The sequence below is a fragment of the Microtetraspora malaysiensis genome (genome assembly GCF_001528665.1).
Taxonomy (GTDB): Bacteria; Actinomycetota; Actinomycetes; order Streptosporangiales; family Streptosporangiaceae; genus Microtetraspora_A; species Microtetraspora_A malaysiensis.
Genome location: NZ_BBYJ01000018.1, coordinates 1 through 56,098 on the forward strand (window position 1 = coordinate 1; position 56,098 = coordinate 56,098).

52 protein-coding genes (1 of these 52 cut by a window edge) are annotated in these 56,098 nt (G+C 70.8%); 20 read left to right on the forward strand and 32 right to left on the reverse strand.

The features are described 5' to 3' along the window. On the forward strand, positions 1 to 320 hold a 320-nt coding region (locus AWQ71_RS23785), incomplete at its 5' end, for an HNH endonuclease signature motif containing protein (RefSeq protein WP_169806610.1). Positions 321 to 654: 334 nt separating this feature from the next. On the opposite strand, the gene AWQ71_RS41865 is transcribed toward AWQ71_RS23785, so the two are convergent. Next, a complete protein-coding gene (locus AWQ71_RS41865) occupies positions 655 to 813 on the reverse strand; it encodes a hypothetical protein (RefSeq protein WP_157570522.1) in 159 nt (52 codons plus the stop codon). Positions 814 to 931: 118 nt separating this feature from the next. After that, positions 932 to 1,876, reverse strand: coding sequence for an RNA polymerase sigma factor SigJ (gene sigJ, locus AWQ71_RS23790; RefSeq protein ID WP_067136889.1), 945 nt, complete (start codon positions 1,874 to 1,876; stop codon positions 932 to 934). A 215-nt stretch (positions 1,877 to 2,091) separates the two neighbouring features. On the opposite strand from sigJ, the gene AWQ71_RS23795 reads away from it, so the two are divergent. Continuing rightward, complete coding sequence (locus AWQ71_RS23795) at positions 2,092 to 2,451, forward strand: hypothetical protein (RefSeq protein ID WP_245658438.1); 360 nt, start codon at positions 2,092 to 2,094, stop codon at positions 2,449 to 2,451. A gap of 306 nt (positions 2,452 to 2,757) precedes the next feature. Beyond that, positions 2,758 to 3,264, forward strand: a complete 507-nt coding sequence (locus tag AWQ71_RS41870) for a carboxymuconolactone decarboxylase family protein (protein ID WP_067136893.1) — start codon at positions 2,758 to 2,760, stop codon at positions 3,262 to 3,264. A 267-nt stretch (positions 3,265 to 3,531) separates the two neighbouring features. Here the strand turns inward: AWQ71_RS41870 and AWQ71_RS23805 are convergent, their stop codons facing one another. Then, positions 3,532 to 4,689 carry an acyl-CoA dehydrogenase family protein gene (locus AWQ71_RS23805; RefSeq protein WP_218001944.1) on the reverse strand — a complete coding sequence of 386 codons (1,158 nt, stop codon included), beginning with the start codon at positions 4,687 to 4,689 and terminating at the stop codon, positions 3,532 to 3,534. A gap of 373 nt (positions 4,690 to 5,062) precedes the next feature. On the opposite strand from AWQ71_RS23805, the gene AWQ71_RS23810 reads away from it, so the two are divergent. After that, the gene (locus AWQ71_RS23810) at positions 5,063 to 6,085 is read left to right on the forward strand and encodes a MaoC family dehydratase (protein ID WP_245658439.1); all 1,023 of its coding nucleotides are present in this window, start codon (positions 5,063 to 5,065) and stop codon (positions 6,083 to 6,085) included. A gap of 246 nt (positions 6,086 to 6,331) precedes the next feature. Here AWQ71_RS23810 and AWQ71_RS41875 read toward each other — a convergent pair whose 3' ends face one another. Together AWQ71_RS41875 and AWQ71_RS23820 are read right to left on the reverse strand one after the other, a co-directional pair. Then, a complete protein-coding gene (locus AWQ71_RS41875; RefSeq protein WP_067136900.1) occupies positions 6,332 to 8,977 on the reverse strand; it encodes a hypothetical protein in 2,646 nt (881 codons plus the stop codon). Beyond that, on the reverse strand, positions 8,974 to 10,857 hold the full coding sequence (locus AWQ71_RS23820) for an HSP90 family protein (protein ID WP_067136902.1): 1,884 nt from the start codon (positions 10,855 to 10,857) through the stop codon (positions 8,974 to 8,976). The genes AWQ71_RS41875 and AWQ71_RS23820 overlap by 4 nt, the downstream gene beginning before the upstream one ends. 130 nt (positions 10,858 to 10,987) lie before the next feature. On the opposite strand from AWQ71_RS23820, the gene AWQ71_RS23825 reads away from it, so the two are divergent. Next, entirely contained in the window at positions 10,988 to 11,560 is a 573-nt protein-coding gene (locus tag AWQ71_RS23825; protein ID WP_245658440.1) for a GNAT family N-acetyltransferase, read from the forward strand. A 102-nt stretch (positions 11,561 to 11,662) separates the two neighbouring features. On the opposite strand, the gene AWQ71_RS40480 is transcribed toward AWQ71_RS23825, so the two are convergent. From AWQ71_RS40480 to AWQ71_RS23870, 10 genes are all read right to left on the reverse strand, one after another. Further along, positions 11,663 to 12,577: a YDG/SRA domain-containing protein gene (locus AWQ71_RS40480; protein WP_084259214.1), complete on the reverse strand. Its 915-nt coding sequence runs from the start codon at positions 12,575 to 12,577 to the stop codon at positions 11,663 to 11,665. Positions 12,578 to 12,680: 103 nt separating this feature from the next. Then, positions 12,681 to 13,115, reverse strand: a complete 435-nt coding sequence (locus AWQ71_RS23830; RefSeq protein WP_067136907.1) for an NUDIX hydrolase — start codon at positions 13,113 to 13,115, stop codon at positions 12,681 to 12,683. A gap of 156 nt (positions 13,116 to 13,271) precedes the next feature. Beyond that, positions 13,272 to 14,615 (reverse strand): extracellular catalytic domain type 1 short-chain-length polyhydroxyalkanoate depolymerase, encoded by a 1,344-nt coding sequence (locus tag AWQ71_RS23835; RefSeq protein WP_067136909.1) that lies wholly within the window; start codon positions 14,613 to 14,615, stop codon positions 13,272 to 13,274. Between the two features lie 267 nt (positions 14,616 to 14,882). Next, positions 14,883 to 15,728: an acyl-ACP desaturase gene (locus AWQ71_RS23840; protein WP_067136911.1), complete on the reverse strand. Its 846-nt coding sequence runs from the start codon at positions 15,726 to 15,728 to the stop codon at positions 14,883 to 14,885. Continuing rightward, entirely contained in the window at positions 15,725 to 16,510 is a 786-nt protein-coding gene (locus tag AWQ71_RS23845; RefSeq protein WP_067136913.1) for a ferritin family protein, read from the reverse strand. Before AWQ71_RS23845 ends, AWQ71_RS23840 begins: the two co-directional genes overlap by 4 nt. Next, entirely contained in the window at positions 16,507 to 16,974 is a 468-nt protein-coding gene (locus AWQ71_RS23850) for an acyl-CoA thioesterase (RefSeq protein ID WP_067136915.1), read from the reverse strand. The genes AWQ71_RS23845 and AWQ71_RS23850 overlap by 4 nt, the downstream gene beginning before the upstream one ends. Beyond that, positions 16,967 to 18,742 carry an acyl-CoA dehydrogenase family protein gene (locus AWQ71_RS23855; RefSeq protein ID WP_067136917.1) on the reverse strand — a complete coding sequence of 592 codons (1,776 nt, stop codon included), beginning with the start codon at positions 18,740 to 18,742 and terminating at the stop codon, positions 16,967 to 16,969. The genes AWQ71_RS23850 and AWQ71_RS23855 overlap by 8 nt, the downstream gene beginning before the upstream one ends. Position 18,743: 1 nt before the next feature. Continuing rightward, the gene (locus tag AWQ71_RS23860; RefSeq protein ID WP_067136919.1) at positions 18,744 to 20,402 is read right to left on the reverse strand and encodes an acyl-CoA dehydrogenase family protein; all 1,659 of its coding nucleotides are present in this window, start codon (positions 20,400 to 20,402) and stop codon (positions 18,744 to 18,746) included. Continuing rightward, positions 20,392 to 21,009, reverse strand: coding sequence for a TetR/AcrR family transcriptional regulator (locus AWQ71_RS23865; protein WP_067136921.1), 618 nt, complete (start codon positions 21,007 to 21,009; stop codon positions 20,392 to 20,394). The genes AWQ71_RS23860 and AWQ71_RS23865 overlap by 11 nt, the downstream gene beginning before the upstream one ends. A gap of 63 nt (positions 21,010 to 21,072) precedes the next feature. Further along, positions 21,073 to 21,738, reverse strand: coding sequence for a GntR family transcriptional regulator (locus AWQ71_RS23870; RefSeq protein ID WP_174550757.1), 666 nt, complete (start codon positions 21,736 to 21,738; stop codon positions 21,073 to 21,075). Between the two features lie 252 nt (positions 21,739 to 21,990). Between AWQ71_RS23870 and AWQ71_RS23875 the strand changes: the two genes are divergently transcribed. Both AWQ71_RS23875 and AWQ71_RS23880 read left to right on the forward strand, forming a co-directional pair. Then, positions 21,991 to 23,211 (forward strand): CaiB/BaiF CoA transferase family protein, encoded by a 1,221-nt coding sequence (locus AWQ71_RS23875; protein ID WP_067136923.1) that lies wholly within the window; start codon positions 21,991 to 21,993, stop codon positions 23,209 to 23,211. Further along, the gene (locus AWQ71_RS23880) at positions 23,208 to 24,380 is read left to right on the forward strand and encodes an acyl-CoA dehydrogenase family protein (RefSeq protein ID WP_067136925.1); all 1,173 of its coding nucleotides are present in this window, start codon (positions 23,208 to 23,210) and stop codon (positions 24,378 to 24,380) included. Before AWQ71_RS23875 ends, AWQ71_RS23880 begins: the two co-directional genes overlap by 4 nt. 90 nt (positions 24,381 to 24,470) lie before the next feature. On the opposite strand, the gene AWQ71_RS23885 is transcribed toward AWQ71_RS23880, so the two are convergent. Beyond that, on the reverse strand, positions 24,471 to 25,997 hold the full coding sequence (locus AWQ71_RS23885; RefSeq protein ID WP_067136928.1) for a golvesin C-terminal-like domain-containing protein: 1,527 nt from the start codon (positions 25,995 to 25,997) through the stop codon (positions 24,471 to 24,473). A gap of 208 nt (positions 25,998 to 26,205) precedes the next feature. Here AWQ71_RS23885 and AWQ71_RS23890 point away from each other — a divergent pair, with 208 nt between their 5' ends. Both AWQ71_RS23890 and AWQ71_RS23895 read left to right on the forward strand, forming a co-directional pair. Further along, on the forward strand, positions 26,206 to 28,167 hold the full coding sequence (locus AWQ71_RS23890; RefSeq protein ID WP_067136929.1) for a family 10 glycosylhydrolase: 1,962 nt from the start codon (positions 26,206 to 26,208) through the stop codon (positions 28,165 to 28,167). Between the two features lie 71 nt (positions 28,168 to 28,238). Continuing rightward, the gene (locus AWQ71_RS23895; protein ID WP_067136931.1) at positions 28,239 to 28,931 is read left to right on the forward strand and encodes a formylglycine-generating enzyme family protein; all 693 of its coding nucleotides are present in this window, start codon (positions 28,239 to 28,241) and stop codon (positions 28,929 to 28,931) included. 31 nt (positions 28,932 to 28,962) lie between these two features. Here AWQ71_RS23895 and AWQ71_RS23900 read toward each other — a convergent pair whose 3' ends face one another. Both AWQ71_RS23900 and kdpA read right to left on the reverse strand, forming a co-directional pair. Then, complete coding sequence (locus tag AWQ71_RS23900) at positions 28,963 to 29,712, reverse strand: DUF4118 domain-containing protein (protein ID WP_067136933.1); 750 nt, start codon at positions 29,710 to 29,712, stop codon at positions 28,963 to 28,965. 42 nt (positions 29,713 to 29,754) lie between these two features. Next, positions 29,755 to 31,419 carry a potassium-transporting ATPase subunit KdpA gene (gene kdpA / locus AWQ71_RS23905; RefSeq protein WP_067136938.1) on the reverse strand — a complete coding sequence of 555 codons (1,665 nt, stop codon included), beginning with the start codon at positions 31,417 to 31,419 and terminating at the stop codon, positions 29,755 to 29,757. A 471-nt stretch (positions 31,420 to 31,890) separates the two neighbouring features. Between kdpA and AWQ71_RS23910 the strand changes: the two genes are divergently transcribed. From AWQ71_RS23910 to AWQ71_RS23925, 4 genes are all read left to right on the forward strand, one after another. Beyond that, on the forward strand, positions 31,891 to 32,562 hold the full coding sequence (locus tag AWQ71_RS23910; RefSeq protein ID WP_067137185.1) for a TetR/AcrR family transcriptional regulator: 672 nt from the start codon (positions 31,891 to 31,893) through the stop codon (positions 32,560 to 32,562). 133 nt (positions 32,563 to 32,695) lie between these two features. Further along, on the forward strand, positions 32,696 to 33,913 hold the full coding sequence (locus tag AWQ71_RS23915) for a cytochrome P450 (protein ID WP_067136941.1): 1,218 nt from the start codon (positions 32,696 to 32,698) through the stop codon (positions 33,911 to 33,913). A gap of 49 nt (positions 33,914 to 33,962) precedes the next feature. Beyond that, positions 33,963 to 34,157 (forward strand): ferredoxin, encoded by a 195-nt coding sequence (locus tag AWQ71_RS23920; protein WP_067136943.1) that lies wholly within the window; start codon positions 33,963 to 33,965, stop codon positions 34,155 to 34,157. A 105-nt stretch (positions 34,158 to 34,262) separates the two neighbouring features. Further along, positions 34,263 to 34,862 (forward strand): helix-turn-helix domain-containing protein, encoded by a 600-nt coding sequence (locus AWQ71_RS23925; protein WP_067136945.1) that lies wholly within the window; start codon positions 34,263 to 34,265, stop codon positions 34,860 to 34,862. A 151-nt stretch (positions 34,863 to 35,013) separates the two neighbouring features. On the opposite strand, the gene AWQ71_RS23930 is transcribed toward AWQ71_RS23925, so the two are convergent. The 8 genes from AWQ71_RS23930 to AWQ71_RS23965 all read right to left on the reverse strand — a co-directional run bounded on the left by AWQ71_RS23930 (position 35,014) and on the right by AWQ71_RS23965 (position 42,896). Beyond that, complete coding sequence (locus tag AWQ71_RS23930; protein ID WP_245658441.1) at positions 35,014 to 36,534, reverse strand: phytoene desaturase family protein; 1,521 nt, start codon at positions 36,532 to 36,534, stop codon at positions 35,014 to 35,016. Between the two features lie 31 nt (positions 36,535 to 36,565). Further along, complete coding sequence (locus AWQ71_RS23935; RefSeq protein WP_218001929.1) at positions 36,566 to 38,428, reverse strand: ABC transporter ATP-binding protein; 1,863 nt, start codon at positions 38,426 to 38,428, stop codon at positions 36,566 to 36,568. Beyond that, positions 38,428 to 39,192, reverse strand: a complete 765-nt coding sequence (locus AWQ71_RS23940) for a class I SAM-dependent methyltransferase (RefSeq protein ID WP_067136949.1) — start codon at positions 39,190 to 39,192, stop codon at positions 38,428 to 38,430. Before AWQ71_RS23940 ends, AWQ71_RS23935 begins: the two co-directional genes overlap by 1 nt. Beyond that, positions 39,185 to 39,769 carry a hypothetical protein gene (locus AWQ71_RS23945; protein ID WP_067136950.1) on the reverse strand — a complete coding sequence of 195 codons (585 nt, stop codon included), beginning with the start codon at positions 39,767 to 39,769 and terminating at the stop codon, positions 39,185 to 39,187. The genes AWQ71_RS23940 and AWQ71_RS23945 overlap by 8 nt, the downstream gene beginning before the upstream one ends. Then, complete coding sequence (locus AWQ71_RS23950) at positions 39,769 to 41,718, reverse strand: alpha/beta fold hydrolase (protein WP_157570523.1); 1,950 nt, start codon at positions 41,716 to 41,718, stop codon at positions 39,769 to 39,771. Before AWQ71_RS23950 ends, AWQ71_RS23945 begins: the two co-directional genes overlap by 1 nt. A 129-nt stretch (positions 41,719 to 41,847) precedes the next feature. Next, a complete protein-coding gene (locus AWQ71_RS23955; RefSeq protein WP_067136954.1) occupies positions 41,848 to 42,039 on the reverse strand; it encodes a hypothetical protein in 192 nt (63 codons plus the stop codon). Positions 42,040 to 42,318: 279 nt separating this feature from the next. Further along, positions 42,319 to 42,534: a hypothetical protein gene (locus AWQ71_RS23960; RefSeq protein WP_067136956.1), complete on the reverse strand. Its 216-nt coding sequence runs from the start codon at positions 42,532 to 42,534 to the stop codon at positions 42,319 to 42,321. Between the two features lie 146 nt (positions 42,535 to 42,680). Further along, positions 42,681 to 42,896, reverse strand: coding sequence for a hypothetical protein (locus AWQ71_RS23965; RefSeq protein ID WP_067136958.1), 216 nt, complete (start codon positions 42,894 to 42,896; stop codon positions 42,681 to 42,683). 153 nt (positions 42,897 to 43,049) lie between these two features. Between AWQ71_RS23965 and AWQ71_RS23970 the strand changes: the two genes are divergently transcribed. The 5 genes from AWQ71_RS23970 to AWQ71_RS23990 all read left to right on the forward strand — a co-directional run bounded on the left by AWQ71_RS23970 (position 43,050) and on the right by AWQ71_RS23990 (position 46,476). Further along, complete coding sequence (locus AWQ71_RS23970; RefSeq protein ID WP_067136960.1) at positions 43,050 to 43,490, forward strand: helix-turn-helix domain-containing protein; 441 nt, start codon at positions 43,050 to 43,052, stop codon at positions 43,488 to 43,490. Continuing rightward, positions 43,480 to 43,983 carry a hypothetical protein gene (locus tag AWQ71_RS23975; RefSeq protein WP_174550758.1) on the forward strand — a complete coding sequence of 168 codons (504 nt, stop codon included), beginning with the start codon at positions 43,480 to 43,482 and terminating at the stop codon, positions 43,981 to 43,983. The genes AWQ71_RS23970 and AWQ71_RS23975 overlap by 11 nt, the downstream gene beginning before the upstream one ends. A 3-nt stretch (positions 43,984 to 43,986) precedes the next feature. Beyond that, the gene (locus AWQ71_RS23980) at positions 43,987 to 45,150 is read left to right on the forward strand and encodes an MAB_1171c family putative transporter (protein WP_067136962.1); all 1,164 of its coding nucleotides are present in this window, start codon (positions 43,987 to 43,989) and stop codon (positions 45,148 to 45,150) included. A gap of 127 nt (positions 45,151 to 45,277) precedes the next feature. Then, positions 45,278 to 45,883, forward strand: a complete 606-nt coding sequence (locus AWQ71_RS23985; protein WP_067136964.1) for a ClpP family protease — start codon at positions 45,278 to 45,280, stop codon at positions 45,881 to 45,883. After that, the gene (locus AWQ71_RS23990; protein ID WP_067136967.1) at positions 45,880 to 46,476 is read left to right on the forward strand and encodes a ClpP family protease; all 597 of its coding nucleotides are present in this window, start codon (positions 45,880 to 45,882) and stop codon (positions 46,474 to 46,476) included. The genes AWQ71_RS23985 and AWQ71_RS23990 overlap by 4 nt, the downstream gene beginning before the upstream one ends. A gap of 3 nt (positions 46,477 to 46,479) precedes the next feature. On the opposite strand, the gene AWQ71_RS23995 is transcribed toward AWQ71_RS23990, so the two are convergent. After that, positions 46,480 to 46,857, reverse strand: a complete 378-nt coding sequence (locus AWQ71_RS23995) for a helix-turn-helix domain-containing protein (protein WP_084259216.1) — start codon at positions 46,855 to 46,857, stop codon at positions 46,480 to 46,482. Between the two features lie 198 nt (positions 46,858 to 47,055). Then, positions 47,056 to 47,709 (reverse strand): hypothetical protein, encoded by a 654-nt coding sequence (locus AWQ71_RS24000; protein ID WP_067136969.1) that lies wholly within the window; start codon positions 47,707 to 47,709, stop codon positions 47,056 to 47,058. Between the two features lie 335 nt (positions 47,710 to 48,044). On the opposite strand from AWQ71_RS24000, the gene AWQ71_RS24005 reads away from it, so the two are divergent. After that, entirely contained in the window at positions 48,045 to 48,458 is a 414-nt protein-coding gene (locus tag AWQ71_RS24005) for an ArsR/SmtB family transcription factor (protein WP_067136971.1), read from the forward strand. Between the two features lie 3 nt (positions 48,459 to 48,461). Here AWQ71_RS24005 and AWQ71_RS24010 read toward each other — a convergent pair whose 3' ends face one another. The 3 genes from AWQ71_RS24010 to mgtA form a co-directional block, all read right to left on the reverse strand. Then, entirely contained in the window at positions 48,462 to 49,757 is a 1,296-nt protein-coding gene (locus AWQ71_RS24010; RefSeq protein ID WP_067137189.1) for an ABC transporter ATP-binding protein, read from the reverse strand. A gap of 14 nt (positions 49,758 to 49,771) precedes the next feature. Beyond that, positions 49,772 to 51,526, reverse strand: a complete 1,755-nt coding sequence (locus tag AWQ71_RS24015) for an ABC transporter permease (RefSeq protein WP_067136973.1) — start codon at positions 51,524 to 51,526, stop codon at positions 49,772 to 49,774. Positions 51,527 to 51,730: 204 nt separating this feature from the next. Continuing rightward, positions 51,731 to 54,442 (reverse strand): magnesium-translocating P-type ATPase, encoded by a 2,712-nt coding sequence (gene mgtA, locus AWQ71_RS24020; protein ID WP_218001930.1) that lies wholly within the window; start codon positions 54,440 to 54,442, stop codon positions 51,731 to 51,733. Between the two features lie 352 nt (positions 54,443 to 54,794). Here mgtA and AWQ71_RS24025 point away from each other — a divergent pair, with 352 nt between their 5' ends. Further along, entirely contained in the window at positions 54,795 to 55,556 is a 762-nt protein-coding gene (locus AWQ71_RS24025) for an MgtC/SapB family protein (protein ID WP_067136975.1), read from the forward strand. A 48-nt stretch (positions 55,557 to 55,604) separates the two neighbouring features. Here the strand turns inward: AWQ71_RS24025 and AWQ71_RS24030 are convergent, their stop codons facing one another. Further along, positions 55,605 to 56,098, reverse strand: the 3' portion of a protein-coding gene (locus AWQ71_RS24030; protein WP_067136976.1) for a LuxR C-terminal-related transcriptional regulator. It continues 151 nt past the right edge of the window; the window shows 494 of its 645 coding nt (coding positions 152-645); the start codon falls outside the window, past its right edge; its stop codon occupies positions 55,605 to 55,607.

Below are 56,098 nucleotides of genomic sequence, written 5' to 3' on the forward strand. Positions count from 1 at the left end.
GCATCATGCAGGACTTCGGGCGGGCGCGCCGGCTGGCCTCAGCCGATCAGCGGGAGGCGATCCTGGCCACGTACCGGACCTGCTGCCGCGAAGGGTGTGACGTCCCCGCCTACCTGTCCGAGATCGACCACATCGAACCCTGGTACCCGACCGGCCGCACGAACTTGGACAACCTCGCACCACTGTGCGCCGCGGACAACAAGTGGAAGTCCCGCCACCCGGATCGGGTAGAAGTGATCGACCAAGGGGACGGGACCGTGTCGATGCGGTTCCACCGGTATTCCAAGCTCCGCCCCCGACACTGGACCGACAGACAGTGACCAACAATCCCGCGAACAGCCATCCTCGACCGGCGACCGGCGACCGGCGACCGGCGACCGGCGACCGGCGACCGGCGACCGGCGAGCCGCGATTCCTGATCCATGAGCCGAGAGCCGAGAGCCGAGAGCCAGGAGTCGAGAGTCGCGATCCTCGAGCGGCGAACGGTGATCCGTCATGCACGTCGAAGCCGTCGCACGCAACTGCGGCTTCTCTCCGATGACGGCGGACTGGTGTATCCCTATGGGTCCAGCACCGGTGCGCCCTCGATTCACGTCGGTGCGGGCGCCACTATCCCCGCTGCCTGTGGTGGGGCCGGTACCTGTTCGATTCCCTCTACTGCGAGCGACTCCGGCTCTGCTGCGATGCCTCCTTCTGGACCAGGGTGCTGTGGATCGTCACCTCGTGCTGCCGGGGCTTGACGACCACCTCATGCCCGGGATCGATGATCACCGCTGGTGGCCTGGGCGCCGTGGTGTCGCGGGCGGGCGTCACCTCCGATCCCGGGGTGGTCGTCGAGGTCGTGAACGTCCATCCCGGCTCTGCGGGGGTCGCGTCTGTGACGTCCTCTCCTGTTGTCCTCGGGAACGATCTGCTTGCCCCCGGGCGCGGCCTAGTTCTGTGTCTCCGCCGTCCACGGCCAGAGCTTCTCGGGGTTGCGTACTGCCCAAATGTGCTTGATCCGGTTGCCTGGAACGTCGAACGCCGCCACCGTTACGGTGACGCCGTTGTGCTGGGCCACCAAACCGGGCTGGCCGTTGACCGTACGCTCCAGGATCGCCAGGTTGGGGGCCAGATCGGCGATCGCGATGATGTAGCGGGCGATCTTCTCGCTGCCTTCGATCGGGTGGAGCACGGCGCTGACCAGGCCGCCGCCATCGGAGACCATCGTGGCGTCGGGGTCGAGGAGGCCGACGAGGGCCTCGATGTCCTTCGCCTCCCATGCCTGCTTGAAGTCTCTGACGATGCCGGCCTGCTGGGCCGCCGGGGTCGCGGGAGGCTGCGACGCGCGGACGCGACGGCGGGCCGACGAGGCCAGCTGGCGACATGCGGCCGGGGTACGGCCGACGATCTCCGCCACTTCGGTGAAGGAATGGCAGAAGACATCGTGCAGGACGAACGCGACGCGCTCAGCCGGGGTCATCGATTCGAGCACGACGAGGAAGGCCATGCTGACCGACTCGTCGAGAGTGACCCGGTCGGCCGGATCGACCGCGCTGCCGCCCGGCCGCACGCTGATCCACTCCGTACGGTCGGGCAGCGGCTCCGGGACCCATTCGCCCACGTAGCTCTCGCGCCGGGCCCGCGCCGACCCGAGCAGGTCCAGGCAGATGCGACTGGCCACCCTGGTCAGCCAGGCGCCAGGGGATGCGATGGCCTCCTGCTGCTCCCGGGACATGGTGTACCAGCGGGCGTAGGTCTCCTGGACGACGTCCTCGGCGTCGGCCAGGGAGCCGAGGAGCCGGTACGCCAGGTTGATCAGCTGACGCCGCTCGCTCACGATCGCGCTCAGGCCCGGATCGAGTCGGTCGCGCCCTGGCTCGGATTGGGTGGTCATGATGTCGCCGACTCCCTTGGTCGCGTCTGCCCTCACCAGATCGACGAGACAGCGCAGCGAAATGTGAGGTTGGCGGGGACACCTCACATTTTCGGCGGCTGCGTCGTCGGACTACTGAGGCGCCGGGTCACCGGCCTCTAGCACTGCTGAGATTGAGAAGGGAAGACCTCCCCATGCCCTCGCACACGATGACGAAGCAAGGCAACCTCACATTCTTGCGTGTCGCGATCACCGTGCAAACCGTAGCCGTCTTCGTCCAGGCGATCACCGCGGGGCTGTTGCTGTCCTCACCCGGCGGTGGGGCACTGCACAAAGCTGGGGCATACGGGACGTTCTTCGTGGTGCTGGTGCACGTTGTCGCCGCGATCGTGGGGTGGCGGCCAGGCGGCGGCTCGCCCAGGCCCATCCTGTACGCGGTCGGCTACCTGGTGCTCGCGTCGGCGCAGGTAGCGCTGGGCATCGCGGGGGTGAAGGCCGTGCACGTCCCCTTGGGCGTCCTGATGTTCGGCGTGAGCGTCCTTCAGTTCGTCTGGATCCGGACCGGCCGCCGCGCTTATGGGGCCGCCGCGGCATGACGGCCGGCGCGCACATTCCCGGCGGTTGTGTCGCCGGACCACTGAGTCACCCACCAGCACGCGGGAACGCTGGGCGACCACGGCCGGTGCCGGGAACGTCGGGCGACCTCGGCCGGCACAGGGAAGGCCGGGCGACGCCGGCCGGTGCGGGAAGGCTCGGCATCCCCGGCCGGTATGCGGATCGCTGTCGACCATCCGCGTTGGAACGCGTGATCGTCCCCGGCCATCGGCCGCTTCGTGATGAATGACCAACCCCACCGGTACGCACGCCGAAAACACCGCTGAGATGAGAAGGGAAACCTCGCCATGTCCATGCCTACGACGACCGAGCCGGACCACCTCCAGTCGCGCCTGCCCGACCCCAGCCAGTTCTTCCCCGAGGTGGCGGCAATCGCGGGAGCCATGACCAAGGCGACCCTGAACGGTGCGATCCCGCACACCACCATCCACCTGATGCAGTTGCGCGCCGGGCAGATCGTCGGCAGCACGTACCACACCGTCCGGCAAGCCGGCCTGCTCCGCAAGGCCGGGGAGACAGAGGAGCGCATCACCGCCGTGGCGTCATGGCGGGACGCCCCTTACTTCACCGACGCCGAACGGGTCGCGCTGGAGCTCGTGGAGGCCGTTCTCACCCCGAACCCGTCCGGGGAGCGCGTTCCCGACGAGCTGTACGCCAAGGCGTCCGCCCACTACGACGACAAGGCGTTGTGGACGCTCACCATCGCGATAGGCCAGATCTGCTTCTTCATCCCCGTCGCTCTCATCGCCAAGCCGATCCCCGGTAAGGCCCCCGGGAAGAACTACAACCGGTAACGTCCGGCGGCTCAGGGTGAGGCATGGCAGCCGTGCCTCACCCGGGCGCGGCCGACTCTGTGCCGGCACGGTTCGGGGCCGGTGGTCGGCACGGTTCGGGGCGGGCGGTCTGCGCGGGAACCGTACGGCTGGCCGCGGATCGGAGGGTCATGGCGAAGGCCCGGCGGGCCGCGCCGCTTCTGAGAAGAAAGGGCGGGTTTTGAGGAAAGAGGGCGGGGTTCTGCCCACGTCGGCGGCGGTTACCGGCCGAGCCCGGCGGGCGGGGGATCAGATGTCCAGTCCGCCTCTGCTGACGAGCTGCCGCACGATGACGTCGCGCTGGATCTCGTTAGTGCCCTCGCCGACGATCATGAGCGGCGCGTCGCGGAAATAGCGCTCGACGTCGAACTCGGTGGAGTAGCCGTAGCCGCCGTGGATCCGCACCGCGCTGAGCGCGATCTCCATCGCGGTCTCGGAGGCGAAGAGCTTGGCCATCCCGGCCTCCATGTCGCAGCGCCGCCCGGTGTCGGCGCGTTCGGCCGCGTACAGCACGAGCTGGCGCGCGGCCGTGAGCTTGGTGGCCATGTCGGCGAGGTAGTTGCCCACGGCCTGGTGCTTCCAGATCGGCTTGCCGAAGCTCTCGCGTTCCTGGGCGTAGCGCAGGGCGTCGTCGAACGCGGCCCGGGCCACGCCGAGGGCGCGGGCGGCGACCTGGATGCGGCCGGTCTCCAGCCCCTTCATCATCTGCGCGAACCCGCGGCCTTCGACGCCGCCGAGCAGCGCGGAGGCGGGCGCGCGGTAGCCGTCGAAGGACAGCTCGCAGCTCTCCACGCCCTTGTAGCCGAGCTTTGGCAGGTCGCGGGAGACAGTGAGGCCGGGGCCGTGCTCGACGAGCAGGATGCTCATGCCGGTGTACGCCGGCTTCGCGGCCGGGTCGGTCTTGCAGAGCAGGGCGATGAGCTGCGAACGGCGGGAGTTGGTGATCCAGGTTTTGACGCCGTCGATGACGTAGCCGTCGTCCGCGCGGCGTGCGACCGTGGTCATCGCCTGCAGGTCGGAGCCGCCGCCCGGCTCGGTGAGCGCCATCGTGGCACGCACCTCGCCGGTGGCCATCCGGGGGAGATAGTGCCGCTTCTGCTCCTCGGTGCCGTACGTCGCGAGCAGCTTCGCCACCACGGTGTGCCCGCCCATCGCACCGGCCAGGCTCATCCAACCGCGGGCGAGCTCCTCGGTGACCATGACATAGCAGGCCATGGAGACGTGCACGTCGCCGTAGGGCTCGGGCACGGCGAGGCCGAAGACGCCGAGCCGCTTCATCTGCTCGATCAGCGCCTCGGGGTACTCGTCGGCGTGTTCCAGGCCGCGGGCGACGGGCCGGACCTCTCGGTCGACGAAGTCCCGTACGGTCGCCACGATGGCCCGCTCCTCCTCCGACAGGTCTGACAGCTCTGTCACGTCGCCTCCACGCCGCGTCCGCGAAGGCCGCCGGTCGCGGCCTCCGTCGTCGGTCCGATCACTCGTTGATGGAACACTGCCCGGTTGGAGCTCCGGTTAAGGGGGCGCGGCTTAAGGGGGCACGGCGCGAGGAGACGACAGTGGGTACGGCGGTGAGCGGTCGCGGCGAAACCGGCGGGCGGGGCGTGGGACCGGCGGGCGAGGCGGGACACCCGCGGGCGGGGCATGAGGTCGTCGGGAACGCGTGGGACCGTCGGGTGGGCATGAGGTCGTAGGGCAACGCGCGGGGGACCGCCGGGTAGGGCGTGAGGCGGTCGGGCCGGGTGTGGGACCGTCGGGCGGGGCGAGCGGACGGGAGTCGACGGTGAGCGATGCGGTGACGGCGATCGCGGAGGGGCCGTACTTCGAGGAGCTGGCGGTCGGGCAGGTGTTCGACGGCGCGCCCGGCGTCACTCTCACGGCCGGGCACGCCGCGGTCCATCAGGCGGTCGTCGGCGACCGGCTGCGGCTGCCGCTGGACGCGCATCTGTGCCGGGAGGTCACGGGTGAGACCGCCCTGGCGCATCCGGCGCTGGTCTGGGACGTGGCGATCGGCCAGTCCACGCTCGTCACCCATCACGTCGTGGCGAACCTGTTCTATCGGGGGCTGGCGTTCCGGCGGCTGCCGTCGATCGGGGACACCCTGCGTACGTCCACCGAGGTGGTCGCGTTGCGGCAGAACCAAGCCAAACCGGGCCGACGGCCGACCGGGCTGGCCGTGCTGCGGATCAGCACGGTGGACCAGGACGGGGCGCCCGTCCTCGACTTCTGGCGTTGCGCGATGCTGCCGCTGCGCGACCCCGGGGCGCGGACGGGCCACGACGCCGATCTCGACGCGGTGGGCGCGGCAGCCTCGGACGCCGGCCTCGCAGAGGCGGCCACGCGGGTGCTGGCCGGCTGGCGTCTCGACCGCTTCCGGGAACAGGTCCCCGGCCGGCATTTCGCGGACGTCTCCGAGGGCGAGAGGTGGCGGGTCGGCGGGGGAGACGTGGTGTCCGCCGCTCCGGAACTGGCGAGGCTCACCGTGAACATCGCGCAGGTGCATCACGACGTCCGCGCCGCCCGGGACGCGCGCCGGCTGGCGTACGGCGGGCACACCATCGGCGTCGCGCTGTCCCAGGCCGCCCGGGCGCTGCCGAACCTGGTCACCGTCGTGGCCTGGCACGGCTGCGACCACGTCGGCCCGGTCCACGAGGGGGACACGCTCTCCAGCGAGGTCGTCGTGGAACGGCGCGCCCCGCTGCCCGGCGGCGGCGGGCTGGTCCAGCTCCGCTCGCGGGTCGCCGCCCTTGGCGACGGCGACCCGCGTGCCGTCCTCGACTGGAGGTTCGTCGCCGTGATGGCATGACCGGGCCGCCGGGGCCCCCGGGTCATGCCATCGCCCGACGCCCCTTCAACCGCGACGCCCCTTCAACCGGGATGCCCCTTCAACCGCGACGCCCCTTCAACACGGCGGCCGATGCCCCGCCGCCCGCCGCATGCGGGGGCATCCGGGGCGCCGACTCACCCGTCCGGAAAGGACGGCGACCGGCGCGTCCCGTGTCTCGCGCCGTGACGGCTACCGAGAAACGGGCTGTTCACGCCGGAACGCGCGTCAATCGTCCTCGTCTTCGTCGTCATCCTCGTCGTCGGGAATCATGTACTCGAGCTGCTCGCGGGTCGCGGTGAGCTCGGCCATGACCTCCTCGGAGGCGTCCTGCTCCGCGAGCGACTCGAGCTCGGCGAGCACCGCCCGCATCGCGACCGGGCCCGGCCGCTCCATCGGATCGATCGGATCGATCGGGTCGCCACCGTTGTCGCCGCTGTCATCGGGAGTGCCCTCCCAGTGGATCAGCCAGGCCGCCGACCGCAGGCAGCGTACGCGCGGCACCACCTCGCCGAGATCGCCCCACAGCTCGGCCGCCCGCCGGTAGGCGGCCAGCGCCTGCGGTGTCTCCTCGGCGAACTCCAGCGCCAGCGCGGCGGACCAGGCCAGCTCCGCGTGCGTGCGCGTGCTGTCCGGGTCGTCCTGCACGAGCCGCGCCGCCTCGACGAACTGCTCGGCCGCGTCGCGATGCCGTCCCAGCTCACGCAGGCACTCGCCGAACTGGGCGCGCGTCATCGCGACCATCGGCGGCGCGTACGGGACCTCGACCTTCGGCATCGCCTCCTCGAACAGCGCGGCGGCCTCGGCGGGGCGGTCGAGGGCGTGGTAAGCGCGGGCCGCGATGAAGGTGTTGTGGAGCGTGTCGGGTTCGGAGATCCCCTGCCAGCGGGCCGCCGCGGCCAGTGCCGCCCCGACGAGGTCGAGCCCTCGCTCGGGTTGCCGGGAGATCGCGTCGACGATCAGTGAGCTCAACTGGGCGGCCCGGTCGGGCGCGAGGAGGGCGCCGCCGTGCTCGATCGCCCGGCCCGCGAGCTCCTCCGCCTCCTTCGGGTTCTCGTCCAGGGTGACCCCGGCGAGCATGTGCAGGGCGTCGACGGCGTGCCAGCCCGCCCCGGCCTCGGCAAAGCGCGTCGCCGCCGCGACGAGGTGGGCGCGGGCCACCTCCTGGTCGCCCGACTGGAAGCGGACCCGGGCCAGCATGTCCTCGTAGGCGGCCGCGCGCAGCGGCACGTCGTGCTCCAGCGCGAGAGCGTGCTCGGCCTCCAGGAGGGCGATCAACGCCTCGACCTCGGCCCGAGGCGGATCCTCTCGCCCGGCGAGCGCCCCCATCGCGATCGCGGGTACGGCCCGGCGCGCGGTCAGGTAGTCGTCCGGCGTGAGCTTCCCGGCGGCGTACGCGTCGTCCGCGTCCGCGCTGACCGCCCGGGCGAGCTCTCCGGCGACGGCCGGGTCTCCCGTGTGGAACCTGGCCAGGGCGGCGCCCGCCCGGGTACGGAGCGCCGCCGCCTGGTCGTTCAGGGCGGTGAATCGCTCGGCGACCGCGAGCAGCGCCTCGTGGGCGGCCGCGGGGTCGCCGGCCACCAGCGCCCTGGCCTCGGCGTACGCGACCTCGGCGGCCAGCTCCTCGGAAAGCGGCTCGCCGGCCTCCGCCACCCGCCGCCACGCGTTGTCGGCGTGGGGGTGCCAGATCGCGGACAGTCGGCGCGCCTCCGCGACCAGCTCGTCAAGGGTCGGCTCCGCGGACGGCGGAGTGGCCGGGATGGACGACCCGGCGGACGGCCGCGGCAGCACCGCCGACGCCCCGAGCGGGAGCCGGCCCAGCAGGGGATCGCGGGCGAGCCGTGCGGCGACGCGCTCGCTGAAGACGGTGCTGCCGTTGCGGGCGTCGTAACGGGCGCACACGTCGGCGATCTCCCGTTCCAGCGGGGCCAGAAGCTCGTCGACGCTCCGCCCGCCGACCGGCAGGTCGCCGTGCCCGAGCGCCGCCAGGCGGCGCAGCAGCACGACCGCGCCGCTCAGGAAGCCGAGCTGCTGGGAGAGTTCGCCGTGCGGGCCGGTCAGCCAGGACGTGTGCTCGGTCAGGATCTCCAGGCCGCGCGCCTCGTTGCCCGTCAGCGCGCAGAACTCGATGTGGTACCCCACGGACGAACGCAGGTTCCCGTCACGGCGGACCATGGGGTACCCCCGCAGGTAGGCGCCACGCGCCTCGTCGAGGCGTCCGGTACGCACCAGGGGGAGCAGCGCCTTGGCCAGCACGCGGTGCGGCTCCTCCGCACAGGACCGCTCGCCGTCGATCAGCGGCGCCCAGTGCTCCAGCGCGCCCGCGTCGTCGCCCATGTCGGCGCGCCAGGTCCCCCAGTCGTTGCGCTCGCAGGCGTCGCAGTCGGCCATCTCATCCCGCGGGGCGCTGAGGGACGCCTCCATCGCGGCGGACGCCGCCCTGTGGTCGCCGAGGTCGCCGGCGAGGCGTGAGCGCAGGGCGAGGATCGGGCGGGTGCTGTATCCGAGCTGCCGGTAGCGGCCCTGCAACTCGTCGAGCCAGCGGTAGGTCGTCTCCAGCGGGACGGTCGGGCTGGTCAGCAGGTTGTAGGTCATCCACTTGAGCTGCCAGTGGATCATGTCGGCCTGCTCGCCGAGCTGGTCCGGGAAGTCGTCGAGGATCCGCAGGAGCCGTCCGAACGCGATCGGCATGCGGTCGCGCTCGCCGCCCCACTCCTGCGCCTCGATCAAGGCGAGGAGCACCTCGCCCTCAAGCGCCCGGTCGTCCGTGGCCTTCGCGTCGGCGGCGAGCCGTTCCAGGCGTTCGATCTTGACCTGACCGCGCGGCAGCTCGCTGATCGCGTCCAGGGCGGCCTGGATGTCCGTCACGTTCACTTCGTCTCCTCGCCTTCATCGGGCCCGTCGAGCCGTTCGGGTCCGTCGAGCCGTTCGCGTCCGTCGAGCCCGGCCGCGCTGCGTGACGCCCAGCCGAGCAGGTCGTCGAACGCGCGGTTGACCAGCGCCACGTCGGCCGGCCGCAGCGGCCGGTGGGTCATGAGCAGGGCCTGGCCGTACAGCGCCTCGATCGTGGTGACCAGCAGGGCCCGGTCGCGGACCCCCGCCAGCCGCCGGACGACCGGGCTGCGGTGGTTGAGCACGAGCCGCGCGCGGGGCGCCTCGGACTTGAGCGCGCCGAGGATCTCGGCCCACACCCCGTCCGCCTCGGCGGCGGTCTCGGCGCGGGTGCGCTCGCCGCGCGTCGCCCGGGACTCCAGATAGAGCGCCGACACCGAGGCCGGGAGGAAGGAGCGCAGGATCACGTCGCAGCCCAGCGGGTCGAGCGCGCCGCGGGCGGCGGCGAGGAACCCGGCCAGGGCCAGCTCGTCCGCCTGGTCGACGGGGTCGAGCGCGGCGGTGACGACCTCGGTGTCGAGCTCCTCCACCACGACGTCGGGGGCGACGGCCGGGAGCAGCGCGAACAGCTCGGCGTCGTACGCGTAACCGCCGTTGAGCACGCCGACGCCCTGGGCCGCGGCGATCGACGCCACCTGGCGGAAGTCGTCGACGGAGGTCGTGAACCGGATGACCGGGTGCCTCCTCGCGAACTCGGCGAGGGTGACCGTGCCGTCGGTGCTCTCGAACTCGAGATACGGCAGCATGATCTTGAACAGAGCCAGGTCGTGTCTGGCCAGCGACTTCACCCCGAGGCTGTGTACGGCGAGGAACGCGGCGAGACGGTGCGGCTCCTGGGCGGCGAGCCCGGTGAGCCAGTCACGCAGCCGGCCGCCCAGCGCCTCGCGCACGGCGCCGAGGGTCTCGTCCTCGAAGAGCCCTTCGCGTGAGGCGGTCGGACGCAGCGTGTCGGTGTCGACCAGGCAGCGCGCGAAGAACGCCCAATCCGGCAGGAGGCCGGTGGTGGCGTCCCCGAGCAGCATGCCCTTCAGATAGACGCGATGGCGGCCGCCCGCCGACGGGTTCGCCGGCTGCGGCAGGATGTAGGCGGCGCCGCGGATGCCGGCCAGCTCGATGTCGAGCTCGACGACGTCGAGCGCCCTGAAGCCGAGCACGCGCTCGCCGTACGCCAGGAGGGCCGCCCGGCGCGCGGCGGGAGAGTCGTACGAGCGGTCCCACACGGCGGGGCTGTCCGTGGTTCGCACGGTGTGCCCGCCACCGTCCACCGTCACCTCATACGGCAGCAGCGAGCCGAAGTCGCGGGCGAGCTCGGCGACCAGGTCGGGGGCGAACCAGCGCTCGGCCCCCGGGCGGGGAGTCAGGAACACCGAGGTTCCCGGCGCCTGCCGCTCGTCCGGCTCCAACCGGCGGACGGAGTACGTCCCGTCGGAGGTCGCCGCCCATTCGACCGGCGGAGCCTGGGGGTCCGCGGCCGACCGCGTCACCACCCGGATTTGCTCCGCCACGGTGAAACAGGCGAGCAGGCCGATGCCGAACTGGCCGAGGAACTCCCGGCGGGCGCCTTCCAGGTCGTCGCGTTTGGACGAGCGGCCGATCGTCGCGAGGAACCGATGGACGTCCGCCTCGGTCAGGCCGACGCCGGGGTCGTCGACGCGCAGCCCCGCCTCGTCCACCGTGATGCGGATCGCGGTCGGTGCCGAGGGGTCGGCCTGCCGTCGCGCCGTGACCGCGTCCACCGCGTTCTGCAGCAGCTCTCTCAGGTAGACCCGGGGGCTGGAGTACAGGTGGTGGGAAAGAAGGTCGACCAGGCCGCGCAAGTCGACCTGGAAAGAGTGCTCGTTTACTGACTTGTCAGCCAACATGCGGGCGATCGTAGCGGCACGCTGCGACAACACGCTGACGTCGGCCGAGCCACCGTCTCACCGGTCCCGGTCTCCGCCGCCCGAGCAGCTGCCCACTCCAGCACCGAGCCGATGTCGCCATAATCGGCAGGTGTCGTCACTTATAGAACCCTCGGTGCCGCCGGGCCGGATGGCGTCGCTCACCCAGCCCGAGATCGACGCGGGAGACGTCCGGCTACGGCCATGGCGGCAGTCGGACCGCGCCGCCGTCGTCACCGGTTACGCCGACCCCGCGATCCAGCGCTGGCACTGCCGCTCGATGACGGACGACGAGGCCCGCGACTGGATCGACGCCTGGCCGGACCGATGGCAGCAGGAAACCGGCGCCGGATGGGCCGTGGTCGACACGGCTGAGGTCGTCGGCCAGATCAGCCTGCGCCGGCTCGACTTCGCGCACGGGCTCGCCGAGGTGTCGTACTGGGTGCTGCCCGCCGCCCGGGGCCGCCGGGTCGCCCCGCGCGCTCTCACCGCCCTGACCGCGTGGTCCTTCGCCACGCTGGGGCTGCACCGCGTCGAGCTGTACCACTCGACGGCGAACGCGGCGTCCTGCCGGGTGGCGCACCACGCGGGCTTCGCCGCCGAGGGGACCAAGCGCCGGGAGCAACGCCATCTCGACGGCTGGCACGACATGCACGTCCACGCCCGCCTCGACACCGACAAGTGACCGCGGGAGCCGTAGGCCGGGTCGCGCGGGGTCCAGCGCCTGAGCACACCCGCCCACGCCCGGCGCCGACGACCCGGCCGCCCGCGACGCCGAGCAAGCGCTTCAGCCCCGAGCCGTTCCTGTTGTCCATCGCGCTCGGTGGTACGCGACGTACCTCGGATCAATTCGATGTGACGGATGAATGAACAGGGCGCTCCTGGCTTCCCCTGTGGGCGCGTCAATTACCTTGAGTTCGTCCGAGAGGTAGATAGCGCCGTTGTCAAACAGAACGTGATCGTTGGGGCAGAGGCAGAGAACGTTCTCGACGACGTCGGGGCCGTAGTGAGGACTACCAAGTGCCTGAATGTGTGCGCCTTCGCTGTAGAGGCCCCCGGCTACGCTCAGCGTAAGTCTGCAGATTTGGCACTCGTGGTTGTACCAAGCCTTGACCTGCTGGACGACTTTGGTACTGCGGACAATCCGCTGAACGACGGTCTCGATAACGGAGGGCGGGCCAGGGGTGTCAGCGAACCCTTCGAGCGTAGTTTGGGACGAGCGTGGCGCTGCTGTCGTAGAGCCCTCCTCGGGGATCTTGGCCAGGGTGAATTGCCAGATTCGATATCCGTCAATGCCGACCTTCGCCCCGTGCGACTCCACGCGAAACAGGCCGTCGTACCGGAGTCTTGAGGTCGGAGCATAGGGCGAGTCGGGGTTACGGCCGCGGATGACACGAACGGGAAGCCCTTCGAGCTCACTGCGTACCAGGCCGGCATTGCCGGGATCGGATAGCTCTTGGTTGCGGACCTGCCGGCCGGTGTTCGCGTCACGACCGCCGTGACCGGTATAGACGATGGTGTCGCCATAGTCCTCGTCGTCTACGTAGCCGCCAGAGACCACTATCGAGTCGGCGCCTTCCTTTCCCGTCCCCGAGATGCCCGCCTGGAGTGGAGCATGCACTCCTGCATCGTGCAGTTCTCGCCGATTGTTGTACGTCGTCCCTACGGGCTGGCCCTTAATATGCCCAAAAATCCGCGCCATGCCGACATAACTAGCAGGATCGGTAAATGGTTCCAAACCGGTTGGGCGGCTTTCGATAGCCGAGGCCCTATCGCCTCCTCGTGCTGACGTAACTCCACGAACGTCAGTCGAAGAGGCGGCCTATCAGGGCGCCCTGGCCGGACTGGAGGATGTGCGCGGTTTCCAGGGGAATCCAGAAGCACTCGAACCGAGTCGGCTCCTGCTCGCCGTCGTGGTCCTCCTGGCTGGTCCACCGCTCGGCCGTGGGCTCGGCCGGCTCCAGGTGGAAGATGTGCCGGTGTTGCACCTCGAACCGGTACGGGCTGATGTCGTACTCGGTCTCGCCGAGCTTGCGCACGACCGTGAAGCCGTGCAGGCCGGTCTCCTCGCGCGCCTCGCGCAGGGCCGCCGCCTCGGGGGTCTCGCCGAGACGGACGCTCCCCGCGGGGACCTGGACGCCGACCTCCTCGTAGCTGTAGTCGGTGTGCCGGAACACCAGCAGCCGCCCGTCGCGGACGATGTAGCAGAGGACCTTCTCCGCGGTGAGCTTCTCCGGCACGTGAACTCCTGAGTCGCGTATCCGATGCGGAACCGCGCACCAGTGGGCGGTCGGCGCGGACGCAACAGCCAACCGGTTCGGGGGCGGGACGGGGGAGTGATGTGCCGGAGCGGCGTGGCGACCGGACGGGCGCCACGCCGCATCGACCAGGGGGCGTCAGCCGATGACGCAGTTCATGGAGTTGAGCGCGAACGCGGCCGGCTTACCGGTGTCGCCGGTGTGGGTGCCCTGGAAGCCGAAATCGGTCGAGCCGCCGGGCGGGATGCTCGCGTTGTAGGAGACGTTCCTGGCGGTGACCTGGCCGCCGGCCGGGGACACCGTGGCGCTCCAGGCGGAGGTGACGCTCTGCCCGCCCGGCAGGGTGAAGGACAGGCCCCACCCGTTGATCGCGGAGCTTCCGGTGTTGGTGACGGTGACGTTCGCGGTGAAGCCGGTGTTCCAGGCGTTCACCGTGTACGTGACCCGGCACGGGCCCGGCGCGGTCGGCGAGGCGGACGGGCTGGCGGACGGGCTGGCTGAGGGACTGGCTGAGGGGCTCGCCGACGCGCTGGGGGAGGGGCTGGGCGATGGGCCGGAGGTGTCCGTCAGGCCGAGGAACCGGATCGCGGCCAGCTCCATGCCGCTCGTGGGCAGGCTGTGCCCCACGCCCTGGACGCTGATCGCCTCGACGGGAGGGGTGACGCCGCTGTCGCCGTACCGGGTGCGGGTCCAGCTCGGCTGCGGCTGGTCGGTGAGGGCCGGGGTCTGGCCGAGCCCGTGCACGTTGGTCCACTGTTTGACCTCCTCCTGGAGGTTGGGGTAGCGCAGCGTCGTGTCCTCGGTGCCGTGCCAGACCTGCATCCGCGGCCGGGTGCCGCTGTAGCCGGGGTACGCCCCCCGGACCAGGTCGCCCCACTGCTGCGGCGTCTTGATCAGGGCGCCGTTGGCGCAGGTGCTGTTCCAGCTCGATCCGTCGGTCGTGGCGAAGCAGCCGAACGGCACGCCCATGAACGCCGAGCCCGCCTTGAAGACGTCGGGGTAGTCGCCCAGCAGGACGTTGGTCATCATCGCCCCGGAGGACGCGCCGGTGGCGTAGACCCGGTTCGTGTCGGTGGTGTAGTGCTGCTGGACGTACCTCACCATGGAGACGATCCCGACCGGGTCGCTGGCGCCGTCGTGGCGCAGCGCCTGCGGCGAGGAGACGTCGAAGCAGGAGCCGCTCCTGGTCGCCGACGGGTAGATGACGATGAAGCCGTACTGGTCGGCGAGCGAGGCGAACTGCGTGCCGGAGTAGAAGGCCGGGCCGGACCCGGTGCAGTAGTGGATCGCGACCAGGACCGCCGGGCGCGCCGGGAGGCGGTCCGGCACGTAGAGGTGCATCCGCAGGTTGGTGGGGTTGGTGCCGAACCCGGTCACCTCGGTGAGCGAGGCCGAGGAGGCCGGTACGGCCATGACCAGGCCCGCCAGCATGAGCAGCGCGGTCGCGATCATCGCGCCCAGCGCCTGAGCTTTCACCCTCATCGGTTGTCCTTCCTGCCTCGGGGGCGTCCGCGTGGAGGGGCATGCGGAGCTGAAACATTCCGAGCTTTGGCCGAAATGTTTCGCAGGGCAAGATCTGAGCGGGTCGAGGGTGAGCTCTGGCGCGCTGAGCTGGACAAGGGCAAAGAAGGACGAGCTGACAGCCTGAAACTTTCCAGGAACGCGGCGGCCGGGCTGCCCCGACCGCCTCCGGCACGCGGCCTCCCCTGGATCTCCACGTCCCGCGGCCGGATATCGGGACGGACGCGGTCAGCCGGCCCAGCGGGCCCGCGCGGCGGGGTCCTCCAGGCCCCAGTAGGTGAGCAGCGGCTCGACGACCTCGGTGCGGAAGACCTGCAGGTTGCTGAGTCCCGTGTCCCAGATGAGCGCCTTGCGCTCCTCGTAGTCGGGCAGCACGGTCACGGGCTCGCGGAATCCCATCAGCCCCCGGTGGACGACCTCCGCCAACTCCGGCCGTTGCCGCAGCGCGAGCCGGACCGCCTCCCGGTAGAAGGCCAGGTGGAGCGACTCGTCGGCCTGGACGCGGCGCAGCAGGTCGGCCAGCAGCGGGTCGGCGACCACGCGGGAGAGCCGCGCGTAGAAGACCCGCGTCGACAGCTCCTGGATGGACGTGTAGACCATGATCTCGAACGGGTCCACGGCGGGCGCGGGACGACCGGCGCGCAGCATCGTCGTCTTGGCGTCGAGCATCTCCGCGGACGGCACGGCCCGGTCCATCAGCAGATAGATCTCGAACGCCCGGCCGTGCTGGTCCTCCTCGGCCACCCACCGCCGGAAGAAGTCGGCCAGCAGGGGATGCCCGCGTCCGAGGTGGGCGTACAGGTTCTCGGCGTACCACGGGAGGTTCGTCTCGCCGAGGTAGGCGGTCTCCAGCGCCTTGGCGTGGTCGGGGTGGAGCGGCCCCGCGCCCGCGGCCCAGGCGGCCCGCACCGACGCGAGGTCCACCGGCCCGTCGCCGAGGCGGCGGACCATCGCGTCGAGCCGGCGATCCTGCATCCGCTCGATCAGGTCGTCGTACGTCCAGGGGGTGCGGGACCGGTCGTGCCGTTCCAGGAGCCGGGCGAGGTGTTTCTCCAGCGGGTCGAAGTCGATCACGCTCGGACCTGCTTCCTCAGGGTCGCGAAATCGGCGGGCGTCGAGATGGGGAGGCCCGCGATGTCGCCGAAGAGCGAGCAGATGGCGCGGGCCTCCCGGTCGGGGTCCACCCACCGGCGGTGCAGCTCCGCCATCGCCGCGGCGGTCTCGGCCTCCTGGTAGTTCTCCGCCGCCGGGTTGGCGTCCGCGAGCCCGCTGTCGGGGTCACACCACAACTGCCCGACGCGCAGCAGCACCGGCACCGCGGCGTCGGGGTCGGCCGTGGCGAGCTTGCGCGCGTAGTGCGCGAAGCCCTGCGCGTGCCGTCCCTCGTCGCCCGCGATCTTCTTGAGCAGCGCGGCCAGCACCGGCTCCTCGCAGGCGGCGGCCATCGCCCCGTACAGCCGGCAGGTACGGACCTCGCCCAGCACGTTGACGGCCAGCGTCGCGATGGCCGGCGGGTCGCCCAGCTCCGGCCGGGTCAGCTCGGGCACCATGCCCTCCGGGTCGCGGCCCGCGGCCTCCGCCCACTGCCGCAGCAGCAGGTGGTGGCGGACCTCCTCGGCGAACCAGATCGACAGCCAGGCCGTCAGGTCCGCGTCGTGCCGGAAGATCCGGACCAGGTCGAGGATCGCGGGGATGGAGGAGAACTCGGTGCGGGCCAGCACGACGAGCCCGTCCACCATGTCACCGTCGATCTTCGAACGGTCGATCTCACTGAACGGCGGGAGGTCGCGGGTGGGCGACCACCGGACCCGCTCGTGTTTGTAGAAGAGCTCGTCGAAGTCGAGGACGCCGGTCATTCCGCGCCCCCGTCGAACACGCCGAACGCGCCGAACGCGTCGTGGGCGGCCGGCGACAGGCCGGCGAGATAGCCGCGCGGGTCGACGATCAGCTTGCGGGCGTTCAGGTCGAGCAGACCGCACACGCTCTCCATCTCGGCCGCGACCGCGCCGTCCTCGAAGAGGAACGCCTGCCGCAGCACGAACGTGCGCCCGTGCGGCTCCCCCCACTCGTACGCGACGGTGACCCGGATGGTCTGCCCGGCCCGCACCTCGCGGCGGAACCGGATCGTCGACTCCAGCAGGACCGGGCCGACGCCGCCCCCGCGCAGGTCCTCGGGCAGCACCCCGAGCGAGCGCAGGTGGCACCACCGCGCGTGCTCGGCGTACGAGTGGTACACCGCCGAGTTGAGGTGCCCCTGCCCGTCGATGTCGTGGAACCGCACGTCGAGCGGGACGGCGTACTCATCCATCTGTTCACCCATGCAGCGTCTCCACTTCGAGTACGGAGGGGTCGACCGCGGCTCCGCTGATCAGATCGGGGAAGCCGGTGCGCAGCGCCCGGTCGGGCGGCTCGGGCGCGGCCCGCCAGGCCCGCTCGTGGCGCCGGGCCAGTACGGCGAGGCGCGCGTCGCCGCCGCGCAAATCCTCGGCGGCGTCGGCGGCGAGCAGCCCGGCCGAGAGGATGTGCAGGCACCGCTCGGCCAGCCCGCGCAGCGCGAACTGGGCCTCCTCGGGCGCAAGCCGCTCCCAGTCGGCGAGTTCCCGCGCCCACGCCGCGGTCTTCTCCCTTACGGCCGCGCCGAGCAGGTCGCCGGCAGAGGCGCCGGCAGTGTGGTCGGCAGTGTGGTCGGTAGTGTCGTCGGCGGGGCCGAGCGGCGCGGCCAGCGCCTCGACCAGCGTCGACCCGGAGCCCGTACGGCGCAGCGCCCGCGCGAAGTCGAGCAGCATGATGTTGCCGCTGCCCTCCCAGATGGACAGCAGGTGGGCGTCCCTGACCATCCGCGCGTTGGGCCAGTCCTCGATGTAGCCGTTCCCGCCCCGCACCTCCATCGCCTCGTGGCAGGCCCACTGCGCCTGCCGCGCCGTGTGGTACTTGACCAGCGGGGTGAGGGTGCGCAGCAGCACCCCGGCCACCCGGTCGCCGGCGTCCGAGCGCTGCAGCAGCCCGGCCGTGTAGAAGGCCAGCCGGGTGGACGTCTCGGCGGCGAGCGCGAGGTCGGCCAGCACCTCGCGCATGAGCGGGTGGTCGGAGAGCCGCCGGCCGAACGCCGCCCGGCCCGTCGCGTGCTCGCGCGCCTCCAGGTAGGCGCGGTGGACGAGGGCCGCGGCGACCACGGAGTTGGCGACCCTGGTCTGGTTGAGCATCTCCGTCATTTGCCGGAAGCCCACCCCCGGGCCGCCGACCAGCTCGGCGTACGCGCCGGTGAACGTCACCTCGCCGGAGGCGAGGCCGCGCGTCCCGAGCTTGTCCTTGAGCCGGTTGATCACGTACGCGTTCCGCGACCCGTCCTCCAGCGTGCGCCGGACCAGGAACAGCCCGAGCCCGTCGGTGCCGGGACCGGCGCCCTGCGGCCGGGCCAGGGTGAGGATGAGGTCCGCCTGGCAGTTGGAGCAGAACCACTTGTCGCCGTACAGCCGCCAGGAGCCGTCGGCGTCGAGACGGGCCTCGGTCTCGTTCACCCCGACGTCGGAGCCGCCGGCTTTCTCGGTGAGGAACATCGCCGCCTGCCAGAGGTTCCCGTCCGTGGCCGTGAGCCGGGGCAGGTACCGCTCGGCCAGCTCGGGCGCGTAGAGCCGCAGGACGCGGGCCAGGACGTCCGTCATGGTCAGGCCGGTCACGACGTTGCGGTCGGCGTGGGCGAGCAGGAAGAACAGCGCCTGCTTCGCCACCTCGGGGGCGCGGCCCGGCCAGCCGAGCACTCCCTCGCGATGCGACATGGCGGCGATGCCGAACCGCCGGTAGGCGACGTCGACCACGCCGTCCCAGGCGGGATGGAACTCGACCTCGTCGACCCGCACGCCGCGCTTGTCGTACGGCCGTAATCGCGGGCCGTTCAGGTCGGCGGTCGCGGCGAGCTCGTCGAGCGGCCCGGCGGCGAGCTCGCCCATGCCGGTGCAGTGCTCGGCCGCCCACCGCGCCGCGTCGTCGTCGAGCCAGCGGTGCAGGATGCGGGGGAGTACGGGGCTGGCGGTGAAGGGGTTCAGCCCGACGGTGTCGGGCATCGAGCGGGGCGGTGGGAGATCGGTCATCTCACTCCAATCCGAGCAACCTCGACTTTTCGTGCGCCACGGGGATGGTCAGGGGTCGCGCCGTGAAGATCTCCAGCGCGACGGCGGTGCGCTCGTCGCCGAGCGCGGTGAGCGCCCAGCCGGCCTGGGCCGCGAGCAGCGCCGCCTGGTAGGTGCGGGCCATGCTCCAGGCCAGCTCGCGGGCCGTCGCGGGGCCCGGCTCGCGCGCGGCGACCTCCCGCGCGGCGTCCCGGACGATCCGCGCGGCGGCCTCGGTGCGGGGATGCGGGTGGGCGGCGAGCCGCGCCTCCACGTCGTCCCGGAACGCCGCGGCGACGCCGGGGGCGCCCAGCGCCCGGACGACGTCGAGGGCGAGGACGTTCGTCGTGCCCTCCCAGATGGACTGCACCTGCACGTCGCGCAGGACCTGCGGGATGCCGGTGTCCTCCAGGTAGCCGGCGCCGCCGAACGATTCGAGCAGCTCCGAGCAGACGCGTACGGCCTCGCGCGCGGTCACCATCTTGGCGAGCGGAACGACGACCCGGGCGAGCGGGGTCGTGTCCCCGCTGTCGCCGGAGTCACCGTTCTCCTGGCGACCGACGAGCTGCGCGGAGCGCAGCGCCATCTGCACCATCGCCTCGTGCTCGGCCGCGAGCTCGGCCAGCCAGCCGAGGTGCAGGGGCGAGTCGGCCAGCGGGCCGCCGCGCACCGTCCGGCGCCGGGCGTAGTCGCGGGCCAGCTGGAGGAGGTGGCCGGTCGCGCCCGGCCCGGCCTGCGCCGACGCCATGCGGGCGACGTGGAGCACCGAAGCGATCTTGGCGATGCCGCCGCCGATCCCGCCGACGGGGACGGCGACCGCCCCGTCCAGGTCGAGCTCGGCCGTGGGCAGGCCGCGGGTGCCGTACTTGTCCTTCAGGCGGCGCACCCGCAGGCCGTTCCAGCCGCCGTCCGGCCCGCGCAGCTCCAGCGCGAACAGGGAGAGGCCGCGGCTGCCGGGCTCGGCACCCTCCGGCCGGGCCAGCGCGACGGCGATGTCGGCGGTGGTCGCCGAGGTGAACCACTTGGTGCCGCGCAGCGCCCACGTGCCGTCGCCGAGAGGCGTCGCCACGGTGCCGGAGCGCGACAGATCGGAGCCGCCCTCCTTCTCGGTCATCCACTGGCCGGAGGTCCAGCCGCCGACCCGCTTGGTCAGCAGGGGAACGTACCGGGCGGCGAGCTCCGCGTCGTGCTGCCGCAGGCAGGCCGCGGCGCCGTCGCTCATGCCGAGCGGGCACAGCGCCGTCGCGGTCACGGCCTGCACCATCTGGTACAGCGCGGCCTGCACCACGCGGCCGTAGGCTCCGTATGTCTCCTCGTAGGGGATCGCCACCGCGCCGAGGCCCTGCAGGAGCCGTACCAGCTCGGTCCAGGCGGGGTCGATCTCGATCCGGTCGATCCGCCGCCCCCACGCGTCGTACGGCAGGTGCCGGGGCGGGTTCGCCTCGGCCCTGGCCGCGAGGGGCGGCATCTCGGTCGCGCAGCGTTCGGCGGCGTGGTCCAGTTCCCCGGCCGCCTTCTCGAAGACGTCCGGGGGAAGGATCCGCTGGACCGCCTGGCGCAGCGCCCGGTCGGCCCGCCACCGGTTGGCGATCCGCGGCGCGTCCTGGACGAAGGGGTCGATCTCGTACCGCTCAGCCGGCATCGGTCGTCACTCCTGTCAGGTTCAAGGCGAGCGCCGTCACATTGGCGATCAGTGATTCGTCGTCGGCGTGGTCGTGGTCCGGTGCGAGCGGGCCGACCAGGCATTCGGCGACGGCGCCCACCAGCGCGGCGCCGGTCAGCTCCGGATCCTGGGCGGGCAGCTCGCTGCGGGTCACGCCCTCGCGGACCAGGTCGGCGAACAGGTCGCGGTAGCGCCGCCGGTAGTCCAGCCGCGCCGCGTCGACGGAGGGGTCCACCGGCTCCGCGATCAGCGCGTAGGCGAGGCGGCGGCCGTCGAGCGCGCGGCGGGCGAACGTGACCACGACGCGGGCGAGGCGATGCCGCACCGTGCCGTCCGACGCCGCGACGGAGGCCAGCACGTCCAGCTCGTGGCCGGAGGCGCGCCGGAAGACCTCGGTGAGGAGGTCGCCCCGCGACGGGAAGTGCCGGTAGATGCCCCCCGCGGACAGGTCGGCCCGCTCGGCGACGGCGGACATGGCGGCCGCCTCGAAGCCGCTCTCCGCGACCACGTCCCAGGCCGCCGAGACGATCCGCTCACGCACCTCGGCGAGCCGCCGCTCAGTCTTCTCCGTACGCCGGTAGGGCATACCAAGCAGTGAATCCAGATTTGCAGCTTTGGTCAAGGGGTACGGCGGACGGCGGCCGAGTTCTCAGTCGTCCTGTCTCGCCATGAATTCGCGGAAGGTCGCCACCGTGCCCGCCCGGTGCTCGCCGAGGCGGCGGATGAGGTCCTCGGTGTCCCGCGCGCGTACCGCGTCGATGATGCCCTGGTGCTCGCGCTCCACCCGCTCCCGGTTGCTCTCCTCGCTGTAGTAGAGGGAGCGGTAGACGTCGCTGGCGTCCCACAGGATGCTCAGGAATCGACGGAGGCGGGGCATCCCGGCGGCGTCGATCAGGGTGAAGTGGAAGCGCCGGTTCGCCGCGGCCATCGCGACGATCTCCCCGGCCTGTCCCGCGGCGACGACGTCGGCGTGGGCGTCCTGCAGCCGCTGGATGTCCTCGTCGGTGATCCGCTCGATCGCGCGCCGCACCGCCTCCTCCTCCAGGATCTGCCTGATGCGGTAGACCTCGAGGAAGTCCTCCAGGGCGAGCTCGGCCACCATGTAGCCGCGCCGGGGACGGTAGATCACCTGGCCCTCGCCCTCGAGGATCTTCAGCGCCTCGCGGATCGGGACCCTGCTCACGCCGAGCTGCTCGGCCAGCGCGTCCTGCCGGATCGCCGAGCCGGGCGCGAGCTGCCCGGTGAGGATCGCCCGGCGCAGCTGCTCCAGCACGTACTGCTGGGTCGTCTGCGGAGGCCTGGCTTCGATGTCCACCCTGTCCTACTCCGTCTCGTGCCGTGAGGGCCGCTGCACGTCCGACTTTAGGGGCTCGTCTGTTCGACGCCGTTCGCCCCGAGGCTGGACGCGCGGGACCGTACAAGTAATACTGGATCCAAAATACAATCGGCCGAAGCCTTTGCGGAGCGCTGCCGGGCGGTGCTCGACGGCCGAGCATCCCTCGCGACCCCCACCCCTGGAGCAGATCGTCAGCATGAGACTCCGACACCTACCGCATGAGGAGCCCCGATGAGCGGACCGCTCGCCGGCGTCCTGGTGGCCGACTTCTCCCGCGTGCTCGCCGGGCCGTACGCGACCATGCTGCTCGCCGAGATGGGCGCCGACGTCGTCAAGGTGGAGCACCCCGTCCACGGCGACGAGACCCGGGCGTGGGGGCCGCCGTACGTGGGCGGCGAGGCCGCCTACTACCTGTCGGTCAACCGCAACAAGCGCGACATCGCCCTCGACCTGAAGCACCCGGAGGGCCGCCGGGTCGCCGCCCTGCTGTGCGAGCGCGCCGACGTGATCATCGAGAACTTCCGGCCCGGCGTCGCCGACCGCCTCGGCATCGGCTACGAGTCCGTACGGTCGCGCAACCCCGGCGTCGTCTACTGCTCGATCACCGGCTTCGGCAGGCAGGACCGGCCGGGTTTCGACGCCGCCGTCCAGGCCGAGAGCGGGCTGATGTACATCACCGGCGACTCCCCGAGCAAGGTCGGCGTCGCCATCGTCGACGTCCTCGCCGGGCTCAACGCGGCGGTGGCCATCCTCGGCCCCCTCTACCGGCGGGCGCTCACCGGAACCGGGGCGCGGGTGGAGGTGTCCCTGCTGCACTCCGCCCTGTCGGCGCTGACCAACGTCGCGCAGAGCGCGCTCATCTCGGGCCGGGAGGCGAAGCCGTACGGCAACGCGCATCCGACGATCGTGCCGTACCAGACCTTCGAGGCGGCCGACGGCGGCGTCACCGTCGCGGTCGGGAACGACGCGCTCTACCGCGCCATGTGCGCGGCGATCGGACGCGACGACCTCGCCGCCGACCCCCGCTTCGCCACCAACCCGCTGCGGGTCCGGCACCGGGAGGAGTTGGTCGCCGAGTTGAGCGCGGTCTTCCGCACCCGCCCCGCCGCCGAGTGGACCCGGCTGCTGCAGGACGCGGGCGTGCCGGTCGGGAAGATCCGCGGCGTGCTTGAAGGCATCCGGGCCGCGGAGGACCCCGCGACCGTCACGGTCGAGCATCCGACGGCCGGGCTCCTGGAGCTGCTGCGCACCGGGTTCACGCTGACCGGCGACGTCCCGCCGACCCTGCCCCCGCCCCTGCACGGCGAGCACACCAGGGAACTGCTGGCCGAGCTCGGCCTGACCGGCGACGAGATCCGCCGTCTGGAGGCAGACGGCGTGGCCCGCCAGCACCGCCAACACCCCCATGACCGCGATGCCGCGGACCCCGCCCAGAAAGGTATAAACCGGTGAAGACCCCCGACCCGCACGACTTCCTCGCCGTCGACCGCGACCTCACCGAGGAGGAGCGCGCGATCCGCGACACGGTGCGCGCGTACGGTGCCGCCGAGCTGCTCCCGTACGTCGCGGACTGGTTCGAGGCGGGCACCATCCCCGACCCGCGCGCGATCGCCAAGGGCCTCGGCGCGCTCGGCGTGCTCGGCATGCACCTGGATGGGTACGACTGCGCCGGCACGAACGCGGTGAGCTACGGCCTCGCCTGCCGCGAGCTGGAAGCGATCGACAGCGGGCTGCGCAGCTTCGTCTCCGTCCAGGGCTCGCTGGCGATGACCGCGATCCACCGGTACGGCAGCGAGGAGCAGCGGCAGGAGTGGCTGCCCCGGATGGCGTCCGGCGACGCCATCGGCTGCTTCGGGCTGACCGAGCCGGACTCGGGCAGCGACCCCGGTTCGATGCGGACCAGGGCCCGGCGCGACGGCTCCGACTGGGTGCTCGACGGCACCAAGATGTGGATCACCAACGGCTCCGTCGCGGACATCGCGGTCGTGTGGGCCGCCACCGAGGACGGGATCCGCGGGTTCCTCGTGCCGCGGGGCGCCCCCGGCTACTCGACGAACGTGATCCACAAGAAGCTCTCGCTGCGTGCCTCGATCACCTCCGAGCTCGTCCTGGAGGGCGTCCGGCTGCCCGCGGAGGCCATGCTGCCGGGTGCCGAGGGGCTCAAGGCCCCGCTGTCCTGCCTGTCCGAGGCCCGGTACGGGATCGTGTGGGGCGCGGCCGGCGCGGCCCGCGCCTGCTACGAGTCGGCGCTCGACTACGCCCGCGACCGGGTCCAGTTCGGCCGGCCTCTCGCCGCCTTCCAGCTCACCCAGCGCAAGCTCGCCGACATGCTGGTGGACGTCAACCACGCGATGCTCACCGCGCTGCAGATCGGCCGCCTCAAGGACGAGGGCCTGGCCCACCACTCGCACATCAGCTTCGGAAAGCTCGCCAACGTGCGCGCCGCGCAGCGCGTCGCCGCGCTCGCCCGCGGCATGCACGGCGCCAACGGCATCACGCTGGAGTACCCGGTCATGCGGCACATGGTCAACCTCGAATCGGTCGCCACGTACGAGGGGACGGAGGACGTCCACGCCCTGTCCCTCGGGCTGGCGCTGACCGGAACCCCCGCCTTCCGCTGACCCTCGCCGTCCGGGCACGGCCGCCTCGGAGCCGGCGAAAGGCGCATGGCCCGCGCCGCGTGACGCGGCGCGGGCCGTACGGAGAGGAGGTCAGACCCGGGAGATGCGGACGGCGTCGGCGATGACGTAGCCCGTGCCCGAGGTCCAGCGGCTGACGCCGACGGCGTTGTACGTGCCGGCGCTGAGGGAGAACGTCCCCAGGCTGCGCCACGAGCCGCCGCCCGAACGCTGGTCGACGAAGACCGTCTGGTTACCGCCCGACGCCGCCACGATGTACGGCGCCGAGGAGTTGTAGCCGGGGTCGGCCGGGTACCACACCTCGACCTTGTACGTGCCGGCGCTGGGGATGCTGGCCTGGTACCAGGCCGGGTCGCTCGCCGCCACGGGGTTGGCGAAGCGGTAGTCGGCGCCGTAACGCTGGCTGGAGTACGACGAGGTGCCCCAGTTCGCGCTCGCCGAGAACCCGGCGCTCGAGTTGTCGATCGTGGCCGACCACGACGGGGTACCGCCGCCGGTCACGTAGTTCATGTACGTGGTCCAGTTCCAGTAGGAGCCGGGGTCGGTGTGCGTGGCGCCGGGCACCTCGTTGTGCCCGATGATGTGTGCGCGGTCCTTCGGGATGCCGTACTTGTCGCAGATGGCGCGGGTCAGGGCCGCCGAGGCGCGGTACATGGCGTCGGTGAACCACGAGGCTTCGCTGATGTAGCCCTCGTGCTCGATGCCGATGGAGCGGGTGTTGTAGCTCCAGTTGCCCGCGTGCCAGGCGACGTCCTTCTCGCGGACCATCTGTGTGATCTCGCCGTTCGACGACTTGACCACGTAGTGGGCCGAGACCTGCGCGGCGGGGTTCTGGAACCAGGAGATGGAACCGGCGTACGAGCCCTGGGTCACGTGGATGACCACGCGGTCGATGGCGTAGGCCGACGGACGGCTGGAGGCCGTGTAGTTGCTGGAGCTGGCCGCGACCCAGTTCGCGGGCGGATAGTCGGCGCTGAGTATGCCCGCCGCCGCGTTCGGGTCGACCGCCGCGTTCAGGTCGCGTGCCTTGGCGTACTCGCCGCGGTCGGCGGTGACCTCCTGCGGCTTGACGCTGACGCCGCGGGTGTCGATCCCGAGCCCGAGCTGCTCGTAGACGGCGTCGGCGTAGAGGCGGGCGACCTCCGGCGTGGACGCGTTGCCGTACTTGGCGACGGCCTGGTACCAGCGGCCGGCGTCCTTCCTGGCCGCCTCGTCGAGGCCGAGCTCGTCGGCGTACGCGCGCAGCACGGCGGCGCCGCCCATGATGTTGGCCTCAGTGTCGGTGCGGAGCTTCCCGGACGGCAGTCCGGTCAGGTCGGCGGCCTTCTCCAGGGCGTGGGTGGTGGGGTTGCTGACCAGGTGCATGACGCCGTAGCCGCCGCTCGCGCTCGGCTTGCCCTCGTGGGCGTCCAGGTGGGTCTCGGCGTAGGCGACGGCGACGAGCAGGTCGCGCGGCACGTCCCGCGCGGCGGCCGCGCGGTCGAACGCCGCCGGGAGCGGGGTCTCCCGGTCCGCCACCGCGGGCTGACCGGCGAGGACGACGAGTGCGGCGACGGCGGATGCGGCGACAGCGGTTAACCGGGCAATGGGGGGTGTCATGTGGAGCTCCTGTCCGGGGGTAACGGCTGCAACGTACGGCACTCCTGACACGATGTCGATAATTGACAAACGATCTGTGTTAGGTGAAAATTTTCGCCCTCATCGCCGCCGGGTGCGCCGATCCTTCACGCGGGCCCCCTGAGATTTGGGTCCACGGATCCTGTGAAGACTATTGCGCTCGCATTGCAATTTATTGAAACTTCTTTTCGTGACCGCGTTGCTGCGAACCCTCCTGGCGGTGTTCACCGTCGCGATCGTCAACCTCGTCGTCCCGACCTCAGCCGTGACCCCGGCCGCCGCCGCCGCGGCCTGCGCCACCGACCCCGCGACCCCGAAGCGACAGCTCCGCGCCATGTGGATCTCGTCGGTGGCCAACATCGACTGGCCCAGCCGGACCGGCCTGAGCGTCTCGGCGCAACAGGCCGAGCTGCGTTCCTGGCTCGACCTGGCCGTCAGCAGGCGCATGAACGCCGTGATGATCCAGGTCAGGCCCACCGCCGACGCCTTCTGGCCCTCGTCGTACGAGCCGTGGTCGCAATGGCTGACCGGCACACAGGGCGGCGACCCCGGATACGACCCCCTGGCGTTCATGGTGGCCGAGGCGCACGCGCGCAACCTTGAACTGCACGCCTGGTTCAACCCGTACCGGATCGCGAACCACGACGACCCGACCAAACTGATCTCGACCCACCCGGCGCGCCAGCACCCCGACTGGCGCTTCGCCTACGGCGGCAAGCTCTACTACAACCCGGGCATCCCGGAGGTCCGCACGTTCATCGAGGACGCGATCATGGACGCGGTCAGCCGGTACGACATCGACGGCGTCCACCTCGACGACTACTTCTACCCCTATCCGGTGAGCGGCGAGACGATCCCCGACGCCGCCACCTTCAGCCGGTACGGCGGGGGCTTCTCCGACATCGGCGACTGGCGCCGCGACAACGTCAACCGGCTCGTACGCGAGCTGGACCAGCGCATCCACGCGGCCAAGCCGTGGGCCGCCTTCGGCGTCAGCCCGTTCGGCATCTGGCGCAACTCGTCCACCGACCCGCTCGGCTCCCGCACGTCGGGCCTGCAGTCCTACGACGCCATCTACGCCGACAGCCGGCAATGGGTGAAGCAGGGCTGGGTGGACTACATCGCGCCGCAGATCTACTGGCACATCGGGTACGCCCCCGCCGCCTACGACGTGCTCACCGGATGGTGGTCCGACGTTGTCAAGGGCACCGGCGTCCAGCTCGTCGTCGGCCAGGCCGCCTACCGCGTCGGCGCGAGCGGGCAGGACGCGGCCTGGCAGAGCCCCGCCGAGCTCAGCAACCACCTCTACGAGAACAGGAAGCACCCCGAGGTCGCCGGCGACGTGTACTTCAGCGCCAAGGACGTCAAGGCGGACCGGATCGGCGGCTTCTCCGCCCTCGCCTCCGCGCACTACTCCAAGCCCGCGCTCCTGCCCGCCCGCGGCACCGGAAGCGCGCCCGCCGCCCCCACGATCACCTCGGCCACCCGGACGTCGAACGCCGTCGCCCTCTCCTGGCAGGCCACCGGCTCGCCGACCTCGTACGCGGTCTACCGGGTCGCGGGCGCCCCCACCACGACCGATCCGTGCTTCTTCGCGGACGCCCGCAACCTCATCGCGACGACCCGGCAGACCAGCTACACCGACACCACGCCCGGGGACACCGCCACCTACTACGTCACCGCCCTCGACCGGTGGCAGCAGGAGAGCGCGCCCAGCGCGGGCAAGTCGGTCGGCTCTTCCGGCGCGTTCAGCGTCGTCGTGGACAACTCCGACCCGTCCTTCGCCGCCGGCTCCGCCTGGGGCACCTCGGCCTACTCCTCCCAGGCGTACGGCGCCGACTACCGCTTCGCCTCCCCGGTGGCCGCCAGCGACCCGGCCTGGTTCACCGCCGCCATCCCCGGCGCGGGCAGCTACCGCGTGGAGGTCTGGTATCCGGCCAACTCCGGCTACAACAGCGCGACGCCGTACATCGTGGCGACGAGCGGCGGCAACCAGACGGTGCCGGTGGACCAGCGCACGGGCGGCGGCCAATGGCGCTCGCTCGGCACGTTCACCCTCGCCGCCGGGACGTACAAGGTGGTGGGCGTGAGCCGGTGGACCTCCACCACGGGCTACGTCATCGCCGACGCCGTCCGCATCACCAAGCTCTGATCCTCGTCGCCGATCACACCGCGTCGGTTCACGTACCCTTCGGCGTGAACCGACGCGGACGAGGAGCTGGGATGAACCGTGGAGCGACGCCGGACCGGGCGATCGCCGGGCGCCTGATCGGGATCCCCGCCGGGGAGATCGTCCTGCGGGATGAGGGCACGAAGACGCGGTGGGCGGTCGAGGTCGCGGCCTTCCGGCTGGCGCCCCACCCCGTCACCCGCGAGCTGTACCGCGCGGTCGTGGGCGAGGCTCCCGAGAGCCCGGCCGGGCCGCGCACGCCGGTGACCGACGTCTCCTGGCTGGACGCCGTCCGGTTCTGCAACCTGCTCTCCCGGGCGGAGGGGCTCGACCTCTGCTACACGATCGGGAGCGATCCCGACGGGCAGGATGTGGTCTGCGACTGGGCGGCCGACGGCTACCGCCTCCCGTCCGAGGCGGAGTGGGAGTACGCGTGCCGGGCCGGGACCTCCGGCGTCCGGTACGGAGAGCTGGACGAGATCGCCTGGTACCGGGGGAACTCCGGCGGCGAGGTCCACGACGTCGCCACCAGAGCGCCGAACGCCTGGGGCCTGCACGACATGATCGGCAACGTGTGGGAGTGGTGCTGGGACGTCTACGACCCCACCGTCTACGGCCCGTACCGCGTGTTCCGCGGGGGCGGCGTGTACGACCACCCCCGGGGATGCCGGGCGTCCTGCCGCCGCAAGAGCCACCCCACCTTCCGCATCGACGACCTCGGCTTCCGCCTGGCCCGGTCGCGCTGAACGCCGGACCGCCGAACTCGCCGGCCGGAGCTCAGCGCGTCCCCCGTTCGGCGGTCACGCCGAGCGCGTGGCCGGCGTGGTCGGCCAGGGTCACCGCGACGAGCCGCGCCTGGAGCGAAGGCCTGCTGCCGGGCGCGGGCCGGAGCATGAACCGCCCGTAGAAACGGCCGTTGGCGAACGTGCGCAGCTCGATCTCCTGATCGGGGAGCCCCTTCCGCTCCACGTCCCAGTGCCTGCGGCCCACGGTCACGGTGCCGTCCTGTTCGAGGCGTGGGGGATGGCCGAGCAGGGTTCCGTACTCGAACCGGCAGTCGCGCAGATGGAGGAGGTCGGTGAGCTGCTCCTGCACGGCGGTGACCACGGCGGCGGCCGAGGTGGCGGACTGGGACAGCGCGGCGACCTCGTGGACGCGGGCGAGGTAGTCGGCGTCGGTGACCGTGATCACCTTCAGGCGGCGGGCCCAGGCGGCCAGTTGTGAGGTCACCAGCCCGACGACGAGCAGCAGGACCGCCGTCTGGACGTCCGCCGCCTTGACGATGGTGAACCGTTCGTACGGCTGGGTGAAGAAGAAGTCGAACCAGACGGCGGCCGACACCGCCGCGAGCGCTCCGGCGAGGCGGTTCCCCGCGGTGGCGACGGCCACCACGGCCACGACGAGGATGAGCGCGACATTCGTATTGGAGAGGGCCCCGCGGAAGGGCACGATGATCGCCGCGACGACGAGGGGGAGCAGCACCGCGGCGACGACCGCCGCGAGATCCCGGTTCAGGAAGCGAGGCATGGGTCATCACCCCTCTCTCTGTCTAGCACGGCGGCCGGGCGATCAACCGAGCGCGTGGCGCAGTCCGTCCGCCAGCGGGCCGAGTGACAGGACGGGCAGGTAGCCGAGAGCGCCGACGATCAGCGCGGCGGTGACGGTCATCAGCGCGAACACCGGTCCGTGGCTGGGGAGCGTGCCCGCCGTGGCGATCCCCCGGGGCCGGTCGGCCAGCATCCCGGCGAGGGCGACGACGAAGATCATCGGCAGGTAGCGGCCGGCGAGCATGGCGATCGCGAGGGCGATCTGGAAGAAGGTGCCGCCGGAGTTCAGCCCGGCGAACGCGCTCCCGTTGCCGGCCGCGGCGCTGGTGAAGGCGTACACGACCTCGGAAACGCCGTGCGCGCCCGGGTTGCCCGCCGCCGTGCGCGCGTTCGACGTGCCCACGGCGAGGGCGGACCCGACGAGCACGGCGGCCGGGGTGACGAGGTGGTAGAGGACCACGGCCTTCATCTCCCGGCCGCCGATCTCCTTGCGCAGGTATTCCGGAGTGCGCCCGACCATGAGACCGCCCAGGAAGACCGCGATCAGCGAGATCATCAGCAGCCCGTACAGGCCGCTGCCGCAGCCGCCCGGGCTGATCTCGCCGAGCATCATGCCGGCCATCAGCACCCCGTCGCCCAGACTGGTGAAGCTGCCGTAGGAGGAGTTCGCCGCGCCGTCGGCGGAGGAGGTCGCGGTGACGCCGAACAGGGTGCTTCCCGGCACGCCGAAACGGGTCTCGGTGCCCTCCGCCGCCGCGCCCACCGCGGTGGGGACCGTGCCCGGGTGGGCGTTCTGCACCACTCCGGCGCAGACGGTCGCGAGCAGGAAGAGGACGCCCGCCACGGCGAGGAGCGTCCAGCCCTGCCGCCGATCGCCGACCAACCGGCCGAACATGCGGATGAAACCGGCCGGCACCAGCGCCATCAGCACGATCGCGATCACGTTGCTGAGCTGGGTGGGATTCTCGAACGGGTGGGCGCTGTTCGCGTTGAAGAACCCGCCGCCGTCGCCGGACATCAGCTTGATCGACTCCCAGGAGGCGACCGGACCGGCCGGGATCGTCTGCCGGCCGCCGGCCGGTGTGGTCACCGTCCCCAGCGTGCCGTCGAGGTTCTGTATGACGCCGAGCGCCACCAGGACGAGGGCGAACACCAGGGACAGGGGTAGCAGGACGCGGACGACGCTCCGTACGAGATCGACCCAGAAGTTCCCGATGCGGTCGGTGCGCTGCCGGACCAGCCCCCGGATGAGCGCGACCCCGGCGGCCATGCCCACGCCCGCGCTCGCGAACGCCTGCACGCCCAGGCCGGCCGCCAGCGCGAGGTGGCCCATCGCGGCCTCCCCGGAGTAGCTCTGCCAGCTCGTGTTGGTCGTGAAGCTGACGGCGGTGTTGAACGCGGCCGCCGGGGAGAGCCCGGTGCGGCCGAGGGACAGCGGGAGCGCCGGCTGCGCCCGCAGAACGATGTACAGCAGCAGCACGCCGACGCCGGAGAACGCGAGAAGAGCCCCCAGGTAGTGCGGCCAGCGTTGGTCGTTGCCCGGATCGACCCCGCAGAGCCGGTAGATCACCGTCTCGACCCGCCAGTGCCGGGCGTCGGTGTAGACGCGGGCCAGATAGTCGCCGAGGGGGACGTGCAGCGCGACGATCACCACCACGACGAACGCGGCCTGCGGCCACCCGGTCATCCCGCGGGATCCGGACGGGACGCGGAGGCGCGGAGAGCCGGGCCGTGCGCGGACGCGGTGGAGATCGCTGACATCGCCTGCTCCTCGTCTGCCCCTCGCCGAAACGATCATGTGTTGCCGCGGCGCTCCGCCGTCCGGTCAGCGGATGGAAGCGCTCCTGACGTCGCACGCGGCGTCGTGACGCCGGGTACATACCCCGGCTGACGACAGGCCGGGCGTGCGTGCGCCGATGACGTGGGTGACGTGGGTGACGTGGGTGACATGCGCGTTCTTGACGCCCCTCGCGACGGCGGCCGTTCGGCGGGAATCTCGGAAGCGCAGGAGGAAAGTTTTAAATCAATTGATTGACTTAAGCTGACTCGACGGATTTACTGATCACACATAAGTGGTCAAATCGAGAGGATTCCAGGTGAGCGAAGACGACGGCCTGATCGTCGGCGGGCCGCGGGACGTCCCGGAGCGGTGGTGACCATGGCGGTCCGGGCCGAGCGGGTCAGCGCGACCCGCGAGCAGATCCTCACGGCGGCGGAGCGGCTGTTCGCCGAACACGGGGTGTTCGCCGTTTCCAACCGGCGGGTCAGCGAGGCCGCCGGGCAGGGCAACAACACCGCGGTCGGCTACCACTTCGGGACGAAGGCGGATCTGGTCCGCGCGATCGTGCGCGGGCACGCCGAGCGGATGGAGGTTGTCCGCCGCCGGATGCTGGCCGAGATCGACGGCTCCACCGAGGTGCGGGACTGGGTGGCCTGCCTGGTACGCCCGCTCACCGAACATCTGGCCGCGTCGGGAAACCCCACCTGGTTCGCCCGCTTCGGCGCCCAGGTGATGACCGACCCCGCGCTGCGCGAAATCATGATCGTCGAGGCGCTCACCTCGCCCACGCTGCTCCGGATCCTCGACGGGCTGAACGCCTGCCTGCCCAGGCTGCCGGTCGAGGTGCGGGCCGAGCGCGGCGAGATGACCAGCCAGTTGATGGTGCACATCTGCGCCGAGCGCGAGCGCGCCCTCGCCGAGGGGCGGCCGACCCCCCGCTCCAGCTGGCACGACGCCGCGACCGGCCTGGTCGACGCGATCACCGGCCTGTGGGCGGCGCCCGTCACCCCGGGCGGGGAGACGCCCCGAAGCGGCCAGGAACCGACATGAAGATCAGCGTGGACGAGGCAGCTGAGAGCGCCTGAGCGCTCCCACCACCGTCGCGGGCGGACCGGACCATGCCGTCCGGCCTCGTTCCGTGCCGACCCCTTGTGAGCCGACCCGTTGTGAAAGGACGCAAGCGATGACCGAAACCGTGAATCCGGCCGAGGTTCCGCAGTTCCCCGGCGCCCGGGCGGCGCGCTGCCCGTTCGACCCGCCACCGGCCCTGCACGCGTTGCAGGAGCAGGGACCGCTGGCGAAGGTCAAGGTGTGGGACGGCAGCACGCCGTGGCTGGTGACCCGCTATGAGGAACAGCGGGCGCTGCTCGCCGACCCGAGGGTCAGCGCCGACGTCACCCGCCCCGGCTACCCGAGATCGGCCCCGGTCGTGTCCAGGAACGGCTCGGCCATCAGCTTCATCCTGATGGACGATCCCGAGCACGCCCGGCTGCGCCGCATGGTGCAGGCGCCGTTCACCGTCCGGCGGATCGAGACGCTGCGCCCGGCCGTGCAGAAGATCGTGGATGGCCTGATCGACGACATGCTGGCCGGTCCGAGCCCGGTGGACCTGGTCGAGGCGTTCGCCCTGCCGGTGCCGTCCCTGGTGATCTGCGAGCTGCTCGGCGTCCCCTACGCCGACCACGAGTTCTTCCAGGACAACAGCAAGATCCTCATCAGGCGTGCGGCCGACCCCGAGGAGCGCGCCGCCGCGTTCGCCCGGCTGGTCGGGTACCTGGACGACCTGGTCGGGCAGAAGCTCGACCACCCCGGTGAGGACCTGCTCTCCCGGCTGGCCGAGCGGATCAGGACCGGCGAGCTGACCCGGCCGGAGGCCGCCCGGATGGGCGTGCTGCTGCTGGTCGCCGGACACGAGACCACCGCGAACATGATCGCGCTCGGCACGCTCGCCCTGCTGGAGCACCCCGACCAACTCGACCTGCTCCGCCGTACGGACGATCCGAAGCTGATCGCCGGGGCGGTGGAGGAGCTGCTGCGCTACCTCAACATCACGCACAGCGGACGCCGCCGCGTCGCCCTGGAGGACATCGAGATCGGCGGCCAGGTCATCCGCGCCGGCGACGGGCTGATCCTGGCCAACGACATCGCCAACCGCGACCCGGCGGCCTTCCCGGACCCCGACCGGCTGGACCTGCGGCGCGACGCCCGCCGTCACGTCGCCTTCGGCTTCGGCGTTCACCAGTGCCTGGGTCAGCCGCTGGCCCGCATGGAGCTGCAGGTCGCCTACGGCACGCTCTACCGGCGCGTCCCCACACTGCGGCTGGCCACGGAGCTGGAGCGGATCCCGTTCAAGCACGACGGCCAGGTCTACGGCGTCTACGAGCTCCCCGTGGCCTGGTGACCGACGTCACCGGCCCGGCATCCCCATCGACGGAAGGCGAGAGGAACCCGTGAAGATAGTCATCGACCAGGACAGGTGCATCGCCTCCGGGCAGTGCGTGTCCGCCGTCGGCGAGGTGTTCGACCAGCGCGACGAGGACGGCGTCGTGGTGCTGCTCGACCCCACCCCGCCCGCCGACCTGGCCGTCGCCGTCCGGCAGGCCGCGGCCGTGTGCCCCGCGCGGGCCATCCACGTCGAGGAGTAGGGGGCCACCGGCAACCGGACACGTCCGCCGCCGGGCGGCGCAGGATCGGTGCCGAACCGGCAACTCCAGTTGCGATTTCCGGGAGGGGCGCGGTGGAATGGGATCGTGGAACAGCAATCTCCGATCGCCGCCGCGCTGGCCCAGGTCGGCCCCCGGCTCCGGCGCATCCGCACCCAGCGCGGCGTGACCCTGACGGCGCTGGCCGAGGCCACCGGCATCTCCAAGAGCACGCTGTCCCGGCTGGAGTCGGGACAGCGCCGCCCGAGCCTGGAGCTCCTGCTGCCCATCGCGCAGGCCCACCAGGTGCCGCTGGACGAGCTGGTCGGGGCGCCCGAGGTGGGCGACCCCCGGGTCCGCTGCACGCCCCGCGTCCGCAACGGCCGTACGGTGATCCCGCTGACCGTTCAGCCCGGGCCGTTGCAGGCCTGGAAGTCGATCATCCCGGCGGGGCAGAACCGGCCGGACCTGTGCACGCACGAGGGCTACGAATGGCTGTACGTCCTGTCCGGACGCCTGCGGCTCATCGTGGCCGACCACGATCTGGTCATGGGCCCCGGTGAGGCCGCCGAGTTCGACACCCGCCTGCCGCACTGGTTCGGCCCCGCCGGCGACTCTCCCGTGGAGGTCCTCAACCTGTTCGGCCGCCAGGGGGAGCGGATGCACATCCGCGCCCGGCCCCGCTCCCGCGAGAAGGCGGCGACCTGACCGGCCCTCCCCGAAGGCCGATCCGCTCAGGAGCCCTTGACCAGTGTGAACGCGCCACGGGTCAGCCCCAGTCTGCTCCGAGGCCGTCCGCCCCGCGTCGAACGGAGTTCCCGGGTCGCGCGCCGGGCAGCGTGGATGTCGAGCCGGGCCGCTACGGTCGGGCCGCAGCTCCGTTCTCTGATGCGGCGGACGCGACAAGATCAAGCGGATCAGTGTGGATGCCGAACCGGTGGCGCAGGGCTCGGCCGGCGGCGTGCACCCCTGACATGCCGTGCACCGCCTGGCCCGGCGGGGTGGAGGCGGAGCAGAGGTAGACCCCGGGCAACGGCGTGCGGTACGGGTCCCAGCGGGGAGCCGGGCGCATCATCAACTGCCACAGGGTGGTGGCGCCGCCGGAGATGTCCCCGCCGACATAGTTGGGATTGTGCTGCTGCGCCTTTGAGGCGGGGACGACATGCGTGGCGAGGATCAGGTCACGGAATCCGGGTGCGAACCGTTCTACCTGCGCGATGACCTGGTCGCTGACATCCCTGGGGGAGCCGTTCGGCACATGCGCGTACGTCCACAGCACGTGGCGACCGGCGGGCGCGCGGCCGGCGTCCACGACGCCGGGCTGCACCGCCAGGACGTACGGCCGCTGCGCATGCCGGCCGGCGGCGACCGCCTGTTCCGCGGCCAGCGCCTCAGCCCGCGAACCGACCAGATGCAGTGTGCCGGCCCGGGAGCAGTCAGCGGCCGCCCATGGCACTGGGCCGGCGAGCGCGAAGTCGACTTTGCAGGCGGCGCCACCGGGCCGGAAGGCGCGCAACTGGCGGCTGTATCGGTCTGGCAGTAGATCACCGGCGATGCGCAGCAGCCCGGCCGGCGCCACGTCGAGCAGGACGACGCGGGCGGGCGGCAGCTGCGCCAAGGTGTCGATCCGCTGGCCCGTGGTGATCCGCCCGCCGAGGCGGGTCAATTCATCGGCCATCGCCCGGGTGATGGTGTGGCTGCCGCCCTGCGGCACCGGCCAACCGACCGCGTGCGCGAGGGCGGCCAGCACGAGACCCACTCCCGCGGGGGCGAGCGCCTGGGGCGGTGCGATGGCGTGTGCGCCGACACCCGCGAGTAGCGCCGGGGCCTCGCCATTTCGGAACCGGGCACTCGACAGCGCCGAACCTTGTTCCAGTACCCGTAGCGCCAGCCGCAGCGCCATGCCGGCATTGCGTGGGAGGCTGCGAAAGTCGGACATGGCCGTGTCGACGAGCGGCTGCCACCCGTCGACCAGGGGGCCGAGCAGCGACCGCCACGCCGGACCGTCCACACCCAGCCCCTGTGCCGTACGGTCCAGGTCACGCCAGGCCAGCCCGGCGCGACCGCCGTCGAGCGGATGGGCGTACGGGATCTCCGGTTGCAGGAGCCGCACATTGTGCCGGGACAGGTCGAACGCCCGGAAGAACGGGGACGCCAGGGCCATCGGATGGACCGCGGAGCAGACGTCGTGCCAGAAATCAGGCAGGGTCAGCTGCTCGGTGCGGGTGCCGCCGCCGATGGTGTCGGCGGCCTCATAAACCTGCACTTCGAGGCCGGCCGCGGCGAGGACGAGCGCCCCGGCCAGGCCGTTGGGGCCGGAGCCGACCACCACGGCGTCGACGCGGCCCCGGCCGGAGCCGATGGACTGTGCGTGATTCACTCCGGCCGCTCTTTCCGGCCCGGCTTCCAGATCACGCCAGCGCCTGTTCCGCCGCCAACTGGGCGTAGAGCGGGTCATTCTGAAGGAGTTCGGCGTGCGTTCCGGCGGCCTGTGCTGTGCCGTCCACCATCACCACGATTTGCGCCGCGTGGACCACGGTGGACAGCCGATGAGCGACCACGATGACCGTGGTGTCGCCGGAGATTTCCCGGATTACCTCCCGCAACGCGGCCTCGTTGGCCGCGTCGAGCTGCGAGGTCGCCTCGTCGAGCAGGAGCAGGCGGGGTTTGCGCAGCAGGGCCCGGGCGATGGCGACGCGCTGCCGTTCGCCGCCGGACAGCGACACGCCCCGGTGCTGGATCTCCGCGTCGAGGTCTCCGCCGAGACGCTGCAACAGGGGATCGAGGCGGGTAAGACGCAGCACGGCCCGGATGTCGTCCTCACTGGCGTCCGGTGCCGCGTACGCGACGTTCTCGCGGAGGGTTCCGGCCAGCACGGGGGCATCCTGCTCGACGTAGCCGATGTTCGCCCGGAGGCTGTTGAGGGGCCAGTCGGCAAGGCTCTGCTCGTCGAAGAGCACTCGGCCCTGCTGCGGGTCGTAGAACCGCTCCAGAAGTTTGAGCACGGTGGTCTTGCCCGAGCCGGATGGCCCGACGAGCGCGGTCAGGTTGCCGGAGGGCACGGTCAAGGTGAAGTCACCCAGAGCCGGTTCGGCGCGGCCGGGATAGGTGAAGGTGACCTGATCGAAGGTCACGGAGGCCGGTGTGGACGAGATTCCGCCGTCCGGCTCCGCCCTTGCCGCCTTGGCCGGGGGGTTCTGCGAGGGGAGCGGCAGGTCGAGCGGTTCGGCCGGCAGCGTGTTCACCTGGGCTATCCTGCTCAGCGCCGCCCTGCCCGCCTGGAGATAGGTGGTCGCGCTCATCAGTTGGATCACCGGGTGGGTGAGGTAGGCCACGTAGAGCAGGAAGGCCACCAACGCCGACACGGTCATGGCGCCGCCGGCCACCCGAGCGCCGCCGACCCCGAGGACGACCAGGAAGGCGACCTGGATCGCCAGCCCGGCGGCGGTGCCTCCCACCGATCCCCAGCGGGCGAGTGACACGCCTTGCTGGTACGCAGAACGGGCCTCGGCGTCGACGCGGGCCAGTTCCGCGGCCTCCATGCCGGAGGCCTTGACGGTGGTGAAGGCCCCGAAGACCCGCTCCAGGACGGCGCCCATCTCCCCGACCGACTGCTGCGCGCGTAGGGCGGCGATCCGGATCCGCGGCATGATCACCGCCATGGTGACGACGAGCAGCAGGATGACGACGACGGTGACGCCGAGCAGCACCACGTCGACCACCCCCATCAGGACCACTGCCCCGGCAAGCATCAGACCGCCGGTCAGCAGGTCGATCAACGCCTGGCTGGCGATCTGGCGCAGCAGCATGGTGTCCGTGGTGACCCGGGCCATCAGGTCGCCGGGTGCCTGGCTGTGCATGCTCGGAACGGAGAGACGGAGCAGGTGACGGATCAGTCCACGCCGGCCGTCGAGGACGACCGCTTCGGCGGTCCGCAGGGTGAGATAGTTGCCGATTCCGAGCAGGACGGCGGCCACCGAGACGAGCACCGTCACGATGACCAGGGCTTGGCCGGTCTCGGTTCCGGTGGTCAACTCGTCGATGAGGGTTCTCACGGCGAGCGGCTGCAGCAGGCCGAGCACGCTGGAGGCGAGGAGCAGGACGGCGGCCGTGATGAAGGTGGCCCGGTGTGGCCGGATATAGCCGGCCAGCATCCTCATCCAGTGGCGTGACCCGTCCTGCGGCGGAGGAGCCGGCCGATCGGCGGATGCGGTCGTCTGCGCGGTCTCGCTCGCCTGTGGCGTGTCCGGCTGCGCTTCCATCGTCTGTGCCATCACGCGGGACCCTTGCGGTAGACCGAGATGTACATCGGCTCCTGGCTGCTGAACTCGGCGCCGGCCCAGTCGCTGTAGCGGCCCGCCGGCGTCAGCCCGGCCTGCTCGGCGTAGCCGTCGACCTCTTCGGGCATCGTCAGGCGGCTCAGTTCCTGGGCGATCCGGGAACGGCCGTTGTCGATCCAGATGTGCGCGAGGTGCCAGATGCGGTTGTCGATGTCGATGGTGGAGTAGGAGAGCAGCCCGGTGTCCGGCGCCGGGTAGGGGACGAAGAACGAGTCACGGGCCCTGCCCTGGTTGATCATCTGGGCGAAGTTCGGGTTGTGGGTTTCGACGACCACGGTGCCGCCGGGGGCGAGGTGGGCCGCCGTGACCTTGAGCACCTGCTGCTGTTCGGCGGGGTCCAGCAGCATCGAAAGGGTGCCGCAGACGCAGTAGATGAGCCCGTAGCGCTGATCGTCGGCGTAGTCGCGGATGTCGCCGTGCACGGGGGTGACCGGGCGGGGCTGTTCGGCGAGGGAGGCGCGCAGGACGTCGAGCATCTCCGGCGAGGAGTCGACGCCGACGATCGGGCCGACCAGGCCGGCCAGGGGCAGCGCGATCCGCCCGGTGCCCACCCCGAGTTCCAGGGTCGGCAGGTCTCCGCCGGGGTGCAGATCGGCGAGGAAGGTCGCGGTCGCCGCCACGGCCGGTCCACCGGGAAAGAGGCGGTCGTAGAAGCCGGCGAACTGGGCGCCGTAGCCGATGTCGGCGATCTCACTCATGGCGGTGGTCTTCCTGCAGTGGAATGAACTGGGAAATCAGCAGATAGTCCGGATTGTCGGACTCGTCGTAACCGGCACTGCGGGCGATCACGAACTGGAATCCCTTGGGGGTCGGGTTCGCCCGGTGTTCCTCCCGTACGACGAGCTCGACGCGGTCGCGGAGCACCTGGTAGGCGGGGATCTTGGTGATGTCGAGTTTGGGCTGCGCGAACGAGACGATCAGTTCGGCGCAGACGTCGAAGACCGCCTTGTCCTGCCGTCGTTCCGGGAACCAGAGCATCTGCCGCCAGGTGCGCCTGGGAATGTGGGTGGTCTCGGCCCAGGGGGTCTGGACGTCGTCCGCGGTGAGCACCCGGTGCAGGATGTGGAAGTCGTGCTGCGCCGGCTCCGGGGCGAAGAACCGCCAGTTGCCGATGAGCAGGCCGGTGTAGTCGTAGCGCCGGAACCGGTCGAAGATCTGCTGGGGATGCTGGCTGATGACGGTCACTCCGAACCAGGCGGCCAGGCCGCCGGTCACCAGTGCGGCGGCCGGCCTGCGGCCGGCCCGGGGCGACGGCGGAGCGGTTCGTGGTCTCATCACTTCTCGCCCCCATCGCGGTGCCGCCGGTCGGATCGTTCCCGCCCGCCGTCGTCGAGGGGTGTGTCGTGCAGGTCGTCGAGAAACGCGGTGAGGATCTTGCTCACCTCGGCGGCCCGGTCGGCGTCGGTGAGGATCTCGTCGTGGTCGGCGCCCTCGATGAGATGCTGCTGTGCCTGTGGGGCGGCGGTGGCGAACTCATCGTGCAGATCCACCTGTACGGCGTCGGTAGCGGCGGTCTGGCCCGCGGTGATGACCACGAGGGGGGCGGTGATCCTGGGCAGGACGCCGTCGAACTCCTCGAACTTCTCCTTGACGACCTTCCACTCCCGGCGGGCGGCGGCCCACAGTTTGGCGTCGCGGTACTGGGCCAGGGCGGTGGCTCGCGCCTCGGGCGGGATCCGGTTCAGCCATCCGGGACGCCGTAGCAGCGAGCCGAGCCCGAGCTCCATCGACGGGGCCATGAGCGCCAGCGAGTCGGTCAGCACGCGGCCGCCTTCGGCTTGCCGGATGGAACGCTGCAACTCGGCCGGGTGGCTGGAGTCGATGAGCGCGATGCCCCGCGTCTGGGCGCCGAGTCGCTCGGCGGCCAGCAGCGAGAGATAGCCGCCGAGGGAGTGGCCGACCAGCACGATGGGCCGATCGCCTGCGACGTGCCGGGCCACCTCGGTCAGGTCGTCTACCATCGCGTCGAAGTGATATTCGCCGTCGGCCTGGTATCGGCTGCCGCCGTAGCCGGCCCGCTGGTAGGTGACTGTGGTGAAGCGTTGCGCCAGCTGAGTGGCGATCCGTTCCCAGTGTTCACTGGTGGAGGCCAGGCCGCTTTCCAGGATGACCACCGGACCGGTCTCCGCCGCGTCCTCGCCGAGAACGCGGTAGGCCAGGGTGTTGCCCGCTGAGGTGGTCAGCGTACGCTCGTCGCCGCGTCCACGGGTGACGATCTGGCGCCGGCGGGCACGGATCGCCTGGCCGGTGGCGAGCAGGGTGAGCGCGGCGGCGGTCACGGTGGCCGGCAGGGCATCGTCGCGACGGCTGACCACGCCGTCCGGTTCGGTGCGTTCGCGTGGTCCGGTCGTGTAAAGCACCGCCGGATAGGTTGCGGCGAAGGCCCAGAAGAACCGGCCGAGTCCCATCATTCGCGCGTTGAGGATGTGGAACATCCCGGCGATGCCGAGGAAGTACGGCGCGGGCCGGCCCCGGAAGGCGAAGACCATGGGGAACGCGCACTCGAAGGTGAGGACGCCGTGCGCGGCGAGCCGGGTCAGCCGGGGGAAGCGGCGCATCAGCTTCCAGACGTCCGGGTCGCCGTAGGTGTGGGTGCGGATGATGTTGGGCAGGGCGCGCCCACTGCGCCAGGTATCGCTGGGGAGCTTGGCCCATCCGGAGACCGTGTAGGACAACACCGACTGCAGCGAGACGAACCAGAGGGCGGCGTCGGCGATGGCGGGTCGGCGGTGACCGGTCCGGGCAACGGTGGTCAGCGCCTGAACCAGGAAGGAGATCTGGTCGGCCCCGTCGCTTCCGTAGAGGTTCTGGGCGTGCAGGGCGGCCTGGCTGCCGGTGAGCACCGTGTTGACAGCGACTCGTTGCCGAGGGGACAACGGAAGCCAGAGCGCGGCCGCGGCGGCGGCGCGGCCGGCGTGCAGGGCGGTGCTGACCCGAGGATCCGCGACCAGGTCCAGGGCTTTGGCGAAGCGGGGGGCCCGGTCGTGGAACATGCGGCGGGTGACGTCCCAGTTGTTGGCACCACCCCACTCCCGGTCCTTGGGACGGGCGAGGTACTCCAGGCTGGCGAGAAGGTGGGTCACCGAATTCAACCGCTCGGTCCAGGTCAGCACGTGCGATCTGGACAGCGTGGACAGCGACTCGATGGAAGCTCGGGCGCCGCGTCCGGACAGGGCTGAAAGGGCGGCCAGCAGTCGGGGGCGGCCCTTGGCTGGTGTTTTCATGGGGGTGATTCCTGGCTCGTTCCTGGATCGGCCCGTTGCCGGGGGAGAGAGTCAGCGGCGCCCCGGCAATGGGCTATCCAGGGCTTTCGCGGTCGCTGGGGTTTGGGGCCGCCGAAGGTGCGGCTTTTGTCAATTGGGCAGCGTGCCGGCGCCACGGCCCATCGCATAGCCGGCCGCGAACGCCGCGACCATGGTCACGACCACGGCGGGCGTCGCCAGTACGGGGGTCTCCGCGGTCAGGCCGCGACCGCCGGTGGTCTCCGTCAGGTCACCGAACATCCCGGGGGAGACGGCGTTGGTGTAGTCCACGAGAGTGCTCATGATCCACTTCCTTGGATTTGTAGCTGATATGAAAATTGATGGCAGTGTTCTTCATATCAGCTAAGACAAAGGTCCGCTAGGGCCCATATCGGCTGGGCTTGACCCGTTTGCGGAGCAGCACGCCGATCAAGCTCGCACCGACGCGGCTGGACGGACGGTCTCATTCCGCGGCCGCGAAGCCGAGGGTGTGGGGTTGGCGGCTGGTCGAGCCGGTCGGGACATCGGCCCGTTGCCGGGGTGCCAGGGTCGGCGGCACCCCGGCAACGGGTTTGCCCGGAACTATTTCGGCAAGGTGCCGCTGTGGCCGAACGCGTAGCCGGCCGCGAACAGGCCGACCACCGAGCCGACCAGGCCCACGCCGGCGGCCACGCCCACGATCGTCGCGGGTGTGGCCAGCACCGGCGCCCCGCCGATTTCGTGGCACGGCTCCGTGCTGTAGATCGAGATCGCGGTGAGCGCCGGGTCGGCGTTCACCTTCTCGGCGAGCAGTGTCATGGATCACCCTTCTTGTGCGGAGACATCACTGGGGCAGCTCGTTCGGCTGCGGGTGCGTGCCTTCGGCCATGTTGCGGGCGAGCGCCGGGTCGGCCTTCACCTTCTCTGCCAGTAATGGAATGGATCATGTTTCTCGCGTCTGGGCGTCAGTTGGCCACGGTGCCTTCGGCCATGCTGCGGGCGATGCCGTACATGTAACCGGCGTGGAAGGCGGCCATGCCGATGGCGACGCCGAGGGCCACGGCCGACGGGGTGGCCAGCACGGGGGTGGCCGCGGTCAGGCCGCGACCGCCGGTGGTCTCCGTCAGGTCACCGAACTTCCCGGGGGAGATGGTGTTGGTGTAGTCAGCAAGAGTGCTCATGATTCACCTCCTTCGAAGTCACGTAGCGGAGATGAAGCGCTAGTGCAGAATTTTCATCTCAGCTAAGGTCTGGAATCGTTAGAATGATGGAGCTTGTGGGCTCCGTCAACAGTTCCGGCGGGATTCGCCCATTACAGAAGGGGAGAGCGGCCGATGGTTGAGCCACCCGTCCGGTCGACTCTCGCTGAGAAGATCAACCGCCTCTTCGAGGTTGTCCGGCGCCCAGACCGAGAGCAGTACCGCAACGAGGAGGTGGCCGGTGCCTGCCGGGAGGCGACCGGCGAGAGCTTCTCGGCCACCTATCTGTGGCAGCTGCGCAATGGCCGCCGAACCAATCCGACCAAGCGTCACCTGGAAGCGCTCGCGCAGTTCTTCCAGGTTCCGCCGGCCTACTTTTTCGACGATGAGCAGAGTGAGCGGATCGTGGAAGAGCTGGAACTACTCGGGGCGCTACGAGATAACGCGGTACGCCAGATCGCCCTACGCGCGGTCACGCTGTCGCCCGAAGGACTCGACACGATCAGTGACATGATCGAGGCGATCGGGCGGCGTGAAGCGCGACGCAAGGGGCCGGCGGGGCGCGATGGCGATTGACCGGGCGACCTGGCGCAAGTGCCAGCGGGTCGTCGGCCAGCTGTCGATCCCCTCGCCCTTCGATCCCGACTTGTTCATCTCCGCGCTCGCCGAGCGGCGCGGTCGGATCGTCGAGTTGATGCCGATGCCGGGTGGCGCCGTGCAATGCGGTGCGCTGATCGCCACCGACGAGGCCGACTACATCTTCTACGCCGCCAGTACCACCCGATTACACCGGGAGCACATCCTGCTTCACGAGGTGGGACATCTCCTTTGCGGACACATCGGCGATGCCAAGCTCGAGGCCCTGCCCGAACTTCTGTTACCCAACCTCAGCGCGGACCTGGTCCGGCGGGTGCTCGGCCGGACCGACTATTCCGCGGCGGAGGAACAGGAGGCCGAACTGGTCGCCTCGATGGTCGCGCAGCGGGCCCGCCGCCGGCCGGCCGGATCGGTCGCCCCCGAGCTCGCTGATGGTCTTGCCCGCGTCGGCTCGATCTTCGATACGCGGTGACGGATGCTTCAGTGGCTGAACTACTGCGCCTGCGGGCTCGCCGTCGGTGTCGCAGGATACAAGCTGTTCCGCGTACGCCGAGACCAGCGGGCGCTGGGTCTGCACTATCTGGCGGCGTTCTTCCTCTGCCTCGGGCTGGCCATGGCGGCCATGGCGCACCCGACGCTGGACCTGGTCAGTCGCTACGAGCCGATGCCCAACACGGCCCGGTTCGTTGGCAATGCTCTGGAGATGGCGGCGGCCTACTTTCTCGGCGCGCTCGGGCACAGCATCGCCATCCCCGAGCACACGAAGCGATGGCTGCGCCGGTACGGAATCATCCTCGCCGGGGCGGTAACCCTGATGGCCGTACTGCTGATCGCGGCCGAGACCACCTACACGCGCAACTTCGTCAACGTCTATTCCAACAGCCCGCTAGTGGTGGGCTACCTGGCGGTGTTTTTCCTCTATATCACGGTTTGCGTAGTAGCCTTCATGCGGACCATCAGCCGCTATGTGCCACACGCTGAAACCACCACTCTGCGGGTCGGATTGCAGTTCGTCGTCGCCGGAGCCGCCGTCGGGATCATCTGGGCCGGTTGGTCCGGAGTCCGGCCGGTAATCACGCTGCTCACCGGGCAGTCGCTGGCCACCGTCCTTCCGATCGGGACGATGATCGGCGTCACGTGCATCCTGCTCTGGCTCATCGGAGCCACCCTCACCGCCTGGGGAACGTGGCTGGCCGCGCCGCTGCGCTGGGTGCGGGCGTTCATCCGTCATCGACAGATGGACCCTCTGTGGAGGGCACTGCGGGCGGCCCGACCGCAGATCGCGTTGATCGAGACCGCGAAGGTGCTGTGGGACACCGAGTTCGCCCTCTATCGGCGGGTCATCGAGATCCGTGACGCGCAGCTCACGCTCCGGCCGTACGCGCACCCGGCCGTGCCGCAGTGGGTGGGCCCGGCGGCGGATCCGGCCACACTGGAGGCCGCGGTGATCGCGGCGTCCCTGATCGGCTATGCCGCCGGGCGCAACTACAACGCCGAGCACCCCTTCCACGACGTCGATCCGTCGATCACCTCGGAGAGCGCCTGGCTGGTGCGGGTGAGCCGAGAGTTCACGAAGTCGGCGGTCGTCGCGCGGGTGCGGGAACGCGCCACCGCCGAGGCGGAGCACTCGACACCGTGATCTGATCCCACCGATCAAGGACCTTGAGCGATCCACTACTCGCCCACGCCGTAGGCGAGGCGGCGTCCGGTCTGCCCTCAGCAGACATATCGACAGGTCGCGGGGCCGCGGCGGATACAAAGGCGCCATGCGTGTTTCATCGAGCATGAGTTATCGGGATCGGCTGAACGAGAAGCTGTTCCAGCAACGGACCCTGCTGCTGACCGGCGAGGTCGACGACGAGATGGCCGAGCGGGCGTGCGCCGAGATGGTGTTGCTCGCCTCGGCCGATGCCGAACGCGACATCATCCTGTACATCAATTCGCCCGGAGGGTCGGTGCTGGCCGGGCTGGCGATCTACGACACCATGAAGCTGGTCCCGAACGACGTGGTCACCGTCGCGCTCGGGTTCGCCGCGAGCATGGGGCAGGTGCTGCTGGCGTCCGGCACACACGGCAAGCGGATCAGCCTCGCACACAGCCGGATCATGATGCACCAGCCGTCGGCCGGCATCGGCGGCACGGCGATCGACATCGCGATCCAGTCCGAGAACCTCCAGTACATGAAGCGGCAGTCTGAGGAGATCCTCGCCGCGGAGACGGGACGCACGATCGAGGAGATCGCCGCCGACAGCGACCGGGACCGCTGGTTCACCCCGGAGCAGGCCCGCGCCTACGGGATCATCGACGAGATCGTCGACTCCTTCCACAGCCTCGCGCCGTACGCCGCTCACCCGATGGGATTCTCGTCATGACGCAGTACACGATCCCGTACGTGGTCGAACGGACCCCGGTGGGGGAGCGGTCGTTCGACATCTTCAGCCGGCTGCTCAACGAGCGGATCATCTTCCTCGGAACCGAGATCGACGACGGCGTCGCGAACGTCGTGATGGCACAGTTGCTCCACCTGGAGGCGGAGAGCCCCGACCAGGAGATCAACCTGTACATCAACTCTCCCGGCGGCTCGACGACCGCGATGCTCGCGATCTACGACACCATGCAGTTCATCCGCGCGAAGGTCGCGACGTACTGCATGGGCCAGGCGGCATCCGCCGCCGCGGTGTTGCTCGCCGCCGGAGCCCCCGGGCGGCGGTTCGCGCTCTCCCACTCCCGCGTGCTGCTGCACCAGCCGTCCTCGCAGGGGCAGGGCACCATCTCCGACCTGACCTTGCAGGCGGCCGAGATAATGCGCGTGCGCACGCAGACCGAGGAGATCCTCAGCTCCCACACCGGAGTGGACGTCGCCCAGCTGCGCAAGGACACCAGCCGGGACCGGGTCTTCAACGCTCGCGAGGCCATCGAGTACGGCCTGGTCGACGAGCTGATCATCACCCGCGAGACGTTGTAGCGCTCACGCCGCCAGCAGCTCCACCCGCGGCGTACCGGCCGGCCTGTGCGTCGCGATCCGGCGCGACGCCGTGATCCGCCGGACGGCGCGGGTGAGCAGGTGCTCGATCGGCAACCCGAGAGCGTCGCACACCGAATGCAGCATCTCCGACGACGGCTCCTTGCGGCCGCGCTCGACCTCCGACAGATACTGCTTCGACATGCCGACCGTACGCGCCACGTCGTCGAGCGTGCGGTCCTGGTCCAGCCGCTCGTCGCGGAGAATCTCTCCGTAGACGTTGCGCAGCAGCGGGTCCGGGTCGTCGGGGATCTCGGGGCCGCGCTCCTTGCCGGCCCGGCGCGTCCGGATGTCGATGACCACTGATCGGCCCGAGGCTGCCATGCCTCGCAGTCTGGCACGTCCGGATCCGCGGAAGAACGCTTGTTCGCGGACAGGTGAGCGAGCCGAGTTCCCTGGGCGTTCCCGGCAGGCAGCCCACGGTCCGGGACCGAACGAGCCCCCTCCTGCCCGAAGACGGCCGCGGGGCGGCGGCGATCCGTCCGCCGCCCCGCGGCCGCTTTGCTCCCGATCGGGGCCGGACTACCTCGGCGTGTCGACGGCGACGAAGGCGACGGTGCCGCCGGCCTGGAGACTGCTCACGCCCTTGCTGGAGCACTGGCTGATGTCCGAGGTGGGCGTCGCGTTCCCGGCGATCCGCTTGCCCTTCATCTTCCCTTCGGTGACCTCACCGATCAGCAGCATGTCGCCGGCGTCGTAGGAGCTCATCGCGTTGAGGTTGGGACGGATCGTGGAGGTCCCCAGCGCCTGGCCCTTGGCGTCGCTCCAGGTGATGGTGCCCGTGCCGGTGACGTTCTGGGCGCCGCCGACGCAGGACAGCTGCCCGCTGCCCTGGATGGTGATCTTCCCGGAACGCAGGTTGGGGAAGCTGTTGTCGGGGGAGGCGCAGTTGGTCAGCGTCAGGGGGCCCTTGACGGTCACCGTGCGGGCCTCCTGGCTCACCGGCGGGTTGAACGTGATCGGCTGGCCGCTGTTGGTGCTGATGGTGCAGGTCAGCACCGTGTGGCCGCCCGGCTGGCTGGGCGAGGGGGCGGCGACCGGCGTGGCGGGCTTGGCGGCGCCGCTCGACATCCCCTCGGCCACCGACGGGGCGGCCACGAGGGCCATTCCCAGGACGGCCGCGGCCGCGGCGGCGAGGCCGCCGGCGACGTGGGCGCGGGATCGAGGAGCGTTCATGGGCATCTCCCGGTAGATCGCTGTAGGTGATTTCTTGGTCACAATAAGTAACATGCGAGGGGTCTGTTTGGCAGGGACACGCGCGGATCATCGGTCATGACTTCCGCAGGACGCCGCCTGGGAGCGCGCCGGCGCGTACGGGCGGCAGCGTCGGCGCCGACCACCAGAGGGCCGGTCGCCAGAGGTGGGTCGCCAGAGGTGGGTCACCTGGAGCGCGGGCACGAAGAGCGTGGATGCTCGTGAGAAGGTCCGGTGGGCTGCCGTCTTTCCGTGGCCAGGGAGTGTCTGACAACGCTGCCCCGGGCTTGACTTGTCAAACGACCTAGACTTGTTGCATGGTCGCGCAAGTTCCCAAGGGTTCTCCGGTCGTTCCGGTAGAGGCGATCGTGGAGGTGCTCAAGGCGATCGCGGATCCGACCCGGTTCCAGATCCTGTACGCGGTCTCCAGCCAGGAACGGGGCGTCGGAGAGCTGGCCGAGATCGTCGGCGCGCACGTGGCCTCCGTCTCCCAGCATCTGGCCAAGCTGCGCGCGGCGGGGTTGGTGAGCTCGCGCAGGGACGGCACGCGGATCTTCTACCGTGCGGCCAACCAGCATGTCGCCGGCCTGATGGCGGAGGCCGGGCTGCTGACCGGATACGTGACGGGCGTGATCGAGCCGCCGGACGACGGCCCCGCGCCGCCCCGGGAGGCGGCGGCGGGCGTGGGGTGGCAGCTGCTGCCGGGCCGGTTGCGTCCGGCGAGTTCCTGACCGTCAGCCGGGCGGCGGGTCCAGGCGATACTCCTCGTGCAGGGTGTCGTACGAGTACAGCTCCGCGTACCGGCCCCAGTCGGTGGCGACGTTCAGCTGCTCGGCGACCTGCTCGCTGGTGTAGTGGTGGGCCAGGACGTCGCGGAAGAATCCGGCGCGCAGGCGGCCGCCGACGCTGTTGGCCAGGCTGGTGGCGATGAAGCGCACCAGCGGGATCTCGATCGCGGCGGGAGCGAAGATCTCCTTGGACGTCTGCACGTCGGCCTCGGAGAACGCGCACCCTTGCGAAGTGAGCCGGACCTCGGTGCCTTCGACGGCGGCGAAGCCCAGCAGTTCCAGCGCGTCGATCAGCGGGAGCAGGTCGTCGACCTCCAGGCTGAGCTCGTCGGTCAGCTCCGCGAAGTCCAGGCGGCCGCCGTGCCGCTGGAGGATCTCGGCCAGACCGGAGAGGCCGTCCACGCCGGCCGCCGGGAGCGGGGTGTTCGCGGGGGTGCGCTTGGCGGGCGCCCGGACGCCCGGCGGCGGCAGCGGGGTGCCGTGGTCCCGGCCGGTCATGGTCTGGTAGATGACGTCGATGAGCTTGGTGAAGTCGGTGCTGTCGCGGTCACGGGGGCGCGGCAGCGGGATGTCGTACGTGGCGCGGATCGTGCCGTAGGGGCGGGCGGCGAGCACCACGACCCGGTCGGCCAGCAGGACGGCCTCCTCGATGTTGTGGGTGACCACGACGATGGCCTTGGTGGGGAACTCGCCGGACTCCCACAGCTCCAGCAGCTCGCCGCGCAGGTTCTCGGCGGTCAGGACGTCGAGGGCGGAGAAGGGCTCGTCCATCAGCAGCACGTCGGGCTCCACGACCAGGGCGCGGGCGAAGCCGACACGCTGCCGCATGCCGCCCGACAGTTCCTTGGGATAGGCCGACTCGAACCCGTCCAGACCGATCAGGTCGATGGCCTTGAGCGCGGCCTCCCGGCGTTCGCGGGCGGGCAGGCCGCGGGCCTCCAGGCCGATCTCGACGTTCTGCTGCACGGTGAGCCACGGCAGCAGCGCGAAGGTCTGGAAGACCATGGCGGTGCCGGGGTTGGCGCCCGTCAACGGCCGGCCCCGATACGTGATGGTCCCGGAGTTGGGCGGGATCAGCCCGGCCAGGCAGCGCAGCAGCGTGGACTTCCCCGAGCCGCTCTTGCCGAGCAGGGCGACGATCTCGCCCTCGTTGATGTCGAGGTCGATGCCGGCCAGGACCGGCAGGTCGCCGTCGGCGCCCGCGTAGCTCTTGGTCAGACCGGTCACGGTCAGCAGGGTCATGAACTCTCCCGCGGTCACAACGAGTAGCGGTGCTCGGCGAGCCGGTACAGGCGGCGCCAGAAGAGGCGGTTGATGAGCACCACATACATACTCATGACCGCGACTCCGGCCAGGAGCCGCGGATGGTCGCCCGCCGCGGTCGCGTGGGCGATGTACGCGCCCAGGCCGGTGGCGGTCAGCGTGGTGCCGCCGAAGGTGACGACCTCCGCGACGATGGAGGCGTTCCACGCTCCGCCGGAGGCGGTGATGGCGCCGGTCACGTACGACGGGAAGACCCCCGGGATGATCAGACGCTTCCAGCGGCGCCGGCCGTGTACGCCGAGGTCGTCCATCGCCTCGCGCAGGTCGGTGGGGATGGCCATGGCCCCGGCGATGGCGTTGAAGAGGATGTACCACTGGGCCCCGAGCGCCATCAGCAGGATGCCGCCGATGTTGAGCGACAGCCCCGTGCGCAGGAAGAGCCACGTCGCGAGCGGGAACAGGAAGTTCGCCGGGAAGCTCGCCAGGATCTGCACCACCGGCTGCGCGATGCGGGTCAGCCGCGGCGAGAACCCGATCTTCACGCCGATCGGCACCCAGATCAGGGTGGCCACGGCGACGAGCACCACCACCCTGGCCAGCGTGGCCAGCCCGAGCAGCAGCGGCTCGACGAAGATGGACAGCCCGGCGGGCTGGCCGGCGAGGTAGCCGACCAGGCTGACCAGGCCCCAGCCGATCAGTGCCAGCGTCACGACGGTGAAGAGGACGTCTCCGGCCCGCCTGCGCCGTACGTCCACCAGGAACGGCCGGTCGTCGACGCCGAACACCCGTCCCGCCCGCCCGGCGGTCTCCCGCAGCGGCGCCAGGGCCCGGCCGAGCAGGCGGGGCCAGTTCGCCCGGCGCACGAAGTCCAGCACCAGCGACCGCTGCACCTGCGCGGCCTCCGACTGCTCGACCTTGAACCGTTCGGCCCACGCCGTCAGGGGACGCCAGAACAGGAAGTTCACCCCGATGACCAGGATCGCCATGGTGAGGATGGCCCAGCCGACGTGGCCGAGGTGCCCGGCGACGATGGCCGCGCCCGCGTAGGAGCCGACCCCGGGCAGCGTGTACTCCCTGTTGGACACGCTGATCAGCTCGGAGGCGACCAGGAAGAACCAGCCGCCGCCGAAGCTCATCATCGCGTTCCACACCAGGCCGATCGCGCCCGACGGGAGCTCGACCTTCCAGAAGCGCATCCAGCGGGAGAAGCCCATGCCGCGGGACAGCTCGTCCAGCTCGCGGGGCGTGGTGATCAGCGAATGGTAGAAGGCGAAGGCCATGTTCCACGCCTGGGACGTGAAGATCGCGAACACCGAGGCGAGCTCCAGGCCCAGCAACGATCCGGGGAAGAGCGCGACGAACCCGGTCACCGCCACCGTCAGGAACGCCAGGACCGGCACCGACTGGAGGATGTCGAGCGCGGGGATCAGCACGCGTTCGAGCCGCCGCGAGTGCGCCGCCGCGTAGGCCCACACCAGCGCGAAGACCAGCGACACCCCGAGCGCGGCGAACATCCGCAGCAGGCTGCGGCCGGCGTAGTACGGCAGGCGCGCCGGGTCGGTGTCGATGCCGCTGACCTGCGTGGGCGCGAACGACAGCGTGACGTCCTTGCCGAGGCGGATCACCACGTACAGCAGAACCAGCAGGCCCGCGGCGACGACCGCGTCCACCCAGGAGAACCACCCCAGTCGTGGCGAAAGCGGGCGCGACGGGGCCACGCGATTCGCCGGGGAGCGTGGGACACCCATGCCGCGACACCTTCCTGCGAGAGACCGACACCGGAAGCCGCCCCGCGGGGCCCGGGTCAGGCGGCGGGCGCGAGGCGGCCGGGACTGTCGGTCTCCGTCGGCCGCCTCCTTGCTCGCCGATGCAAGCTTGACACCCCTACGGACTACCCCGTGAACTGGCCGGACGCTCGGTGCCGGGGCAGGATCCCGGGCGGGCGGCGCGGGTCACAGCCAGGTTCCGAAGCGCCTGATGTAGCGCGTCTTGATGAACTGGGTGAGCGTGCAGTACGCGAGCAGGGTCGCGACGAGGATGGGGAAGTACGCCAGGGGCAGCGGCCGCATATCCAATGTCGCGGCCAGCGGTGAGAAGGGGAGGTAGACGCCGATCGCCATGATCAGTCCGGTGAGGAGCAGGACCGGGGTCGCGGCCCGGGACTGGACGAACGGGATCTTGCGGGTGCGGATCATGTGGACGATCAACGTCTGCGACAGCAGGCCCTCGATGAACCAGCCCGACTGGAACAGGGCCTGCTCGGCGACCGTGTCGGCGGAGAAGACCCACCACATGACGCAGAACGTGGTGATGTCGAAGATCGAGCTGATCGGCCCGACGCAGAGCATGAAGCGGCTCAGGTCACCGGCCGCCCACTTGCGCGGCCTGCGCAGATACTCCCGGTCCATCCGGTCCCACGGGATGGAGAGCTGGGAGAGGTCGTAGCACAGGTTCTGCACCAGCAGGTGGACGGCGAGCATCGGCAGGAACGGCAGGAAGGCCGAGGCGACCAGGACCGAGAAGACGTTGCCGAAGTTGGAGCTGGCGGTCATCTTGATGTACTTCATGATGTTGCCGAAGGTGCGCCGCCCCTCGATCACGCCCTGCTCCAGAACCGTGAGGTCCTTCTCCAGCAGGATGATGTCGGCGGCCTCCTTGGCGATGTCCACGGCCGTGTCGACGGAGACGCCCACGTCGGCGTCACGCAGCGCGGCGGCGTCGTTGATGCCGTCGCCCATGAAGCCCACCGTGCGCCCGCCCGCCCGCAGCGCGCGGATGACGCGGGCCTTCTGCATCGGGTTGACCTTGGCGAAGACCGTGGTCCGCTCGGCCAGTTCGCGCAGCTCGTCGTCGTCCAGCCCGTCCAGGACGTCGCCCAGCACGATCCGCCCGACGTCCAGGCCGACGTCGCGGCACACCTTCGCGGCCACCAGGTCGTTGTCTCCGGTCAGGACCTTGACCGTGACGCCGTTGCCGGCCAGCGCGTCGATCGCGGCGGCGGCGCTCGCCTTGGGCGGGTCGAGGAACGCGACGAAGCCGATCAGGGTCAGTTCGTCCTCGTCCGCCACGCCGTACACATCCCGCTCGGCCGGCACTGTCCTGGCCGCGACGGCCAGCACGCGCAGGCCCTCCCGGTTCTGTTCCTCGGCGGTCGCCAGCACCTCCTGGCGCAGCGGCGCGGTCAGCGGCTCGTCCACGCCGTCCCGGCGTACGGCGGAGCAGACGGCGAGCACCTCCTCGACCGCGCCCTTGGTGATGATCACGTGCCGGTCCGGCTCGCGCCGCAGGACCACCGACATGCGGCGGCGGGCGAAGTCGAACGGGATCTCGTCGACCTTGGTGAAGCGGGCGTCGGCGAGCAGCCGGTCGGCCTCCTGGACGTGGTCGGCGATCGCCCGGTCGAGCACGTTCTTCAGCCCGGTCTGGAAGGAGCTGTTGAGGTAGGCGTACTCCAGCACCTCGTCGTCGGGGGCGCCCAGCGGGTTCAGATGCCGTTCGAGCGCGATCCGGTCCACGGTGAGCGTGCCGGTCTTGTCGGTGCACAGCACGTCCATCGCCCCGAAGTTCTGGATCGCGTTGAGCCGCTTGACGATGACCTTGCGCTTCGACATGGCCACCGCGCCGCGGGCCAGGTTCGCGGTCACGATCACCGGCAGCATCTCGGGGGTCAGCCCGACCGCCACAGAGATCGCGAAGAGGAACGCCTCGAACCAGTCGCCCTTGGTCAGCCCGTTGACGACCAGCACGATCGGGACCATCACCAGCATGAAACGGATCAGCACCCAGCTCACCGAGCGCACCCCGCGGTCGAAGCCGGTCTCCGGACGGGCGCCGACCAGCCCCTTGGCCATCGAGCCGAAGTAGGTGCGCGCGCCGGTCGTCAGGACCACGGCGGTGGCCGTGCCGCACACCACGGACGTGCCCATCAGGCACAGCCCCGCCGCCTCCAGCGGGCCGGCCGCGGGGGCCGAGCCGGCCGCGGACTTCTCCGCCACGTCGGCGAGCGTGTCGTACTTCTCCACCGGCAACGACTCACCCGACAGCACGGCCTGGGATACGGACAGGTCCTTGGCGGTCAGCAGGCGGCAGTCGGCCGGGACCATGTCGCCGGCGGAGAGCCGTACCACGTCGCCGGGGACGAGCCGCTCGATCGGCGTCTCGTGCTCGACGGGACGCGCGTCGGCGCCGGGGCGGCGCAGCACGGTCGCGGTGGTGGTGACCATGGCCTTGAGCGCCTCGGCCGCCTTGGTCGAGCGGAACTCCTGCCAGAAGCGGAGGAGCACGCTGACCAGGACCATCGTCGTCAGCGTGAGCACGCCTGTGACGTCGTCGGTCAGGAGGAACACCACGTCCAGGCAGACCAGCACGAGGATGAACGGGTTCTTGAACGTCGAGGCGAGCTGGATCGCCCAGTGCGGCGGCCGGTCGTGGTCCACGACGTTGGGTCCGTACCGCTCCAGCCGCCGCGCGGCCTCCCGCCTGGTCAGCCCGTCACGTCGGCTGTCGAGGGTGCGCAACACCTCCTGGTACGGCGTGGACGCGGCCGCGGCGAGGTCCGCGCCGATGCGCGCGGTCGCCTCGCTGATCGCGTTCATCCGCCGCTCGTGGCGGGCGGGACGTCCGGAGGACGCCGGGCGCCTGATCTCACGGGTGGTCTCGAGCATGATCGTTTCACCTCTTCTCGTGCCGGCACAGCACAGGGGAACCCCGCGGCCGGGACGGCCGCGGGGCACAGGTCATCGGGTGAGGAAAAGAAGAGCCCGCCGACGGCGGCGGCTCAGAGAACGCGCGAGGAAGATCGGTTATCGCGCGGAAGAACGGAGGCAGGGCCGATCATGGCCCGGACTGCTACAGCCATCCATGTCGGTCACCTCCTCACGACAGGCACGGGTGACGATCGCACCCGAAAAGGACGGTAACCCTATTTGCGTATTCGCGCAACAAGTCAATTAGACTGGTTGCGGCCGCGACACGGCGGCCTCGATGCGTGCCTCGACGGCGAGGAGGTAATCGATCATGAACACTCTGACCATCGCCGAGTTCGTGCTGCGCCTGGCCGCCGGCGTGGGGTGCGGCGCGCTGATCGGCCTGGAGCGCCAGTGGCGTGCCCGGATGGCCGGTCTGCGCACCAACGCGCTCGTCGCCGCCGGAGCAACCCTCTTCGTGCTCTACTCCGACGCGGTGGGCGACAGCGGAAGCCCCACCCGGGTCGCCTCCTACGTCGTGTCCGGGGTCGGCTTCCTCGGGGCCGGGGTGATCCTGCGCGACGGATTCAGCGTCCGCGGGCTCAACACCGCCGCCACCCTGTGGTGCTCGGCCGCCGTCGGGGTGCTCGCCGCCTCCGGGCACTTCGTATTCACCGGGATCGCCACGGTCGTGGTCCTGGCCGTCCACCTTCTCGGCCGGCCGCTGGGACGGCTCATCGACCACGACACGCCCGGCGCGGGCGAGGACCTGCACCCGTACCTGCTGAACCTCACCTGCCTGGCCGAGGCCGAACAGCACGTCCGCGCCCTCCTCGTCCAGTGCACGAGCGGCGGCGAGGTGATCCTCCGCGGCATCGACAGCATCGGAACCGACCCGACCGGCGACACCCGGTTCACCGCCCACCTTCTGCTGGACGGGGACGCCCCGGCGCGGCTGGAGCATCTGGTCGCCCGGATGTCCCTTGAGCCCGGCATCCACACCGTCGAGTGGCGCACCGCCGACGACCACGCCGCCCCGCTGCCCGGCCCGGTCGTGACCGCACGCCAGGAGGAGGGGGTCGCGGCCCCGTAACTCGAAGAAGAACCCACGGGTGCGACCCGGGGGGGCGTATCGCGTCGGTCAGGCCTGGAGATAGCGCAGGACGGCGAGTACCCGGCGGTGGTCGCCCTCCGACGGAGGAAGATCGAGCTTGGTGAAGATCTGCGTCACGTGCTTCTCCACCGAGCCGGACGACAGGAACAGCGCTTTGGCGATGGCGTTGTTGGAGCGCCCCTCCGCCATCATGGCCAGCACGTCGCGTTCTCTGGGAGTGAGCGTGCCCAGGGACTCCGCGCGCCTGCTCGCGCCCATGATCTGGGTGACGACCTCCGGGTCGAGGACGGTCTCGCCGGCCGCGACCCGGTCGAGAGCGGCCAGGAAGTCCTTGATGTCGGCGACCCGCTCCTTCAGCAGGTAACCCACCCCATTGGCGCCGTTCGCGAGCAACTGGGCGGCGTAACGCGTCTCGATGTACTGAGAGAAGACCAGCACGCCCACACGCGGATGATCACGACGGATCTGGATCGCGGCCCGCAGGCCCTCGTCGGTGTGAGAGGGCGGCATGCGCACATCAA

Bases quoted from the DNA above. Each gene is read 5' to 3' on its own strand.
- AWQ71_RS23965 (WP_067136958.1), bottom strand. From the start codon at position 42,896: ATGAGCACTCTTGCTGACTACACCAACACCATCTCCCCCGGGAAGTTC.
- AWQ71_RS24010 (WP_067137189.1), bottom strand. From the start codon at position 49,757: ATGACCCTGCTGACCGTGACCGGTCTGACCAAGAGCTACGCGGGCGCC.
- AWQ71_RS23910 (WP_067137185.1), top strand. From the start codon at position 31,891: ATGGCGGTCCGGGCCGAGCGGGTCAGCGCGACCCGCGAGCAGATCCTC.
- AWQ71_RS23955 (WP_067136954.1), bottom strand. From the start codon at position 42,039: ATGAGCACTCTCGTGGACTACACCAACGCCGTCTCCCCCGGGATGTTC.
- AWQ71_RS23985 (WP_067136964.1), top strand. From the start codon at position 45,278: ATGCGTGTTTCATCGAGCATGAGTTATCGGGATCGGCTGAACGAGAAG.
- AWQ71_RS23960 (WP_067136956.1), bottom strand. From the start codon at position 42,534: ATGACACTGCTCGCCGAGAAGGTGAACGCCGACCCGGCGCTCACCGCG.
- AWQ71_RS23850 (WP_067136915.1), bottom strand. From the start codon at position 16,974: ATGGGTGAACAGATGGATGAGTACGCCGTCCCGCTCGACGTGCGGTTC.
- AWQ71_RS23865 (WP_067136921.1), bottom strand. From the start codon at position 21,009: ATGCCCTACCGGCGTACGGAGAAGACTGAGCGGCGGCTCGCCGAGGTG.
- AWQ71_RS40480 (WP_084259214.1), bottom strand. From the start codon at position 12,577: ATGGCGCGGATTTTTGGGCATATTAAGGGCCAGCCCGTAGGGACGACG.
- AWQ71_RS23950 (WP_157570523.1), bottom strand. From the start codon at position 41,718: ATGAAAACACCAGCCAAGGGCCGCCCCCGACTGCTGGCCGCCCTTTCA.
- AWQ71_RS41870 (WP_067136893.1), top strand. From the start codon at position 2,758: ATGTCCATGCCTACGACGACCGAGCCGGACCACCTCCAGTCGCGCCTG.
- AWQ71_RS23935 (WP_218001929.1), bottom strand. From the start codon at position 38,428: ATGGCACAGACGATGGAAGCGCAGCCGGACACGCCACAGGCGAGCGAG.
- kdpA (WP_067136938.1), bottom strand. From the start codon at position 31,419: ATGACCGGGTGGCCGCAGGCCGCGTTCGTCGTGGTGGTGATCGTCGCG.
- AWQ71_RS23855 (WP_067136917.1), bottom strand. From the start codon at position 18,742: ATGACCGATCTCCCACCGCCCCGCTCGATGCCCGACACCGTCGGGCTG.
- AWQ71_RS23975 (WP_174550758.1), top strand. From the start codon at position 43,480: ATGGCGATTGACCGGGCGACCTGGCGCAAGTGCCAGCGGGTCGTCGGC.
- AWQ71_RS23995 (WP_084259216.1), bottom strand. From the start codon at position 46,857: ATGGCAGCCTCGGGCCGATCAGTGGTCATCGACATCCGGACGCGCCGG.
- AWQ71_RS23845 (WP_067136913.1), bottom strand. From the start codon at position 16,510: ATGACCGGCGTCCTCGACTTCGACGAGCTCTTCTACAAACACGAGCGG.
- AWQ71_RS24005 (WP_067136971.1), top strand. From the start codon at position 48,045: ATGGTCGCGCAAGTTCCCAAGGGTTCTCCGGTCGTTCCGGTAGAGGCG.
- AWQ71_RS23875 (WP_067136923.1), top strand. From the start codon at position 21,991: ATGAGCGGACCGCTCGCCGGCGTCCTGGTGGCCGACTTCTCCCGCGTG.
- AWQ71_RS24015 (WP_067136973.1), bottom strand. From the start codon at position 51,526: ATGGGTGTCCCACGCTCCCCGGCGAATCGCGTGGCCCCGTCGCGCCCG.
- AWQ71_RS23835 (WP_067136909.1), bottom strand. From the start codon at position 14,615: ATGAGGGTGAAAGCTCAGGCGCTGGGCGCGATGATCGCGACCGCGCTG.
- AWQ71_RS23970 (WP_067136960.1), top strand. From the start codon at position 43,050: ATGGTTGAGCCACCCGTCCGGTCGACTCTCGCTGAGAAGATCAACCGC.
- AWQ71_RS23820 (WP_067136902.1), bottom strand. From the start codon at position 10,857: ATGTTGGCTGACAAGTCAGTAAACGAGCACTCTTTCCAGGTCGACTTG.
- sigJ (WP_067136889.1), bottom strand. From the start codon at position 1,876: ATGACCACCCAATCCGAGCCAGGGCGCGACCGACTCGATCCGGGCCTG.
- AWQ71_RS23990 (WP_067136967.1), top strand. From the start codon at position 45,880: ATGACGCAGTACACGATCCCGTACGTGGTCGAACGGACCCCGGTGGGG.
- AWQ71_RS23900 (WP_067136933.1), bottom strand. From the start codon at position 29,712: ATGCCTCGCTTCCTGAACCGGGATCTCGCGGCGGTCGTCGCCGCGGTG.
- mgtA (WP_218001930.1), bottom strand. From the start codon at position 54,442: ATGCTCGAGACCACCCGTGAGATCAGGCGCCCGGCGTCCTCCGGACGT.
- AWQ71_RS24025 (WP_067136975.1), top strand. From the start codon at position 54,795: ATGAACACTCTGACCATCGCCGAGTTCGTGCTGCGCCTGGCCGCCGGC.
- AWQ71_RS23945 (WP_067136950.1), bottom strand. From the start codon at position 39,769: ATGAGACCACGAACCGCTCCGCCGTCGCCCCGGGCCGGCCGCAGGCCG.
- AWQ71_RS23940 (WP_067136949.1), bottom strand. From the start codon at position 39,192: ATGAGTGAGATCGCCGACATCGGCTACGGCGCCCAGTTCGCCGGCTTC.
- AWQ71_RS23860 (WP_067136919.1), bottom strand. From the start codon at position 20,402: ATGCCGGCTGAGCGGTACGAGATCGACCCCTTCGTCCAGGACGCGCCG.
- AWQ71_RS23915 (WP_067136941.1), top strand. From the start codon at position 32,696: ATGACCGAAACCGTGAATCCGGCCGAGGTTCCGCAGTTCCCCGGCGCC.
- AWQ71_RS23885 (WP_067136928.1), bottom strand. From the start codon at position 25,997: ATGACACCCCCCATTGCCCGGTTAACCGCTGTCGCCGCATCCGCCGTC.
- AWQ71_RS23980 (WP_067136962.1), top strand. From the start codon at position 43,987: ATGCTTCAGTGGCTGAACTACTGCGCCTGCGGGCTCGCCGTCGGTGTC.
- AWQ71_RS23895 (WP_067136931.1), top strand. From the start codon at position 28,239: ATGAACCGTGGAGCGACGCCGGACCGGGCGATCGCCGGGCGCCTGATC.
- AWQ71_RS24000 (WP_067136969.1), bottom strand. From the start codon at position 47,709: ATGAACGCTCCTCGATCCCGCGCCCACGTCGCCGGCGGCCTCGCCGCC.